Here is a 50,218-nt window from a genome sequence, read left to right as displayed (position 1 = left end):
GCCCACTCAACCACTGCGTCTTGCTCGACAATCCAAAAATAATTGAGAGGCTAGGACTTTTGTCCCAGCCTCTTTTTGTGCTCGCAAAACTGTACCCGGACAGTTTGGTTTTTTCACTCTTGTAACCCCTTCTATATCCTGCTAAAATAAAACCATGACACGATACAAAGCAACCATTTCATATGACGGGACCTTGTTTGCAGGGTTTCAACGTCAACCGCATGCCCGCAGTGTGCAAGAGGAAATCGAGAAGACCTTGACGCGCCTCAATCAAGGAACCCCTGTTACCGTTCATGGAGCGGGGCGAACGGATTCAGGTGTCCATGCTCTTGGCCAGGTGATTCATTTTGATCTCCCCCAATCGCGGGATGGGGAAAAGCTCCGCTTTGCCCTCGATACCCAAACCCCAGAGGATATTGATTTCATCCGAGTGGAGCAAGTAGCAGATGACTTTCACTCACGCTACAAGAAGCACAGCAAGACCTATGAATTCATCGTGGATTATGGTCGTCCCAAGAACCCCATGATGCGCCACTATGCCACCCACTATCCTTATCCTTTGGATGTGGAAAAGATGCAAGCAGCCATCCAAAAGTTGGAGGGAACCCATGATTTTACCGGTTTCACAGCTTCAGGAACCAGTGTGGAAGATAAGGTTCGTACGATTACAGAGGCTCGCTTGGTCGAGGATGCAGAACATCATCGCCTTGTCTTTACCTTTTCGGGCAATGGTTTTCTCTACAAGCAAATCCGCAATATGGTGGGAACTTTGTTGAAGATCGGAAATGATCGGATGCCGATTGAGCAGATCGATCTGATTTTGGAAAAGAAGGACCGCAATCTAGCAGGTCCTACAGCAGCGCCAAATGGCTTATATTTAAAGGAGATCCGTTATGAGTAATGAATTGATTCTAGCTATTTCAGGAAATGATATTTTTAGTGGGGGAGGTCTTCACGCAGACCTTGCAACTTATACGACTAATAAACAGCATGGTTTTGTGGCGGTGACTTGTTTGACCGCTATGACGGAGCACGGTTTTGAAGTGATTCCGGTGGATCCGACGACCTTTGTTCAACAGCTCAACTCCCTCAAAGATGTTCCTTTCTCTGCTATTAAACTCGGTCTTTTGCCAAATGTTGAAGTGGCAGACTTGGCCTTGGACTATGTAAAAGCCCATGCGGAGATCCCTGTGGTACTAGATCCTGTCTTGGTCTGCAAGGAAAGCCATGATGTAGAAGTTTCAGCTCTTCGAGACGAATTGATCAAGTTCTTCCCTTATGTGACCATCATCACGCCGAACTTGCCAGAAGCTGAGATCTTGACCCAAAGCAAGATTCAATCGCTCGACGATATGAAGGCGGTAGCGCGCAAGCTCCACGAATTAGGAGCGGCGAATGTCGTGGTCAAAGGAGGCAATCGTCTCAATAAAGAAAAGGCCATTGATGTCTTTTATGATGGGACAGACTTCACCGTCATTGAAGAGCCGGTCTTAGAAAAGAACAATACAGGAGCTGGGTGTACCTTTGCATCTAGCATTTCCAGCCAGTTGGTGCAAGGGAAATCTCCACTTGAAGCTGTTAAAGCCTCTAAAGACTTTGTTTTCCAAGCGATTCAACATTCAGACCAGTATGGAGTAGTACAATATGACATCTAATCGAACTCAACTCATTGCCCGCCTTTCCATTTTGACAGCCTTGACAGTTGTACTTGGCTACTATACAAAACTTCCAACTCCTACAGGGATCGTCACCCTGCTAGATCTTGGAGTGTATTTCACAGCCTTCTATTTTGGACGTAAGGAAGGTGCTATTGTCGGTGGTGTCGGAGCCTTCTTACTCGATCTCATTTCAGGCTATCCTCAGTGGATGTTCTTTAGCCTCCTCTTTCACGGGGGACAAGGCTATTTCGCTGGCTTCAAGGGCAAAGCTCGTTACCTAGGCTTGCTTCTTGCGACAGTCGTCATGGTAGGCGGTTATGCACTAGCTTCTGCTCTCTTTTTAGGCAATGGCTGGGGTGCTGCTATCTCGGACATTCCGAATAACCTCGCTCAGAATTTTGTTGGAATGGCTTTAGGCTATGTGGTCTATTATGCATTTCAAAAGAAAGGAAGCTAATTCATGGAGCTGGAGCAACTGAAGAAGGATACGAAAGAAATCCTGGTAGACGTCTTGGAAAAAAGCCGTCTCCACCAAGGACAGATCCTAGTACTCGGGATGTCTTCAAGCGAAGTTGCAGGAGGGCGAATTGGAAAAGCCTCCAACATCGACCTTGCAGAAGCTATTGTCCAGACCTTGCTAGATGAGTTGAATCCAAGAGGGATTTATCTGGCGGTACAAGGATGTGAGCATCTCAATCGCGCCTTGGTGGTCGAAAGAGAATTGGCGGACAAGAAGGAGTTAGAAATCGTCAATGTCCTTCCGAGTCTCCATGCAGGAGGTGCTGGACAACTCGCAGCTTTCAAGTATTTTAAGGATCCTGTTGAGGTGGAATTTATCACAGCCCAAGCCGGGTTAGACATCGGAGATACCTCGGTGGGGATGCACGTCAAACACGTGCAAGTTCCAATTCGCCCTATCTTGCGTGAACTAGGTGGAGCCCATGTCACAGCCCTCGCCAGTCGGCCAAAATTGATCGGTGGCGCCCGTGCTCTCTACCTCGATGATCCCATCCGAAAATCATAATCAGAACTAGCTTTTAAGGGCTAGTTTTTTTGGATGAAAAGAGAGGCAAAAACGTTTTAAAACTTGCAATTTCAAAGTTTTGTGGTAAAATTATAAGGAATGACTATATTATTTTAAGGAGAGACAGAATGTCTGTATCATTTGAAAACAAAGAAACTAACCACGGTGTATTGACTTTCACAATCAGCCAAGAGCAAATCAAACCTGCTTTGGACCGTGTGTTTGAGTCAGTTAAGAAAACTTTGAACGTACCTGGATTCCGTAAAGGTCATATTCCACGTCCAATCTTCAACCAACGTTTTGGTGAAGAAGCTCTTTACCAAGATGCTTTGAACGATCTTCTTCCAGCAGCATACGAAGCAGCTGTTAAAGAAGCTGGAATCGAAGTTGTTGCACAACCAACTTTCGATGTTGTATCTATGGAAAAAGGTCAAGACTGGACATTGACAGCAGCTGTTGTAACAAAACCTGAAGTTAAATTGGGTGCTTACAAAGACCTTGAAGTATCAGTAGAAGTTTCTAAAGAAGTAACAGACGCTGATGTGGATGCTCGTATCGAACGCGAACGCAACAACTTGGCTGAATTGGTTGTCAAAGAAGGTGCTGCAGCAGAAGGCGACACAGTTGTGATCGACTTCGTAGGTTCTATCGACGGTGTTGAATTCGACGGTGGTAAAGGTGACAACTTCTCACTTGGACTTGGTTCAGGTCAATTCATCCCAGGTTTCGAAGACCAATTGGTTGGACACTCTGCTGGTGAAACAGTTGATGTGATCGTAACCTTCCCAGAAGACTACCAAGCAGCTGACCTTGCAGGTAAAGAAGCGAAATTCGTGACAACTATCCACGAAGTAAAAGCAAAAGAAGTACCAGCTCTTGACGATGAATTGGCAAAAGACATCGACGAAGAAGTTGAAACTCTTGACGAATTGAAAGAAAAATACCGCAAAGAATTGGCAGCAGCTAAAGAAGAAGCATACAATGATGCAGTAGAAGCAGCAGCAATCGATCTTGCCGTTGAAAACGCTGAAATCGTTGACCTTCCAGAAGAAATGATCCACGAAGAAGTACACCGTTCAATCAACGAGTTCCTTGGAAACATGCAACGTCAAGGTATCTCACCTGAAATGTACTTCCAAATCACTGGAACAACTCAAGAAGATCTTCACAAACAATACGAAGCAGAAGCTGAAAGCCGTACGAAGACAAACCTTGTGGTTGAAGCAGTAGCGAAAGCAGAAGGCTTCGAAGCAACTGAAGAAGAAATCAACGCTGAAATCGAACAATTGGCAGCAGATTACAACATGCCAGTTGAACAAGTTCGCAACCTTCTTTCACCAGAAATGTTGAAACATGACATCACAGTGAAGAAAGCAGTGAACGTGATCACAAGCACAGCAAAAGTAAAATAATTGAGATAAAAAAGAAGAGCCGTGAGGCTCTTCTTTTTTTGATTTCATGGAGAATCCTGGAATTTTCCTTTGACGAAAGGGGAAATTTATCGTACAATAGAGTGTAACGATAAAATGCGTGATAGATTTAGTGACGAGAAGTTTTCAATCTATCATTGAGGATAGGATGAGGTTTAAGACCGGATCCTTCTCCATTTAGGAAATGAAACATAAGGAGATTTACCCTTGGAATTAGAAGTATTTGCTGGACAAGAAAAAAGTGAACTTTCTATGATTGAAGTGGCGCGTGCGATTTTGGAATTACGCGGACGTGACCATGAAATGTACTTTAGCGATCTTGTAAATGAAATTCAAAATTACCTTGAAAAATCAAACAGCGAGATCCGTGAAGCTCTTCCATTGTTCTACACAGAATTGAATGTAGATGGAAGCTTTATCCCACTTGGAGATAACAAATGGGGACTTCGTTCATGGTATGCCATCGATGAAGTTGACGAAGAAATCATCGCTCTTGAAGAAACAGATGAAGATGAAACTCCTAAGAAACGGAAGAAAAAACGTGTCAATGCCTTCATGGATGGAGACGAAGATGCGATCGACTACAACGACGACGATCCAGAAGATGAAGAAGTTTACGAAGCAGATCCAGCTCTTTCATATGATGAAGAAAATCCAGATGATGAAAAGAGTGAAGTCGAAGCTTACGATGCTGAAATCAATGAAATCGTACCAGATGATTTGGGTGAGGAAGTTGAATTAAGCGAAGAAGACGACGAAGAAGAGGATTCTGAAGACGAGGAAGAAGAATAAATCATAAGAAGAGGCTGGGACAAAAGTCCTAGCCTCTCAATTGTTTTTGGATTGTCGAGCAAGACGCAATGGTTGAGTGGGCTCTACTACGCTGATTTCATCAGCTTTTACAGCCCTACTCAACTGTGCGGAGGTGGGACGACGAAATCGAATTCTAACGAATTACCGATTTCTGTCCCACTCTCTTTTTGTTTGCATTGAAAAAAGTGATGAAATGTCGTATGATAAACGTGTAGGGTTTCCCAATAGGAGGTGTTCCAGATGGACTTTCGTTTAGATCAAAGTTTAGTAGCTCTTGGTATTGATACGGTTGTGGTCGGAATTGCTAGAAATGTGGATCCTCAAGCAGTTTTGCTCCCTTCTTTTCTTGAAAAGAAGAAAGAGCTTGAACAATGGGCGCTCCAGTGTCAGACAGAAGAAGTAGTGGTATCTCCTGTCATTAAAGGGTATACAGACCTTTTGCAAAAAGTAGGGCGTAGCATCAAGAAAAATCCACCAACAGTCCTAGCTCTTATCCGAAACATCCAGCATCGAGGTGCTCTTCCTCAGATCAATAGCATCATCGATATCTATAATGTCGAATCTCTGAAGTCTTTTCTCGCGATCGGAGGACATGACCTAGATAAGATTGAGGGACCGATTGAATTTACAGTGAGTCAAAGAGACGATCTCTTTCTCCCTATCCTTTCTAGTGAAAAACATGTCGCACCGACAGATCCTGTCTACCGGGATCAAAAAGGAGTTCTGGCTTGGTTGGATGTACGCGATAGTGACCATTACAAATTTGAGGAGAGTACGCAAAACGCCCTCTTTGTCATCCAAGGAAATACCGAGACGTCAGTCGAGATGCGTTTAGAAGCGCTAGAACGAATCCACAAGGACCTTGCTCTTTGCATGCCTCAGCTTCAATTTGAGAAATTTCTCGTCACACAAAATGGAGTGGAAAAGGTCGTGTAAACAGCGAAAATCATTTTCATGAAATTTTCAATTTGACAAAGTAGACCATTTGCGGTAAGATATTGTTCGGGCACCTCATTTTGAGGTCGGAGCTCCCTAAGGATTAGGGAGCTATTTTTGTTTTTTCTGCAAAGAGGAATGGCCTCTACAACATTAGAAGAAGAGGAAAGCACATGTCAACAAAATATATTTTTGTCACGGGTGGTGTCGTATCATCCATCGGGAAAGGGATTGTCGCAGCAAGTCTTGGTCGCTTGCTCAAAAATCGTGGATTGAAAGTGACTATCCAAAAATTTGACCCTTATATCAATATTGACCCAGGGACAATGAGTCCTTACCAACACGGGGAAGTATTTGTCACAGACGATGGCGCAGAGACAGACTTGGACCTTGGTCACTATGAACGCTTTATTGATATCAATCTGAATAAGTACTCAAATGTAACGACAGGGAAAATTTATAGTGAGGTCCTTCGTAAGGAACGTCGTGGAGAATACTTGGGAGCAACTGTACAGGTCATTCCTCATATCACAGATGCCTTGAAAGAGAAGATCAAACGGGCAGCGACGACGACGGATTCAGATGTCATCATCACAGAAGTCGGGGGAACAGTTGGAGACATTGAATCCCTTCCATTCCTTGAAGCTCTTCGTCAAATGAAGGCAGATGTCGGTGCTGAAAATGTTATGTACATCCACACCACCCTTCTTCCTTACTTGAAGGCTGCGGGAGAAATGAAAACCAAGCCGACGCAACACTCTGTGAAAGAATTGCGTGGTCTTGGGATTCAACCAAATATGTTGGTCATTCGTACAGAAAAACCAGCTGGTCAAGGAATTAAGAACAAGTTGGCTCAATTCTGTGATGTGGCACCAGAAGCTGTCATCGAGTCACTTGATGTGGAACATTTGTACCAAATCCCATTGAACTTGCAAGCACAAAATATGGACCAAATCGTTTGTGACCATTTGAAATTGGATGTTCCTGCAGCAGATATGACAGAATGGTCTGCAATGGTCGATAAGGTCATGAACCTCAAGAAGCAGGTCAAGATTTCCTTGGTTGGAAAATACGTAGAATTGCAAGATGCCTACATTTCTGTCGTTGAGGCCTTGAAGCACTCAGGGTATGCCAATGATGCAGAGGTCAAGATTAATTGGGTCAATGCCAATGATGTGACAGCTGAAAATGTGGCAGAACTCCTTGGAGATGCGGATGGGATCATTGTCCCAGGTGGTTTTGGTCAACGGGGAACAGAAGGAAAAATTCAAGCCATCAAGTATGCGCGTGAACAGGACGTCCCAATGTTGGGTGTATGCTTGGGTATGCAGTTAACCTGTATCGAATTTGCCCGTCACGTTTTAGGCTTGGAAGGGGCCAATTCATCCGAATTGGATCCAGAAACCAAGTATCCAATTATCGATATCATGCGGGACCAAATCGATGTGGAAGACATGGGAGGAACGCTCCGTCTCGGTCTTTACCCATCTAAACTCAAACGAGGATCAAAAGCAGCCGCTGCCTATGACAATCAAGAAGTGGTGCAACGTCGCCACCGTCACCGTTATGAGTTTAACAATGCTTTCCGTGAACAGTTCGAAGAAGCAGGATTTGTCTTCTCAGGCGTTTCACCAGACAACCGTTTGGTCGAAATCGTTGAAATCCCAGAAAACAAATTCTTTGTTGCTTGCCAATACCACCCAGAATTGTCAAGCCGTCCAAACCGCCCAGAAGGACTTTACACAGCCTTCATCACAGCGGCAGTTGAAAACCACGATAGCAAATGAGAATCAAGGCTGGGCAATAAGTGTCCAGCCTTTGGACTATAATAGTAATAACTACATGACGCAGTGGTTGATTGGCATCTTTGTTCGCTTTCCAAGCTCCAAAGATGACCTAATCAACTGTGCGGGGGTGGGAAGACGAACTCTTTTTAATTAGTCGGAGTTCTTTCCCACTCCCTTTTGTGAAAAAATGACAAACTCTGAAAAAAGTTTGAAAAAAATCTTGACAAAAAAGTCGTTGATTGATATACTAGTAAAGTACTCAATCGCGGGGATGGCGGAATTGGCAGACGCGCAGGACTAAGGATCCTGTGACCGCTTTAGGTCGTGAGGGTTCAAGTCCCTCTCTCCGCATCGGATCAAGATAGCTTCGGCTATCTTTTTTTTGTTTTCAAATTTCTTTGTGGTAGAATAGGTGTGAGATGAGGTGAGAACATGAAGAAAAAGTATCTGGTTTTGGTCGATGGCCTCTTTGCACTATTGGGAAGTGCCATTAATTTTTTCGGTCCTATCCTGATTTTAGCGATGGCGATAGGCGCATACAAGGATACTTTTAGATATTTTATTGCCTTAAACATATGGAATGTTTTCATTTTTCTAATTGCGATGGCGTCTCAGTATCTGCTCAGAGATGAAAAAAGAATCAAAAAATGGATTCTTCATCTCTTTCTGATAGCGGGCTTTATTCTCTTTCTTGCGTCAATCCCTGCTGTGGGTGAGAATATTCCCGTTCTTGAGGGAGTGCTAAACGGACTTCTTGGAAAAATATTTACCGACAGTCAGTTATTTGCTGCTTATTTCTATTCTCAATGGGTTGCAGCGGTATCCTTTGTGATTTGCGGGATTGCTTTTCTCCTTTCGTTAAAAAATTTTAAAGAGAAAGATTGAAAGGGGTTAAGCTCCTTTTTTGCTTTTTGAATAGGATGGAAGTCTTAGGAGGGAGAGGGTTCCTCCTCATTTATCGTAAGAAATCGCTTAAAGCCACAGGAAAAACTAGCAATTTCATCTAAAAAGTGATAAAATAAACAATGTAAGTGGGATTAGCCCCACAAAAATATATAGGAGGCCTATGACTAATGGCAATCGTTTCAGCAGAAAAATTTGTCCAAGCAGCTCGTGACAATGGTTATGCAGTTGGTGGATTTAACACAAACAACCTTGAGTGGACTCAAGCTATCTTGCGTGCAGCAGAAGCTAAGAAAGCTCCAGTACTTATCCAAACTTCTATGGGTGCTGCTAAATACATGGGTGGTTACAAAGTATGTAAAGCCCTTATTGAAAACCTTGTAGAATCAATGGGTATCACTGTACCAGTTGCTATTCACCTTGACCATGGTCACTACGACGATGCTCTTGAATGTATCGAAGCTGGTTACACTTCAATCATGTTTGACGGTTCACACCTTCCAGTTGAAGAAAATCTTAAATTGGCGAAAGATGTCGTTGAAAAAGCTCATGCTAAAGGTATCTCAGTAGAAGCTGAAGTTGGTACTATCGGTGGTGAAGAAGACGGTATCATCGGTGACGGTGAATTGGCACCAATCGAAGACGCTAAAGCAATGGTTGCTACAGGAATCGACTTCTTGGCTGCAGGTATCGGTAACATCCACGGTCCTTACCCAGCAAACTGGAAAGGTCTTCACCTTGACCACTTGCAAAAATTGACTGAAGCTGTTCCAGGATTCCCAATCGTATTGCACGGTGGATCAGGTATCCCTGATGATCAAATCCAAGCAGCGATCAAACTTGGTGTTGCAAAAGTTAACGTGAACACTGAATGCCAAATCGCATTTGCAAATGCTACTCGTCAATTCGTACGTGAATACGATGCAAACGAAGCAGAATACGACAAGAAGAAACTCTTCGACCCACGTAAATTCTTGAAACCAGGTTTCGAAGCAATTACTGCAGCTGTTGAAGAACGTATCGACGTATTCGGTTCAGAAGGCAAAGCTTAATTAAAAACAGGAAAGCAAGGTCCCATGTGGATCTTGTTTTTTTGTATGGGGAAGGTTGCTTCCAGGGGTTAATTTTTGTACAATATGCCTATGAAAAAATTCAAACTGTGGAGCTGGATCGTTTGTGGCTTTCTCCTGCTCTTTTTAGGTGATACATTTGTTTTTCATCAATTCAGTTTACGAAATGAAAGTGAGCTTCTCACACCTATTGGTAAACAAGTTACAGTCAATGGACATCGAATGAATATCTCTGTTAAAGGAGAAGGGCCTCAAACAATCGTTTTTCTTTCTGGTGCAGGTATCGCCTCTCCTATCCTAGACTTTAAGAATCTATCAGATCCCCTATCCAAAAAATACAAGGTTGTTGTCGTGGAGCGAGCAGGATATGGTTTTAGTGAAGATAGTGATCGTTCAAGAGATGTGATGGAGGTCCTTTCTGAGACGCGTCAAGCTTTGGCGCAAGCTCATGTTTCAGGTCCTTATGTGATTATTTCGCATTCTATGGCTAGTTTAGAGAGTCTTGCTTGGCAAGAGAAATATCCGAATGAAGTGAAGGCTTTGATTGGCCTGGATTGGGCCTTGCCAGCGAGTTATGAAGATTTAAAGGATAATCAGGCCTTGCTTACTGTGGCTTATTGGAGCAGTAAGATTGGCTTATTACGCTATTTCCCTGAGTCCTTTTATATAAAAAATCCAACTCTGACTGAAACTGAACGACAACAATATAAATTACTAGCATATAAGCAGTTGATGTCACAAGCCATGCTTCATGAATCCCGTTTGGCAAAGGAAAATGCCAAGAAAGTTCCATCTAGCATTAATCCGAAAATTCCAGCCTTACTCCTGGTTTCTAACGGTGAAGGCACGACCTTTAGTCAATCGAAGTGGCAGAACTATGCAAAAGATTTTTCTAGAAACCAGTCGAATGTTCAAGTCGACTATATGGATGCGCCTCACGACCTCTATCATTATCAAAGCGATGCTATTGTTTCTCGTATTAAAGAATTTTTAGAGAATAATTGAGGGCTTAAAAATCCATTGAGACTGATGATAATAATTAAATGCTGAAGGATTAACAGTAGAATCGTTAATTTTCTCGATTAAAAAAATTCTTTTTCTTAACAATAAGCCTGCCCCTAAGGGCAGGTTTTTTGGTGTTTTAAGGAAACTATTAAACCAGAATTTCTGACTCAAAAGCATTATTTCAAGAGAGAAATTTCTAATTTCATAATCTATAAGCAAACGCTTGCATTCCTTTTTTTATTGGATTATAATAGGTTGGTATAAAGCCTTCTGTAATAATATTGAGTAAGTGTAGAAAGTAAGGATTTAGAATATTTGTAGTCAAAAATACAATGTTGCTTCTTACGATAGGGAGATAGATATGGCAATGATAGAAGTGCAACATCTTCGGAAAAATTTTGTGAAGACAGTTAAGGAGCCGGGGTTAAAGGGAGCCTTGCGCTCCTTTATTCATCCTGAAAAGCAGACCTTTGAAGCGGTCAAGGATTTAACTTTTGAAGTTCCAAAAGGGCAGATTTTAGGATTTATCGGGGCAAATGGTGCTGGGAAGTCAACCACCATCAAAATGCTGACAGGAATTTTGAAGCCCACATCTGGCTTTTGTCGGATTAACGGCAAGATTCCCCAGGATAATCGCCAAGATTATGTCAAGGATATTGGAGTCGTTTTCGGACAACGTACCCAGTTGTGGTGGGATTTGGCTCTGCAAGAGACTTACACGGTCTTGAAAGAGATCTATGATGTACCGGACTCGCTTTTCCATAAGCGTATGGACTTTTTGAATGAAGTCTTGGATTTGAAGGAATTTATCAAGGATCCTGTGCGGACTCTTTCACTAGGTCAACGGATGCGGGCGGATATTGCGGCTTCCTTGCTTCACAATCCCAAAGTTCTCTTTTTAGATGAACCGACTATTGGCTTGGATGTGTCGGTCAAGGACAACATTCGTCGGGCCATTACCCAGATTAATCAGGAGGAAGAGACAACTATTCTCTTGACTACTCATGATTTGAGTGATATTGAGCAACTCTGTGATCGGATTTTTATGATTGATAAGGGGCAAGAGATTTTTGATGGAACGGTGAGCCAGCTCAAGGAGACCTTTGGAAAGATGAAGACTCTCTCCTTTGAGCTAACGCCAGGTCAAAATCATCTAGTCTCTCATTATGAGGGTTTGCCTGATATGTCCATTGATAGACAAGGAAATACTCTCAATATTGAATTCGATAGTTCCCGCTACCAGTCGGCCGATATTATCAAACAAACCTTATCTGATTTTGAGGTCCGTGATTTGAAGATGGTAGATACGGATATTGAAGATATTATCCGTCGCTTCTATCGAAAGGAGCTCTAAGATGGTCAAATTGTGGAGACGTTATAAACCCTTTATCAATGCAGGGATTCAGGAGTTGATTAGCTATCGAGTCAACTTTATTCTTTATCGGATTGGCGATGTCATGGGTGCTTTTGTGGCTTTTTATCTATGGAAGGCTGTCTTTGATTCCACCCAGGAGCCTTTGATTCAGGGCTTCAGTATGGCGGATATCACCCTCTACATCATCATGAGTTTTGTGACTAATCTTCTGACTAGGTCGGATTCTTCCTTTATGATTGGTGATGAGGTCAAGGATGGTTCCATTATCATGCGCTTGTTGCGACCAGTGCATTTTGCGGCTTCTTACCTCTTTACGGAGCTTGGTTCCAAGTGGTTGATTTTTATCTCTGTTGGACTGCCATTTTTAAGTGTCATTGTTTTGATGAAAATCTTATCTGGGCAAGGGATTGTAGAAGTGCTGGGACTAACTACCCTTTATCTTTTTAGCTTAACGCTGGCCTATCTGATTAACTTTTTCTTTAATATCTGCTTTGGATTTTCAGCCTTTGTATTTAAAAATCTTTGGGGTTCCAACCTACTTAAGACTTCCATAGTGGCCTTTATGTCTGGGAGTTTGATTCCCTTGGCTTTCTTTCCAAAGGTCATTTCAGATATTCTGTCCTTCTTACCTTTCTCATCCTTAATTTACACTCCGGTCATGATCATTGTTGGGAAATACGATGCCAGTCAGATTCTTCAAGCTATCTTGCTACAGTTCTTCTGGCTTATAGTGATGGTGGGCTTGTCTCAGTTGATTTGGAAACGAGTCCAGTCATTTATCACCATTCAGGGAGGTTAGTATGAAAAAATATCAACGCATGCATCTGATTTTTATCAGACAGTACATCAAGCAAATCATGGAATACAAGGTCGATTTTGTGGTTGGTGTGTTGGGAGTCTTTCTGACTCAAGGCCTGAACCTCTTGTTTCTCAATGTCATCTTTCAACACATTCCCTCCCTAGAAGGTTGGACTTTTCAAGAAATTGCCTTTATCTATGGATTTTCCTTAATTCCAAAGGGACTAGATCATCTCTTTTTTGACAATCTCTGGGCTTTAGGTCAACGACTAGTTCGAAAAGGGGAGTTTGACAAGTATCTGACTCGTCCTATCAATCCTCTCTTTCACATCCTCGTTGAGACCTTTCAGATTGATGCCTTGGGTGAACTCTTGGTCGGTGGCATTCTATTAGGAACAACAGTAACTAGCATCTCTTGGACTCTTCCAAAATTTCTGATTTTTCTAGTCTGTATTCCTTTTGCGACCTTGATTTACACTTCTTTAAAAATCGCGACAGCTAGCATCGCTTTTTGGACCAAGCAGTCAGGTGCCATGATTTACATTTTCTATATGTTTAATGATTTTGCCAAGTATCCTATTTCTATTTACAATTCGCTCCTTCGTTGGTTAATTAGCTTTATTGTACCTTTCGCCTTTACGGCCTACTATCCTGCCAGCTATTTCTTGCAGGACAAGGATGGACTCTTTAATATTGGTGGTTTGATTCTGATTTCCCTTGTTTTCTTTGTTATTTCCCTCAAACTTTGGGATAGGGGATTGGATGCTTACGAAAGTGCTGGTTCGTAAGAGGTAAAGTAAGACTAAAATCAAGAAAGGAACTTATGATGTTTGTAATTAAAGAAGTCAAGGGTGAAGATCAAAAAATGGCAGTTGTCGCTGAGATTTTAAGGGATTTGCCAGAATGGTTTGGAATACCAGAAAGCACGCAAGCCTACATTGAAGGAGCTAAGGATTTACGAGTTTGGGCTGCTTATCAAGAAAGTGATGTAGTAGGGTTTATAAGTTTATCATATTCGAGTGAAGATTGTGCTGAAATTGACTGTCTAGGCGTGAAAAAATCATTCCAAGGTCAAGGAATTGGAAGGGAATTAATTACGACTATAGAAAGAGAAGCAGTCAAACAAGTGGACTACCTACAGGTCAAAACAGTCGCAGAAGGTTCAAATAAAGATTATGACCGAACAAATGTCTTTTATCGCAGTCTTGGTTTTAAAAAATTAGAGATTTTTCCGCAACTATGGGATCCACAGAATCCATGTCAGATTCTGATTAAAAAGATCAACTAAAAGTGCTTGACATCCGCTATCAGAGTGCTATACTAAGAAGGTAATCGCCGATTTAGCTCAGTTGGTAGAGCAACGCACTCGTAACGCGTAGGTCACAGGTTCGATCCCTGCAATCGGCATAGAAAAAATCTGCTTTGAAGGAGCGAGACGATGAATAATGGTGATCACATATTCGTTCGGTCTCGCTCCTTCTTTTGACCACATAGGCGCCATTTTTGACCACTTAGTCAAAAGTCCTTGTCTCCGTAGGAGCTCTCTGCTATCATAGAATCATCAAAGGAAGAAATACTTCCGAATAATCAAAATGAGGTATATGATGATGAAAAAACTACTTGGACTTGGATTTATTTTGGTTGCTCTTGCGGTTGTCACAATGGGAATGGTTGGTTTTCCAAAGCTCGATGTGAACATCTGGCCCCTATTTCCTGTTCTCTTATTTGCATTCTTTACACTTGAAAATCTCTTGAAAAAAGATTACAAGGCAAGTGTTATCTGCGCCTTGATCGCATTTATGATCGCAAATGCGATTTACGATGTCCTGCCGGTTTCAAATGGTCTGGTCATCACAGCAGGTGTGCTCGCTTGCGTAGGTCTTAGTTTTCTTTTACCGGACAAGGAAAGCAATAAATAAAGAAAGGAGGCTGGGATAAAAATCCTAGCCTCTCAATTGTCTTTGGATTGTAGAGCAAGACGCAGTGGTTGAGTGGGCTCTACTATGCTGATTTCATCAGCTTTTACAGCCCTACTCAACTGTGCGGAGGTGGGACGACGAAATCGAATTCTAACGAATGACCGATTTCTGTCCCACTCTCTTTTTTACTTCTCAAAAATGACCTCTTGATGGGGAAAACGTGCCACTTACTGAAAAGCCCTTGTTTTGTTTTCAACAGCTGTTATAATGGTACTATCAAAACGTTGGGAAAGGAGTTTTATGAAAGTTAGAATCGAATTGGATCCATCAATGGACGAGCCTGAGATCTTGATTCGAGCCCCGCGCTTGACCCCGGAGTTGACCCAGCTGCAAGAGAGAATCCTAGAACAAAAAGTTGCTCCTTTGGCCTTTTACAAGGATCGAAGTGAGTATTTTCTGGATGTGGCATCGATCCTCTTTTTTGAGACGGACGGGGAGAAGATTTTTGGTCACACCAAGGACGAGGCCTATGAGGTTAAGCAGAAGCTCTATGAGTTGGAGGAGCTGCTTCCCATCGCCTTTTGTCGGATATCCAAATCCACCATTGTCAACGCAAAGCAGATCTATTCTCTAGAAAAGTCTTTTTCAGGAACCAGCACGGTCAATTTCTATCAGACCCATAAGCAGGTTCACGTATCCAGACGCTACTATCAACTCTTAAAAGAACGACTAAATGAAATGAGGTAATATCATGAGAAAAAAATTAATCGGAGTATTCTTAATCCTTTTAGCAGCCTTAATCCTCTTACAAGGCTATTTTGTAAAATGGGACATTAGCATCTGGACCTTAGCTTGGGTCACCTTGCTTGCAGTCCTATCCCTCTCAAGTTTCTTAAAACGCCATTTTGGTTGGGGCTTCATCTATGGACTTTTAGCCCTCTTTTGTCTCAATGGGCAATACCATTTCCTTCCGGTGTCCAATTCGGTTGTCATCCTTTCCTCAATTCTCGCTGTGATTGGGCTCAACATTTTGTTTAAACCCTCTAAGAAAACAAAAGCCCGCCTAGCTTCCTATTCTGCTGGGTCCATGAGTAAGTCGGATGGCAATGACATTGATGTCACTTTTTCAACAGTGACAAAATATCTCAATGACCAACACTTTACCCGCGGAAGTGCAGATGTGAGTATGGGAGAAGCATCGGTTTATTTTGACAATTGCCGCATCGAGGGTCCATCTGCTCAGTTTGTTGTCGATGTTTCCCTTGGAAGTTTGAGTCTCTATGTACCAAGTGATTGGCGTGTCCATGTAAATGTGGATAATTCCCTCTCAGCGATCCAACATCAGGAAAATCCAAGTGCTCTGACAAGCAAGGATTTCTACATTACGGGCGATGTTTCCTTAGGAAATCTGGAAATTATCTATGTCGGAGCGAATTCGTTTTCTTAAGTCGGAAATGAAAAACTTTGGCCAAAAGCTTGCCAAGAGAGATTTTTTTTGGTAATATAGTACGGTATGTGGTGCTAGCACATCCGTTATATTAGATCTAATAGGAGGAAACACAGAAATGGCTAAAGTATGTTATTTCACAGGTCGTAAGACTGTATCAGGTAACAACCGTTCACACGCTATGAACCAAACAAAACGTGCCGTAAAACCAAACCTTCAAAAAGTAACTGTCCTTATCGATGGTAAACCTAAAAAAGTTTGGGCTTCAGCTCGTGCATTGAAATCTGGTAAAGTAGAACGCGTTTAATAAAGAATATAGAACCTCATAGAGGTTCTTTTCTTTTTCTCTAGAGACAGCTGTCACAGCGGGAGAAGAATAATCCCTACCCTTTTACAGCTGATCTCTTTTATGGTAAAATAGAATATAAAATACTTTTGAGGTAGAAATTATGACAGTAAAAATCAATACAAAGGACGGTCAAATTGAATTGACTGATGAGGTTATCGCAACTGTTGTAGGCGGTGCCGCTACTGAGATCTTCGGTGTGGTTGGAATGGCCAGCAAAAATGCGATCAAAGATAATTTCCAAGCCCTCCTAGGGAAAGAAAACTTCTCTAAAGGTGTTGTTGTCAAAACAACGGAAGCAGGAACTATCGCAGTTGATGTTTACACTGTTTTGAGCTATGGAACAAAGATCAGCGAAGTCTCAAAAAATATTCAAGAACGTGTGAAATTTAGTTTGGAAAATCAACTTGGAATCACTACGGATACTGTGAATGTCTATATTCAAAATATCAAGATTGTGGGAGAATAATCGTGGCTAATATTACTACAAGTTTATTTCAAGAAATGGTTCAAGCGGGGGCTACGCGCTTAAATAAACAAGCGGAATATGTAAACTCTTTGAACGTCTTTCCTGTACCAGACGGGGACACAGGAACCAATATGGGAATGACCATCGAAAATGGGGCCAAAGAAGTATCTGACCGTTCTGCATCAACTGTTGGAGAAGCGGCAGGGATCTTTGCTAAAGGCCTCTTGATGGGTGCGCGTGGGAACTCAGGAGTCATCACTTCTCAATTGTTCCGCGGATTTTCTCAAAGTGTCAAAGACAAAGAAGAATTGGATGGAGCAGCACTTGCAGCAGCCTTCCAGTCTGGTGTAGAAGTTGCTTATAAAGCCGTTATGAAGCCGGTTGAAGGAACCATTTTGACGGTTTCTCGTGGGGCAGCTATCGGGGCCAAGAAAAAAGCAGAATCTACCAACGATGCAGTAGAAGTCATGCGTGCCGCTCTTGAAGGAGCTAAAACTGCTCTTGCTAAGACTCCAGATATGTTGCCAGTCTTGAAAGAAGTTGGCGTGGTAGACTCTGGTGGTCAAGGGTTGGTCTTCATCTATGAAGGATTCTTGTCAGCCTTGACAGGTGAATTCATCGCTTCTGAAGAGTTCCAAGCAACACCTGCAACCATGTCAGAAATGATTAATGCAGAACACCACAAGTCCGTCGCTGGCCATGTGGCTACTGAAGACATCAAGTTTGGTTACTGTACAGAGATTATGGTGGCTTTGAAGCAAGGTCCAACCTATGTCAAAGACTTTGACTACGACGAATTCCGTAACTATTTGAACAATCTTGGAGATTCTCTATTAGTCGTCAACGATGATGAAATCGTCAAAGTCCACGTCCATACTGAAGATCCAGGTCTTGTCATGCAAGAAGGATTGAAATATGGTAGCTTGGTCAAGGTAAAAGTCGACAACATGCGCAACCAGCACGAAGCACAAGTTGAAAAAGAAGAGCGCCAAGCGAAACCAGCTGAAGCAAAAGAATATGCCATCATTGCAGTCGTTGCGGGTGACGGATTAGCGGATATCTTCAAAGCGCAAGGAGTGGATTACATCATCTCTGGTGGTCAAACCATGAACCCATCAACAGAAGACTTTGTCAAAGCAGTTGAAGAGTTGAATGCGCGCAACATTATTATCTTGCCAAACAACAAAAATATCTTGATGGCGGCTCAATCTGCAGCAGAAGTGATTGATCAACCTGCAGCAGTTGTTGAGACCAAGACCATCCCTCAAGGATTGACTAGTCTTCTTGCCTTTGATGAAAGCAAGTCGATCGAAGAAAACTACGAACGCATGAGCGCTTCATTGAGTGATGTTGTGTCTGGTAGTGTAACGACAGCAGTTCGCGATACCACTATTGATGGGCTTGAAATCCATGAAAATGATAATCTTGGAATGGTCGATGGCAAAATCGTTGTTTCAAATCCAGATATGATGGAAACCTTGGAAGAAACATTCGCTCATATGTTGGATGAAGACAGTGAAATTGTGACCATCTATGTCGGTGAAGACGGCAGTGAGGAGTTGGCAAATGAATTGGCCCAAGCCCTTGCTGAAAAATACGAAGATGTAGAAGTAGAAATCCACCAAGGTGGCCAACCTGTCTACCCATACTTGTTTAGTGTAGAATAATTGAACAGAAGGTTCCTTTCGGAACCTTTTTTTGTATATAGAAAAACGAGGAGATTCCCTATGAAAGCAGCGTGATTCAGAGGAATTGAGATTGAAGTGCCCCCTACACGGAAGCTTTATTCGTGAGAAAAAGAGGTTTCTGCAAAAAGTCTCACATTCATCAGTTTTTTATTCAAATGGAAGAGCTTGAAAAGAGGGGGAAATGGTTTGAGCAGTGGAGTTTTTAGACAAGAAAGATGCGATATGTTATACTGGTATCAGTATGTGAAAGGAGAGTTATAAAAATGAAGAAATTTTTTGTAACCCTTGGGCTAGCCATTTTGGTATTGACTGGTTGTTCGCAATCCCAAACAAAGAAAACTACAACCGCTAGCTCATCTAGCAGTTCCTCTGTTAAAAAAGAAGTAAAAAATGAAGAAAAAACCACAACCTTAGTAGGAGATATCAATGGGACAAAACACCGGGATATCATCAAGTCTAAGGGAGATAAGGTTGAAAACCTTCGCATCGAAGTGACGGCCGATCTGCCCCAACAACTTGGGACCATCGCAGCAGAAAAGTCACCTGAAGAGCTCACAGCAGCCATTCAAGCTTTGCTGGAGCAAAATGAAGACTATAAGAAGCTAAAAACTGTTCCCGGTTTTAGTTTGGAATACACAGTCACACCAGAGAAAAAATTGCTCTCAACCAGTGTGATTGACCTCAACCAAATTGACGCCAAGTCTCTTGAAGAAATTTCTTACTTCAAAGATGCTGGTCTCAATGATTTGAAAAACATGAAGGCAGATGCCTTGGTCAAGGCCTTGAAACTGCATGGCATGAAAGAAGAAGGTCAGTAAGAAGAATAGAAAAAGTCGAGTGAAGTCACTTGGCTTTTTTTAGTGACTTTTGTCATGTGAGCGAGTGACAAAATTATCTAGTGGCTGTTATTTTCTTTCGCTATAATATAGTCAGAAAGTAAGAGGTAAGGAAAAATGAAACAATGGTTCTATAAAGTGTTTACGTTAACAGTGGTGGGGATGGTCGTCTATTTGATCTTTTCAAAGGATGATAGTCTCTATTACCATTTTCCTTGGGAATTATTTGCTGGGATTGGCATCATGAGCTGGGCGGTTCAAGAAGGATTGAAAATGATCAAGGCTGTTAAAAAGGAGATGGAGCAATGAAAAAAACGGGAGTGATCTTAGTCGTTTTTGTCATCATTTCAGCTAGCCAAGCATGCTTGAAAGGAGAGTCTCATGAGTGTCATTAGAGTAGAGAACTTGAACAAAAGTATCAAAGGAAAGGTGATCCTAGAAGATCTTTCTTTCACAGTGGAGAGAGGGGATTGTCTGGCCTTGATTGGACCAAACGGAGCTGGGAAAACAACCTTGATGAACTGTCTGCTGGGAGATAGGAAGGCGACTTCTGGAACTATTGAAGTAGAGGGAAAAGCTCCTGGTCATCCTCAGTTAAAGGCTAGTGTCTCTTATCTCCCTCAAGAGAATGCTATCGTGCAAAAGCTAACCGTGCAGGAACTGATCAACTTCTTTCGCTCTATTTATCCCAACCCCTTAACATGGGAAGAAATTGATGATCTATTGCGATTCAGTCTGGAACAAAAGAAGCAATTGGCTAGTAAGTTGTCTGGTGGTCAAAAGCGCCTCTTATCCTTTGTTCTAACCTTGATTGGTTGTCCGAGTCTTTTGTTTTTGGACGAGCCAACTGCGGGAATGGATACGTCCACTCGCCAACGCTTTTGGGAAATCGTCGGGCATTTAAAGGACCAAGGTGTAACTATTGTCTATTCTTCCCATTACATCGAGGAAGTAGAGCACACAGCCGATCGAATTTTGGTCTTGCATCAGGGGCATTTGCTTCGGGATACGACTCCACTAGCTATGAGAAGCGAAGAGGTAGAAAAACATTTTACCTTGCCTTTGCGCTACCAAGCTCTAGTGGCAGAGATGGAAGACATTGGTCAAGTGGTCATTAAACCCGATGCCCTTCAGGTTGTGACACGGGACGCCAATCGTTTGTGGAGTCGATTACAAGAAGAAGGATGTTCGATCCAAAAAATCGAAGTAACCAATCGAAGTTTATTGGATTCTATTTTTGAAAATACAAAGGAAGTAGGTAGAGAAGATGAAACGCATGAAAGCTCTCGGCGTGGTTGAGTGGCATTTGACCAGTCGCCAAGCTATTTATTACTTGTTATCAATTGGGATGCCCACGGCCTTTTATCTCTTCTTTTCAGGGATGTACCAGGACACGCCAGGGGCCCCCGCTCACTTTATGAGGGATTATCTCCTCTCCATGACGGCTTTTTCCATGATGTCTACGGCTATCTTTTCTTTTCCAACTGTTCTTGAAACCGATCGACTCAATAATTGGCAAAAAGTCTTGCGCCATACCCCCGTATCTATGGTAGAATATTATCTAATAAAGGTTGTGGGTCTCTTTGTCGATTTTCTCCTATCGATTGTAGTTGTCTTTACCGTGGGACATGTGGTGCGGCATGTGAATATGCCCCTGCAGGATTGGGTCTTAGGAGCCTTCCTTCTCATCTTAGGAAGTCTAGCTTTTGTAGCGATTGGTCTGGTCTTGACCTTGCTTCCTTCTAGTCAATTGATGTCTGTTGTGGGCAATCTCCTCTATATGGGGCTTGCTGTCATGGGTGGCCTTTGGATGCCCATTAGCCTCTTTCCAGAATGGATGCAAGCCATCGGCAAATGCCTACCAACCTATCAATTGATGGAACTGATTAAGACCTTTTTAAATAAGGGGCAGATCAATGTTCTCGCTAGTGTCTATTTAACCTTGTTTACCCTGGTCTTCTTTACCCTTGTCATTGTTTATCGTCGTCATTCTGAGGTTCGTTCATGATTGAAAAACTCAAGCGTATCCATTATATGTTTTACGCTAGCCTAGTCTTTATGGGCTTTCCCTTTATCTCTATTTTATTAGGGGAGGTCCCCTACTGGCACTTCTTTTTAGCCCTCTTGTTTATTGCTTCCTATCTAGGAGTCTTGATTACTGAAAACAAAAAGCTGACCTGGATTTGTTGGCTATACCTCCTAGCCTATGTAGCAGGAAATACTCTTTTTATTAACGCCAACTATTTTTGGTTTTATTTCTTCATCAGTAACCTGTTAGTCTATCACTTTGAGATTTGCAATTTTCGCTCTCCTTATCTTTGGACAGTTTTTCTATCGCAATTCCTACTTTTTGGAGTTATCTTTTTCAAACAGAATGCGATGGAGTATGAATGGGTATTTTTAATCATCATTTTCTTCTTTACCCATGCCATGACTTACGGCATGGTTCGGATTCGGATGATGGAAGAGTTGAAAGCTGACCATGCCAAGCAAAATGCCCAGATCAATCTCTTACTGGCAGAAAACGAGCGCCATCGGATTGGCCGTGATCTGCATGACAGTCTAGGACACACCTTTGCTATGCTCAGTGTCAAGGCGGACCTAGCTGATCAATTCTTGGCATTGGGTCAGGTTGAGAAGGCCCAGGAACAGGTGCAAGAGATTCAAGCCATCAGTCAAGAGTCCATGCACCAAGTCCGAGAGATTGTCGAGAACCTGAAGCAGCGAACCCTGGCAAGAGAGCTAGAAACCGTCAAGCAAATGCTGGAAGTAGCTCAAATCAAAGTGGAGATTCAAAACGAGCTTGATACTGCTAGCATCTCGCCGATTCTAGAATCTGCTCTGGCCATGGTATCTCTGGAATTAGCTACCAATATGATCAAACACGCTAAAGCGACGCAGGCCCTTCTCTCTTATCGCTCCACCGAAACAGGTGTAGAAATGGTCGCAGAAGATAATGGCATCGGCTTTGACAAGGTCTCTGACAAAGACCTGCACTCGATTCGCGAACGGATTGCCTTGTTGGGAGGAGAGCTGGAGATCAGTCATCAACACAAGCCGACCCGGATAGAAATACGGATCCCCTATCAAGAAAGGAAATAAGATGCGTTTATTAGTTGCTGAAGACCAAAGTATGTTGCGCGATGCGCTCTGCCAGCTCTTGCTCCTACAAGAGGATGTGGAAGATGTCTTGCAGGCTGGCGATGGACAAGAGGCCATTCATTTACTCGAAACACATCCAGTCGATATTGCGATTTTAGATATCGAAATGCCCATCAAAACAGGGTTAGAGGTGTTGGAATGGGCTAAAAGTCAACAACCCCAGCTCAAGGTCGTCATCGTTACCACTTTTAAGCGGCCGGGCTATTTCGAGCGGGCCCTCAAGGCTGGAGTGGATGCCTATGTCTTAAAAGAACGCCGCATTACGGATTTGATGGCGACTCTTCATGCAGTTTTAGCAGGGCAAAAAGAATATTCGCCTGAATTAATGGAAGGGATCTTGACCCATCCCAATCCTCTAAGCACTCAAGAAAAGGCAGTTTTAAAAGAAGTCGCAAAAGGGGCTTCTAACCAAGAAATTGCTGATCGCTTATTCCTCTCAAACGGGACCATCCGCAATTATATGTCAGCCATTCTGACCAAGTTGGATGCGGAAAACCGGACTGAGGCGGCAAAAATTGCCCAAGAAAAGGGTTGGTTATAAGGAAGAAAAGTTTCTAGGGTTTCCTAGAGACTTTTTTTGTGATAGACGTAGCATTTTTAGAAAAACTCTCATTCTTCGGATTTGGATAGAAAATTCAGAAAATTTACTATTTTTCCTTGAAATATTTTCTAAAAATGGTATGATAGTAGCATGCTAATTTGATATACAAAGTACTGGAAAGGAGAGACATGGAGAAAATTACCTTAGAAACTGCAAAAACCGGTTCAGAGCTCGTTCTTGAAACCCTGCGTGATTTAGGCATTGACACGATTTTTGGTTATCCTGGTGGAGCGGTTTTGCCTTTATACGATGCCATCTATAGCTTTGAGGGTATCCAGCATATCTTGGGTCGTCATGAACAAGGATGCTTGCATGAGGCTGAAGGCTACGCCAAATCAACTGGAAAGCTGGGTGTCGCAGTCGTCACTAGTGGACCGGGGGCGACCAATGCCATTACAGGGATTGCAGATGCCATGAGCGATAGCGTTCCCCTATTAGTCTTCACTGGTCAAGTCAATCGTGCTGGGATCGGGAAAGACGCCTTCCAAGAAGCAGATATTGTGGGAATTACCATGCCCATCACCAAGTACAACTATCAAGTACGTGAGACGGCAGATATTCCACGAATTATCACAGAAGCTGTCCATATTGCGACGACTGGACGTCCTGGTCCGGTGGTGATTGACCTTCCAAAGGATGTGTCTGCTTTAGAGACAGATTTTATCTATGAACCAAGTGTGAAGCTTCCAAGCTACCAGCCTACCATTGAACCCAATGAATTGCAGATCAAAAAGATTTTGAAGCAATTGAGTAAGGCTAAAAAACCAGTTCTTCTTGCTGGTGGTGGGGTGAGTTACGCTGGAGCTGCAAAAGAGTTGATTGCTCTAGCAGAGCGCTATCAGATTCCAGTAGTGACTAGTCTTTTAGGTCAAGGAACGATTGCGACCAGTCATCCTCTTTTCCTAGGGATGGGAGGAATGCACGGATCCTTCGCGGCCAATATCGCTATGACAGAGACGGATTTCATGATCAGTGTTGGTTGTCGATTTGATGACCGTTTGACAGGGAATCCAAAGACTTTCGCTAAAAATGCTAAGGTTGCCCATATCGACATTGATCCTGCAGAAATTGGTAAGATCATTGCTGTCGACATTCCTGTGGTTGGCGATGCAAAGAAAGCCTTGCAGCAGTTGCTAGCAGAACCAACGGTTCATAACAACACAGAAAAATGGATCGAAAAGGTGACCCAAGATAAGAACCGGGTTCGTTCTTACGACAAGAAAGAACGGGTTGTACAGCCACAAGCTGTGATTGAACGCATCGGAGAGTTGACCAAGGGGGACGCTATTGTCGTCACAGACGTTGGACAACACCAAATGTGGGCAGCTCAATACTATCCTTACCAAAATGAGCGTCAATTGGTAACATCTGGTGGTCTAGGAACGATGGGATTCGGTGTTCCTGCAGCTATCGGAGCGAAAATTGCCAATCCAGATAAAGAAGTTGTTCTCTTTGTCGGAGATGGTGGTTTCCAAATGACCAATCAAGAATTGGCAATCTTAAATATTTATAAGGTTCCGATCAAGGTCGTTATGCTCAACAACCACTCGCTTGGAATGGTCCGTCAATGGCAAGAAGCCTTCTATGATGGTCGGACGTCAGAGTCAGTCTTTGATAGCCTTCCAGATTTCCAATTGATGGCGCAAGCTTACGGGATCAAGAATTATAAATTTGATAATCCTGAAACTCTTGAGAAGGATTTGGAAGTCATCACAGAAGATGTACCAATGTTCATCGAAGTAGACATTTCTCGGAAAGAGCATGTCTTGCCGATGGTACCAGCTGGTAAGAGTAATCATGAGATGTTGGGGGTGAAGTTTAATGCGTAGAATGTTAACAGCCAAACTTCAAAACCGCTCAGGTGTTCTGAACCGCTTTACTGGAGTCTTGTCGAGACGTCAAGTCAATATCGAAAGCATCTCTGTTGGCGCAACAGAAAACCCTAATGTATCGCGGATTACCATTATCATTGATGTTGCTTCGCATGATGAAGTAGAGCAAATCATCAAACAGCTCAACCGCCAAGTGGATGTGATCCGTGTCCGGGATATCACTGATAAACCACACTTGGAGCGCGAAGTGATCCTGGTGAAAGTTTCTGCACCTGCTGAGAAGCGAGCAGAAATCTTGGCCATTATTCAACCTTTCCGTGCGACCGTGGTCGATGTAGCCCCAAGCTCTATCACCGTTCAAATGACGGGAAATGCAGAAAAGAGCGAAGCCCTCATTCGTGTTATTCGACCTTATGGGATTAAAAACATCGCCCGCACCGGTGCAACCGGATTTACACGAGATTAATTCTCACCTTAACATTGTTAACCCCGCCTTAAAAAGGCAAATAATATAATAGAAAAGAGATTTTACTTATGGCAGTTCAAATGGAATACGAAAAAGACGTTAAAGTACCAGCACTTGATGGTAAAAAAATCGCCGTTATCGGTTATGGTTCACAAGGTCATGCACACGCACAAAACTTGCGTGATTCAGGTCATGATGTCATCATCGGTGTGCGTCCTGGTAAATCATTCGATAAAGCAAAAGAAGATGGATTTGAAGCTTACCCAGTTGCAGAAGCAACTAAATTGGCTGATATCATCATGATCTTGGCACCAGACGAAATCCAAAAAGATATCTACAAAGATGAAATCGCTCCAAACTTGAGCGCTGGTAAAGCTCTTGGTTTTGCCCATGGTTTCAATATCCACTTTGGTTACATCAAAGCTCCTGAAGACGTAGATGTCTTCATGGTTGCACCAAAAGGACCAGGTCACTTGGTACGTCGTACTTACACTGAAGGATTTGGTGTACCAGCACTTTACGCTGTCTACCAAGATGCTACTGGTAATGCGAAAGACATTGCAATGGACTGGGCAAAAGGTGTTGGTTCAGCACGTGTTGGTCTTCTTTCAACAACCTTCAAAGAAGAAACAGAAGAAGATTTGTTTGGTGAACAAGCCGTTCTTATGGGTGGTTTGACAAGCTTGATCGAAGCTGGATTTGAAGTTTTGACAGAAGCTGGTTATGCACCTGAATTGGCTTACTTCGAAGTCCTTCACGAAATGAAATTGATCGTTGACTTGATCTACGAAGGTGGCTTCAAGAAAATGCGTCAATCATGTTCAAATACTGCAGAATTTGGTGATTTCGTAACTGGTCCTCGTGTTATCGGTCCAGAAGTAAAAGAAAACATGAAAGCTGCCCTTGCTGATATCCAATCAGGTAAATTTGCACGTGAATTCGTTGAAGACCACGATGCTGGTTTCCCACGTTTGAAAGCCTTCCGCAAACAAGCTGAAGAACTTGAAATTGAAAAAGTTGGTGCTGAATTGCGTAAAGCAATGCCATTCGTTGGTCAAAACGACGATGACGCCTTCAAAATCTACAACTAATTGTCTGTAGAAGACTAAGCAAGTTGGGACACCCTAGCTTGCTTTTTTGATCAATACACAGCAACAGAGGTATGAAATGATAACAGCAAAAGATGTGGCTAAGGCCCATAAAATATTAAGTGGAGTCGTTGTCAATACGCCCCTTGAATACGACCACTATTTATCTGAAAAATATGGGGCAAAGATTTATTTGAAAAAAGAAAACGCCCAACGTGTTCGTTCGTTCAAGATTCGTGGAGCGTATTTTGCAATTTCTCAACTCTCTAAAGAAGAGCGTGAGCGTGGGGTGGTGTGTGCTTCTGCGGGAAACCATGCGCAAGGAGTTGCTTATACTTGTAATGAAATGAAGATTCCAGCAACCATCTTCATGCCGATTACAACACCGCAACAAAAGATCGGCCAAGTCCGCTTCTTTGGTGGGGACTATGTAACGATTAAGTTGGTGGGGGATACCTTTGATGCATCAGCTAAGGCGGCCCAAGAATTTACTCTCGCAGAAAAACGGACCTTTATTGACCCGTTTGATGATCCACACGTACAGGCTGGCCAAGGAACAGTGGCCTATGAAATTCTTGAGGAAGCTCGAAAAGAATCGATTACCTTTGATGCTGTCCTTGTTCCTGTTGGTGGAGGAGGCCTCATTTCAGGTGTTTCTACCTACATCAAAGAAACAGAGCCTCGGATTGAGGTCATTGGGGTAGAGGCTGAAGGAGCGCGCTCCATGAAGGCTGCTTTTGAAGCAGGTGGTCCCGTCAAATTACCAGAAATCGATAAGTTTGCAGACGGGATTGCTGTGCAAAAGGTGGGACAATTGACTTATGAAGTGACCCGTCAACATGTGGAAACCCTGGTTGGGGTCGATGAAGGCTTGATTTCAGAGACCTTGATTGATCTTTATTCTAAACAAGGGATCGTAGCTGAACCAGCGGGAGCTGCCAGTGTGGCTTCCCTAGAAGTTTTGCGCGAATACATCAAGGGAAAAACGATCTGTTGTATTATCTCAGGTGGGAATAATGATATTAACCGCATGCCTGAAATGGAAGAACGTGCCTTGATCTACGATGGAGTGAAACACTACTTTATCGTAAACTTCCCACAACGTCCAGGGGCCCTTCGCGAGTTTGTAAATGATATCTTAGGGCCAAATGATGATATCACACGTTTTGAATACATCAAGCGCGCTAGTAAGGGAACAGGCCCTGTCTTGATTGGGGTTACTTTAGCCAATAAACATGACTATGCAGGCTTGGTCAACCGTATCGAGCGTTTTGATCCGTCTTTCATTAACTTGAACGGCAATGAAACACTCTATAATATGCTCGTCTGAGTATCATACAGAAATAATCGACCATTTAAGCAATATATTTTTAAGGAATATATTGCTTTTTTATCAATACTTGTGATATGATATGCGTAAATTAAAAGGAGGAACTTTTTATGCCTGGATTTATTATCTTTGTTTTATTCTTGTTACTGGTTGCAGGATTCATTGTGATTAGCTCACTATATGTGGTCAAGCAACAATCCGTTGCCATCATCGAGCGCTTCGGACGTTATCAAAAAATTAGCGATAGTGGCATTCATATGCGAGCGCCTTTTGGTATCGATAAAATTGCAGCACGAGTTCAATTGCGCGTCTTGCAGAGTGAGATCGTGGTTGAAACAAAAACTCAGGATAACGTATTCGTTACCATGAATGTGGCGACGCAATACCGAGTGAACGAAAGCAACGTAAAGGATGCCTACTACAAGTTGATGCGTCCAGAATCACAGATTAAATCATACATTGAAGATGCTTTGCGTTCTTCTGTTCCCAAGTTGACCTTGGATGAATTATTTGAGAAAAAAGATGAAATCGCCCTTGAAGTTCAAAAACAAGTGGCAGAAGAAATGTCAACTTATGGATATATTATTGTAAAAACCTTGATCACCAAAGTTGAGCCAGATGCCGAAGTGAAACAATCCATGAACGAGATTAATGCGGCGCAAAGAAAACGCGTGGCAGCTCAGGAATTGGCAGAAGCAGACAAGATCAAGATCGTTACTGCTGCCGAAGCTGAGGCGGAAAAAGACCGCTTGCACGGGGTCGGTATTGCCGAGCAACGGAAGGCTATTGTCGATGGATTGGCAGACTCTATTAAAGAGTTAAAAGGAGCCAATGTAGACTTGACCGAAGAGCAAATTATGTCTATTCTGTTAACCAATCAGTACTTAGATACCTTAAATAATTTTGCAGATAAGGAAGGGAATAATACGATTTTCCTACCAGCTAACCCAGATGGCGTTGAAAACATTCGTACACAAATATTATCAGCCTTGAAAGCAAAGTAAACTATTTCTCATTTTTTAAAAAAGGTTCGTATTTTCAGCGATTTTAGTTGACAAAATGTGCAAAACAATTTATATTAGTATTGGAAATAATAATATAGGAGAAAGATCATGGCTAAATCGAACTTTGAAAAAGTAGAATCAGTTGTTGGATGGGTACGCGATAAGAAAATTACGGGATATCGTATCAGTAAAGAAACAAATGCCCGTGAAATGTCTATCATTGCCTTGGCTCAAGGACGTGCAAAAGTGAAGAACATCTCGTTTGAAACTGCACTCGGATTGATTGATTTTTATGACAAAAATCATCAAAAATTCGAAGATTAATTTGTTGTTCCAATTAAAAACCAGAGAGGCTTCCTCTCTGGTTTTTTTCTATGCCTTAAAAGAAGAGGAGGTACAAAAAACAGCTTGCTTCCATACTGGTAAGCAAACTGTTTCAAGAGATTAGTGTAAGAAGCGTTGAAGGAATTCCTTGGTCCGTTCCTCTTTGGGATTACTAAAGATTTCTTTTGGATCTCCCTGCTCAGCTATGACCCCCTTGTCCATGAAGATGACACGGCTAGAGACATCGCGGGCAAATTCCATTTCGTGGGTTACGACGATCATGGTCAAACCTTCTTTAGCGAGGTCCTGCATGATCTTCAAAACTTCCCCAACCATTTCAGGGTCCAGGGCGGAAGTTGGTTCATCAAAGAGGATGGCATCAGGATCCATGGAAAGGGCACGCGCGATAGCGACCCGTTGCTTTTGACCACCTGAAAGTTGTTTCGGACGGGCAGCCCAATATTGAGATCCCATACCGACTTTTTCAAGGTTTTCTTTGGCAACTTTTTCTGCGGTTTCACGATCACGCTTGAGGACGGTTGTTTGTGCAACGATCGTATTTTCCAAGACATTTAAATTTTCAAAAAGATTAAAGCTTTGGAAAACCATTCCCAATTTCTCGCGGTAGTGGGTAAGATCATACTCAGGATCAAGAACATTTTGCCCACGATAGAGAATCTCTCCATCAGTAGGAGTCTCTAGAAGATTGATGGAGCGAAGAAAGGTTGATTTTCCGCTACCTGAGCTCCCGATGATGGAGATCACCTCTCCTTTTTCAACCGTGAGCGAAATATCTTTCAAAACCTCATTTTGACCATAAGATTTTTTTAAATGTTGGATTTCAAGAATTTTTTCTGCCATTATTTCACCTCCTTGACTTGCATTTGATTGGCACCTGTAGTATAAGTATCAGAATCTAAGCGACGTTCGATGTAGCGAAGAATTCGTGTGATGGTAAAGGTGAGAACGAAGTAAATCACAGCGATGATCGTAAAGGTTGGGAAGTATTGGTAGTTTTGAGTTGCGACCGTATTTCCTGTAAAGTACAATTCAACTACAGAGATAACATTCAAAACAGATGTATCCTTGATGTTAATAACAAATTCATTCCCTGTTGCTGGCAAGATATTGCGAACAACCTGTGGAAGGACGACCTTGCGCATGGTTTGTCCATGGGTCATTCCTAGAGCAGTCGCTGCTTCAAACTGACCTGGATCCACTGCTAAGATCCCACCACGAACAATCTCACTCATGTAAGCTCCGGTATTGATTGATACGATAAAGATGGCGGCCCAGGTACGATCCAAGGAAATGTTGAAGGCTTGGGCGGAACCATAGAAAATGACCATGGATTGAACGATCATCGGAGTTCCACGGAAGATTTCAATGTAGACATTGAGGAACCAACCAAAGGCAGTTTGACATCCAGCAAGGAATTTATTCTTAGCCTTCGGAGCTGTTCGGAAGACACCGATTAACAAACCGATGATCAAACCAGCAATGGTCCCTGTCATGGAGATGAGGAGGGTCATACCCGTTCCTCGTAAGAACTGTGGGCCATTATCCTTTAAAATCTTCATCATTTGGCTAAAGAATGTCTGCTTATCATCACTAGCATCACTGGAAGCTGGTTGCTTCTTAATCATATCATCCATGAGTTTGACTTGGTTTTCAGACGAAATCTTAGCTAGTGCGGCATTGACTTGGTCAATTCTAGTGTCGCCCTTCTTCATCCCGATAGCGATGGTCGCATCTTCTTCTCCAACTTCAAATCCTTTTTTGAATTGGATCATCTTAAATTTAGAATTAGCGGACTCAGCGGTTAGGGCTTCTGGTCGTTCGGAAACATAAGCATCGATGACGCCGGATTCAAGCGCTTGACGCATTTGAGCAAAGTCTCCCATGGCGGTTTCTTGTTTTGCCCCTTTGAGTTGAGAAATAAGCGAGTAGAGGTAGACCCCTTGTTGAGAGGTAACCTTTGCGTCCTTAAAGTCATCTAGACTAGTGGCATTCGCATAGTTTCCGTCTTTGCGGACCAGCATGACCGGCTCGCTGGTATAGTAGCTATTAGAGAAGGCGACCTCTTTTTTACGTTCAGCAGTGGGACTCATCCCGGCGATAATCATATCGATTTTACCAGATGTGAGTGCTGGAATTAAACCGTTCCAAGATGTTTTCACGATCAAAGGTTTTTTACCTAAATCCTCAGCAACTTTTTTGGCGATTTGGACATCGTACCCATTGGCATATTGATTGGTACCGTCAATTTTAACAGCTCCATTTGCATCATCTTCTTGGGTCCAGTTGAAAGGAGCGTAGGCCGCTTCCATTCCGATTCGTAAATAGTCATCTGCATGAGCAACCTGTGTGATCCCCAGGCAAATGAAAAGCCCTGTTAAGAGCGCGAATAATGTTTTTTTCATTTTTTCTCCTCTTCCTTATTTTAACTTCTCCTATTGTACAGTAAAATAGGTTGCATTTCAAACATGGTCCTCTTTTTATTTAAAAAATGCTATAATAATACAAAGGAGCGTGATCAAATGAAAAAGTATTTGTATGTTTTTTTTGCCTTTCTGGCCTGTCTTTTTGTCAGTCAGAATGTCCATGCATCTAGCCCATCTTATGATGTACTTTACTATGGTGGAACCTTGACCTTGGACACTTGGGACGACGCCACCTATGAGGAAGAACTGGTTTATTATTTCAAAGATTCTTATAGAGGGCAGTATGTTAGCCTAGGAACTGCGGGGAACATGCCACAAGGCTTTGCAATTGAGATACCGCCAAAGGTTGAGGTGGAAGGTCGTGATCTTCAAAGAGAACCCGAGATTACGAATCTAGGTGATGGCTACCGAGTGAAAATTTATAACAGTGGTGTAGCGACAGATACTGTCAAAATAAAAGTCACATGGAAATTAAAAAATCTCCTCTATTCACATAAGGATATCTTGCAGTTGAATTGGAAACCAATTACTGATGGCGATCAGAAGGTGGACGAAGTTCAGTTTCGTGTCATCCCTAAGTTTGCACCAGCTAATGCCCAATCGGAACTGTATATCCATACAGCCTTTATGGGACCGGATGTGACTGTAAAGAAAGAAGATGGAATCTATTCTGCCACTTTCTATAACCTAGGCAAAGGAAAGGCTGTGGAGTTGTATGGTTACTGGTTGAAGTCAGATCTAACTACTTTGTATGATTCTGGTCGAAATACAGGATTAACCAAATTGGATGAATTTCACAAGAACCAAGCTAAAATTGAACAGGAAAAATACTGGACACGCATGTTTTGGAACTGGATCTTGCCAGCCTTCATTATTGCACTCTGGCTTCTTTCTCTCTTGGGTCGCAATCGGTTCAAAAAAATGATTTGGCCTGGTGTGACCTATCCGACCAATACTCGTCTTTATGAGATTCCACAGGATATTGCACCTCTTGTTATGAGCTCGGTTGTTTATTCAGCTGAATTAGACGAGGCCTCCCCGACCAATAAAGAGAAGGCAACTCCGCCAGTGTTTACATTTGAAAAAATGCTTCAAGCTACATTGCTGGATTTGATGGATCGTGGAGTGATTGTCTACGAGCAACAAGGAAATGAAGTCGTTTTGACGAGAAAGTCTCATGGACATGTGGATGATTTTGAACGCTCCTTTATGAATATGGCTTTTGGGGATCAAGTTTCCTGTCCTGTTAACCGTCTCTTTGAGAATTATGAATTTAGTGATGATGTATACAAACATGCTAAAAAAGCAGATCAAGATGCGATTCGTTCACTAGGAAGTAAGGCTCAGGCTCGTTTTGATACGGCTGTCAACCAAGTGGCCCGAGATGTTCATCGCAAGGTGGAAGATCTCCATTTGCCAAGCTACTATCGCCCTTTAGAGGCAAATGAAGAAGCACAAGCTAGACGAAGTCTCTTCTTTGGTTGGGCTGCTTGGTTTATCGCTCTTGGAGCAGAAATCTTTGCTATCTTTGGGATGGGTTGGTTCTCTGTTCCTTGTTTGATAGGGATCCTCATACTTTGGTTTATGCCAGTGCGCTTCAATGGTGTCTTTAAAGCCTGCCTACGAGATGGGGTTGTCAATCTTGCGGGTGCTGAGCAACGCTATTACTGGGATAGTTTTGGTCGGATGTTGAAAGAGATTGCCCACCTCAACGATGCAGAGTTGCAGTCTCTGGTCCTATGGAATCGCTTATTGGTCTATGCGGCCTTGTATGGTGTAGCTGATCAGGTCACAAAGGTCATGAAACTTCGGAATATTCATTTAGAAAATCAAGCCTTAAACGCCTTCGTTTACACCCCGTTCTATCATGATGTGACCCACTCAAGTCATGCCATGTCTACTTATGGATCGACAGCATCGACAGCTAGTCATTTCACGGTTTCTTCTGGTAGTGGAGGAGGTTTCTCTGGCGGAGGAGGCGGAGGAGGCTTTGGTGCCTTCTAAGTAGCACTAAGAATGGTCTTGGTCGCTCTTTCCCTTCTAGTTTAGAAGGCCTGGTCCAGTCCATAGATTTATGATATAATAGAGCAAATGTAAGTTTAGGAGAAAAAGATGTTTCTGATCGAATTAATCAAGGCGGTTCTTTTTGGGATTGTCGAGGGGATTACAGAATGGTTACCGATCTCAAGTACAGGTCACTTGATTCTGTTACAGGATTTTGTGCAGTTTAAAAATCAAGATCCAGCCTTTATGGAGATGTTCAATGTTGTGATCCAATTGGGAGCGATCCTAGCGGTTGTGGTGATTTATTTCGATAAATTGTATCCCTTCAAACCTGGTAAATCTCCACTAGAAGTACGTCGGACCTGGCAATTATGGGCAAAAGTTGCGGTTGCAACCCTCCCTCTTGTCTTTGTTTTTAAATTAGATGATTGGTTTGAGGCGCATTTTCACAATTCGATTTCCGTTGCGATTATGTTGATCACCTACGGGATTGCCTTTATCTATCTGGAAAGACGAGAACAAGTTGAGCCAGCAGTAACGGAATTGCATAAGCTACCTTATCGAACAGCTCTTTATATCGGACTCTTCCAAGTTTTATCGCTATTTCCAGGAACAAGCCGTTCAGGTGCTACGATTGTAGGTGGCTTGATCAATGGTGTTAGCCGCCCAGTGGTGACAGAATTTACCTTTTATTTGGGGATTCCAGCTATGTTTGGGGCTAGCCTCTTAAAGGTTGGAAAATTCGCTCTTGGCGGACATTCGCTTGCACTGGGACAACTCTTTATTCTACTGGTAGCGATGGGAGTGGCCTTCGTAGTCAGCATGTACGCCATTCGCTTCTTGACAGATTATGTGAAAAATCATGATTTCACCGTCTTTGGGAAATACCGGATCGTTCTTGGTTCCATCTTGTTATTGTATGGACTCTTCCGTGTTATTTTCTAAGAGAAGGCTTGAACTTGATCAAATTATTTTCGAGGTTGGAGACTTTTGTCCCGACCTCTTTTCGATGCATCCTTTTTTTGAATTCTATCCAATTTTTTAGTATAATAGTAAGACTAGAAGTATGAGGTTATGCTATGAAGATGAAGCAAATTAGTGATTCAACAATTAAGATCACGATCCAACTAGAAGACTTAGAAGAACGTGGGATGGAAATTGCTGATTTCCTTGTCCCACAAGAAAAAACAGAAGAATTTTTCTACACTATTTTGGATGAGCTCGAAATGCCTGAAAGCTTCCTGGATAGCGGGATGCTGAGTTTCCGTGTGACACCAAAACCAGATAAATTGGATGTTTTTGTTACCAAATCAAAAATTGACCAACAATTGGATTTTGAGGATTTGTCAGATCTTCCTGATATGGAAGAGTTGTCGCGCATGACGCCAGATGAATTTATCAAAACCTTGGAAAAAACAATCTCTGATAAGACAAAAGGGGATGCAGAAGTCATTCACCATTTGGAACAAGAAGAGTTGCGGGACAATCAAGAACAAGATCCGACATCTGAAGCACCAGTAAGTCAGTATATTTATTACATTTTGCGTTTTTCAAATATCCAGCAAGCAGTTGCCTTTTCAAAAACGGTAAGCTTTCCAGTGGATACCTCTGAATTATACAAAATGGGATCCGATTATTATTTAACCGTCTTGATCGATACAGAGGATCAACCAAATCAATATCCAACCTGGTTACTTGCTATCATTCGGGAGTATGCGGATGATTCAGAAGTGACACGGGCAGTTCTGCAGGAACATGGTCATTTATTAATGGTGTCTGGTGCGATTGAGAATTTGAAGAAAGTTGCTAGCTTATGATGTCCTTTTCCTTGCAATTTGTTCTGGTGCTGATTGGGACTTTTATGATTGCCTTGGTATTGACGCCCTTGGTTCGCTTATTCTCCTTTAAGATAGATGCAGTGGATTATCCGAATGCGCGTCGGATCAATACCAAGCCCATGCCAAGCGCGGGTGGACTGGCTATCGTGATTGCTTTTTCAATTGCGACTCTCGTGTTTATTCCTATGCTGACATCCACCACCGCACCAATCAAAAGTTACCTATCCTATACCTTGCCGGTCGTAGGAGCGGGATGGATTATCGCTCTTACAGGCTTGATCGATGATGTAAAAGAGTTGTCAGCCAAGAAAAAGATGATCGGTATCCTGCTGGCAGCGAGTCTGGTCTGGTTTTTGACAGATTTTCGGCTGAATGATTTCAAGATTCCGTTCGGTGGTCCCTTACTTCATTTTGAACCATGGCTATCGTATCTTTTGACAGTGATTTGGATTGTTGCCATTACCAATGCAGTCAATCTGATTGATGGATTAGATGGCTTGGTGAGTGGGGTCTCTATTATTTCCCTAGTGACAATGGGGATTGTGTCCTATTTCTTTCTACCAGTACCCAATCTCTTTCTGACCATGACGATCTTTGTCTTGGTTGCGTCCATTGCAGGTTTCTTTCCCTTTAACTACCATCCGGCCATTCTCTATTTGGGAGACACCGGTGCCTTGTTTATCGGATTTATGATTTCTGTCTTGTCCTTGCAAGGTTTGAAAAATGCGACAGCTGTTGCGGTAGTCACACCAATGATTATCCTCGGAGTACCGATTACAGATACCTTTTTAGCCATTATCCGTCGGACCCTATCTGGTCAAAAATTTTATAAACCGGATCGCAATCACTTGCACCACCGACTTCTTTCTCTGGGCTTGACACATCGGGGAACTGTACTTGTGATCTATGGGATTTCGATGATTTTCTCCTTGATTTCTCTCTTGCTCAACATCTCGAGTCGCATTGGGGGTGTCCTACTTGTGATCGGGCTCTTGTTTGGAGTAGAGTTGTTAGCAGAATTGATTGGGGTTTTAGGGCCACATCATAGTCCTTTGTTAAATGTTCTGCGCTATATAGGGAATTCTTCCTACCGGGAGGAAGTTCGTCAAAAACGAAAAGAAAAAACTAAATAAGAATAGTTCTAATCAAAAGAAAAGCCATTTAGGCTTTTTTTTGATATACTTGAAAGGTAAAAAAATACTTTGTGATGAAGGAATCGATGCTTTGAGAACCTTCTAGACTTCAAAGTAAAAAGAAAGGGAATGCAATGTCGACATTAGAAATTAAAGACCTTCACGTTGAAATTGAAGGCAAAGAAATTTTAAAAGGTGTAAACCTGACCCTAAAAACTGGTGAGATCGCAGCCATCATGGGACCAAACGGAACAGGGAAATCTACTCTGTCAGCTGCCATTATGGGAAACCCAAATTATGAAGTAACCAAAGGGGAGGTTCTGTTTGATGGTGTCAACATCTTGGAATTGGAAGTAGACGAACGGGCACGGATGGGCTTGTTCCTTGCTATGCAATACCCTTCAGAAATCCCAGGAATTACCAATGCAGAATTTTTACGTGCAGCCATGAATGCTGGTAAAGAAGAGGACGAGAAGATTTCCATTCGTGATTTCATTAACAAATTGGATGAAAAGATGGAATTACTCAACATGAAAGAAGAGATGGCAGAACGCTACCTCAATGAAGGATTCTCTGGTGGTGAGAAAAAACGGAATGAAATCCTTCAATTATTGATGTTGGAGCCAACATTTGCTCTTTTGGATGAAATTGATTCTGGTTTGGATATTGATGCTCTTAAGGTCGTATCTAAAGGGGTTAATACAATGCGGGGTGAAAGTTTTGGAGCAATGATCATCACCCACTACCAACGTTTGTTGAACTATATTACTCCTGACGTAGTTCATGTGATGATGGAAGGTCGTGTCGTGCTTTCAGGTGGACCAGAATTGGCTGCACGCTTGGAACGGGAAGGATACGCTCAACTTGCAGAAGAACTCGGTTACGACTATAAAGAAGAACTATAACCTGATGACTAGTGATCTAATGTTGTCATAAAATCAAACAGATAGTATCTTTATTAGGAGAAAAAAATGAGTATTGAAAATATTACACTCTTTTCGGAACTGCATGCTGAACCAAGTTGGCTGCAAGATTTACGAAAACAAGCTTTTGACAAGATCGATCAGTTGGAATTACCAGCCATTGAACGCGTCAAATTCCACCGTTGGAATCTTGGGGACGGGACGATCACAGAAAGCGAGGCTTCTGCCAATGTTCCAGATTTTACAGCCCTTGATTCAAATTTAAAATTAGTCCAAGTTGGAACTCAGACTGTTTTTGAACAGGTGCCACAAGCCTTGGCAGACCAAGGAGTCCTTTTTACAGATTTCCATTCTGCCCTAGAAGAAATTCCGCAGGTGGTAGAAGACTACTTTATGTCTTCGGTTAAATACGATGATGATAAACTAGCAGCATACCACACAGCTTATTTTAATAGTGGGGCTGTCCTCTATATTCCAGATAACGTCGAAATTTCAGAACCAATCGAAGGCATTTTCTACCAGGATAGTGATAGTGATGTACCTTTTAATAAACACATTTTGATTATTGCAGGCAAAAACAGCAAGTTTAGCTATTTGGAACGCCTAGAATCAAAAGGTGATGGCTCAGCAACAGCAACTGCTAATGTGACGGTTGAGGTGATTGCCCGCTCAGGTGCCCAAGTGAAATTTGCGGCGATTGACCGCCTGGGTGAAAATGTCACAGCCTACATCAGTCGACGTGGAAAACTAGGTCAGGATGCCAGCATTGATTGGGCTATCGGTGTTATGAACGAAGGCAACGTGGTTGCAGATTTTGACAGTGACTTGGTTGGAAACGGAAGTCATGCAGATTTGAAAGTCGTTGCCTTATCAAGCGGTCGTCAGGTGCAAGGAATTGACACCCGCGTGACCAACTTTGGTTGCAACTCGATCGGAAATATCTTGCAACACGGGGTTATTCTTGAAAAAGGAACCTTGACCTTCAACGGAATTGGTCATATTATCAAGGGGGCTAAAGGAGCTGATGCTCAGCAAGAAAGCCGTGTTTTGATGTTATCGGACCAAGCGCGTTCAGATGCCAACCCAATCCTCTTGATTGATGAAAATGACGTTACAGCAGGCCATGCTGCATCGATCGGTCAAGTGGACCCAGAAGATATGTATTACCTCATGAGTCGTGGTCTGGATCAACACACAGCAGAACGCTTAGTGGTGCGTGGTTTCTTGGGATCTGTTATTGTTGAAATCCCAGTTAAAGAAGTACGTGATGAAATGATTGCTACCATCGAAGAAAAGTTATCTCAACGCTAAGGAGAAACAATGCTAGATAAAAATACGATTGCTCAAGATTTTCCCATTCTCGATCAACTAGTTCACGATGAGCCTTTGGTTTATCTAGATAATGCAGCGACGACGCAAAAACCTAAACGTGTTCTTGAAGCAGTTAATCACTATTATTTGCAAGATAACGCCAATGTTCATCGTGGAGTCCATACTTTGGCTGAACGAGCGACAGCAGCCTATGAGGCAGCGCGTGAGAAAGTCAGAAAATTTATCAATGCTTCATCAACCAAGGAAGTGCTCTTTACAAGAGGGACAACGACCGGACTCAACTGGGTAGCCCGCTACGCAGAAGAAGTCCTAAAGGAAGGGGATGAGGTCCTGATTTCCATCATGGAACATCACTCCAATATCATTCCTTGGCAGCAAGCCTGCAAGAAGACGGGAGCAAAACTGGTCTATGTCTATCTAAAAGATGGCTTACTGGATATGCAGGACTTAAAGAGCAAGCTTAGTGAGAAGACAAAATTTGTCTCCATCACCCATGCTTCGAATGTCTTAGGGGTGGTCAATCCGATCAAGGAAATTGCTCGATTAGCTCATGAAGTTGGAGCGATCATGGTCGTAGATGGGGCTCAATCAACCCCTCATATGGCCATTGATGTACAAGACTTAGATGCGGATTTCTTTGCTTTTTCTGGCCACAAGATGGCTGCACCAACAGGGATTGGTGTCCTCTATGGGAAGGAAGAAATCTTAGAGAAAATGTCTCCGATCGAGTTTGGGGGCGAGATGATTGACTTTGTTTACGAACAATCTGCATCTTGGAAGGAATTGCCTTGGAAATTTGAAGCTGGAACACCTAATATGGCGGGCGCAATTGGTCTTGGTGCAGCAATCGATTACTTAGAAGAGCTGGGTATGGACCAGGTAGAAGCGCATGAGCAAGAACTGATTGCCTATGTGTTTCCAAAATTACAGGCTATCGAAGGCTTGACCATCTATGGTTCCAAAGACTTAGCCCAACGTTCTGGCGTCATTTCCTTTAATCTAGGAGATCTCCATCCGCACGACTTAGCAACAGCACTAGATTATGAAGGGATTGCTGTTCGTGCAGGTCACCACTGTGCACAACCGCTCCTTCAATACCTACAAGTCCCAGCGACAACGAGAGCAAGTTTTTATATCTACAACACCAAAGCGGACTGTGATAAATTAATTGAGGCATTGATCAAAGCAAAGGAGTTTTTCAATGGCACTTTCTAAATTAGATTCGCTGTACATGGCGGTCGTAGCTGACCATTCAAAACACCCCCATCACCAAGGGCAGATTGAAGATGTTGATCAGATCCAACTCAACAATCCAACTTGTGGAGATGTGATCCAGTTAAGTGTGAAATTTGATGAGAATGACAGGGTGGAAGATATTGCCTTTGTGAATTCAGGCTGTACGATCTCAACAGCTTCAGCTAGCATGATGACAGATGCTGTAATGGGAAAAACAATAGAGGAAGTCGAAGAATTGGCACAGGTCTTTTCAGAAATGGTCCAAGGGGAGTCAGATCCTCGCCAAGAGGAATTGGGAGACGCAGCCTTCTTATCTGGAGTCTCAAAATTCCCACAACGGATTAAATGTGCAACCCTCTCCTGGAATGCTCTCAAAAAAGCGATTGAACGTAGCAAATAGTTAAAAGAAGAAACAGAGAAAGAAAGGAAATTATGGCTGAAGAAAGAGTCGAACCGAAACCAATTGATCTCGGTGAATATAAATTTGGATTTCACGATGACGTTCAACCCATTCTCTCTACCGGGAAGGGATTGAATGAAGCGGTTATTCGTGAATTGTCTGCAGCAAAAAATGAACCCGAATGGATGCTCGAATTCCGTTTGAAATCTTTTGAAACCTTCAAAAAGATGCCCATGCAAACCTGGGGAGCCGATCTATCAGAGATTGACTTTGATGATTTGATCTATTATCAAAAACCTTCGGATAAACCTGCCCGTTCATGGGACGAAGTTCCAGAGAAAATCAAGGAAACCTTTGAGCGTATCGGGATTCCTGAAGCGGAACGTGCTTACCTAGCGGGAGCTTCTGCTCAGTATGAATCAGAAGTGGTTTACCACAATATGAAAGAAGAGTTTGAAAAGTTGGGGATTATCTTTACCGATACAGATTCTGCCCTAAAAGAATATCCAGACCTATTCAAACAGTATTTTGCGAAGTTAGTGCCACCAACGGATAACAAATTGGCTGCCCTAAACTCAGCAGTCTGGTCTGGTGGAACCTTCATTTATGTGCCAAAAGGCGTAAAAGTAGACGTTCCCCTTCAAACTTACTTCCGTATCAACAATGAAAATACAGGTCAGTTTGAGCGTACCTTGATTATCGTGGATGAGGGAGCAAGTGTTCACTATGTAGAAGGCTGTACAGCACCGACCTATTCAAGCAATAGCCTCCATGCAGCGATTGTTGAGATCTTTGCCTTGGATGGTGCTTATATGCGCTACACGACCATCCAAAACTGGTCTGACAATGTCTACAACTTGGTCACCAAGCGGGCCAAAGCTCAAAAAGATGCTACAGTTGAGTGGATCGACGGGAACTTAGGAGCGAAGACAACCATGAAGTACCCATCTGTTTATCTAGATGGAGAAGGAGCGCGTGGGACCATGTTGTCCATTGCCTTTGCGAATGCAGGTCAACACCAAGATACAGGTGCCAAGATGATCCACAATGCCCCTCACACTAGCTCGTCTATCGTATCCAAATCCATCGCGAAGGGTGGCGGAAAGGTAGACTACCGTGGACAAGTGACTTTCAACAAGAACTCTAAGAAATCAGTTTCTCACATTGAGTGTGACACTATTATCATGGATGATTTATCTGCATCAGACACGATTCCATTTAATGAAATCCACAACTCACAAGTTGCTTTGGAGCACGAGGCCAAGGTTTCAAAAATTTCAGAAGAACAACTTTATTATTTGATGAGTCGTGGTTTGTCTGAATCAGAAGCGACAGAAATGATTGTCATGGGATTTGTAGAGCCCTTTACAAAAGAACTTCCAATGGAATACGCCGTTGAGTTAAACCGACTCATTAGCTACGAAATGGAAGGATCTGTAGGATAATTCATTTTCATCAATCAAAAATCACAATGGATTTGACTCCATTGTGATTTTTTTACTTATAATTTTTCGTTGACATAACGAACAAATTCATTCCACCAAACCTTTAAGAAAAAGCTTTTCTCAATGGTTCTTCCTGCTACCATATCGACTGTTGGTTCTTGATCTTCTAAGTAGCCACGTCCGATTTTATCTGGATCAGTGTAGTGTAATTTTCCAAGATTTGTGCCTGATTTGACAGGTGCTCGGAATGATTCTTGGTCACTCTTGAATTGAATTTTTGGTTCTGCTTGACTGCCTTGCTTTTCAACGATATAGAAGTCTTTTTTTGCAACAGCTAAAACAGTCTCTGACTTCCCATCCATGATAGTTGCCTTACTTTTTCCGTAGGGATCTCCTTCTTTGACGACAATGGAAGAAACAAAGGTCCGTACCACGTAGTTCATCAGAGAAGAAGTAGCCACAAAGCGTGCATATGGATCACCGTCAACTGCCTCCACTCCTAGGACAACTGTGATCATATGGATGCCATTTTGCGTCGTCGATGCAGCAAAGGTGATGCCACCTTTGGTAGAGTTGCTGACCCGTAGGCCATCAACTCCAGAACGGTAATTCGGCATGCCTTCTAGCATCAGGTTGGGGTTTTCAATCTGCGTGTTTGAAAAAAGAGCAGTGGGTTTTGAAGTATATTTGGTCACTTCAGGAAAATCCTGAAGTAAGTGCTTGGCAATAACAGCAATATCATAAGCACTTAATTGATTTTCGTCTTCTTTCCCGTCAGGATCTCCGCTGATGGTTTGAGTATTTAATCCAGTAGCATTAATTAAATGAGGAGATTGAATGCCCCATTCAGAAAGTTTCTGCTTCATTTTTTCAACGAAGCTTTTCTCAGAGCCACCCACTTTCTCAGCTAAGGCAAAGGCAGCAGTACTAGAATTTCCAACTAAAAGGGCAGTCAATAACTGTTCAACCGTATATTGGTTCGCTTCCATAGGAAGAGTACCAGCACCTTCGATATCATTTAAGGCCATAGCTTTCTCAGACAGTTTGATAGGATCTTTTAGAGAAAGTTTTTTTTCATGAATAGCTTCGAAAATCAGATAAGTAGTCAAGAGTGTAGATAGTCCACCCACATCTCGCTTTTTCTCTGAATCCTTTTCATATAAGATTTTACCTGTATCAGCTTCAACAGCAATAGCACTTTGAGCAGGAAGATCTAGCTCATCTGCTAGAACGACTTGATAAGGTAAACTGCATAACAGCAGGATGAAGGTTAAAAAAGAAAGAAAGAATTTTTTCACAGTTGTTTCCTCGTTGCTTAGTCCTCTCTATTGTATCATACAAATGATTAATGGAAAATTGTAAAATCATCAATTAGCCTAAAAAGTCAGTCATAGCAAGGTTTTTGAATAGTGATAAATCGAATATTCAGAAAATTTAGTTTACTTTTTTTTCTACTTGTGATATAATCTTAAACAAATCTAAAAAAACTATTGGAGAATTCCTATGAAAAAAGGTAAAGTATTCGCAGTTGCCGGAGTAACACTCCTTGCAGCTGGATTGTTGGCTGCATGTTCTGGTTCAAATACTAGTAAAGCAAGCTCAGGTGAAGACAAAAACTATGGTTATGTCTACACAGATGATCCTCAAACTTTGGACTACACTGTATCTTCTAAAGCTGCTACACATGATATCACTACAAATGTCGTAGATGGTTTGATGGCAAATGACAAGTATGGAAATCTTGTGCCATCACTTGCAGAAGATTGGTCTGTTTCAAAAGATGGTTTGACTTATACCTACAAGATTCGTAAGGGTGTTAAATGGTACGATGCAGATGGTGAAGAACATGGTGAAGTGACTGCCAAAGACTTCGTAACTGGTTTGAAACACGCTGCTGATAAAAAATCTGAAACCCTTTCACTTGTTCAAGGTTCTGTCAAAGGCTTGGATGATTATGTACAAGGAAAAACTACAGACTTTAGCCAAGTTGGTGTCAAAGCTGTTGATGATTACACACTTCAATATACATTGAACAAACCTGAAACCTTCTGGAACTCTAAAACAACAAACGGAATCTTGTTCCCAATTAGCACAGAGTTCTTGAAGAGTAAGGGAGATGATTTTGGTCAACCAAACGATGTGAAATCAATCCTTGCAAACGGACCTTTCCTTCTTAAATCAATCACTTCAAAATCATCTGTTGTATTTGAAAAGAATGACAACTACTGGGATAAGAAAAACGTTCACCTTAAAGAAGTGAAACTCACTTATTATGATGGATCAGACCAAGATTCATTGGCGCGTGGTTTCTCTGATGGTGCTTATACAGCTGCTCGTCTTTTCCCGGCAAGTTCAAACTTTGCAACTGTATCTAAAAAATACAAAGACAACATCTATAATACACCGGCTGGTTCAGGGGTAGCGGTTCTTGGTTTCAACATTGACCGTCAATCATACAAACACACAGCTAAGAAATCAGATGCTGAAAAATCTTCTACTAAGAAAGCAATCTTAAACAAAGATTTCCGTCAAGCTATCACCTTTGCCTTGAATCGTGAAAACTATTCAGCGCAAGTAAATAGTAAAGCATTTGCTAAACCAGCTATCCGTAATACCTATACAGCTCCAGCTTTTGTACAAGTTAATGGGAAAGACTTTGGAGATGTGGTTGCAGATAAGTTGACTACTTATGGAGACCAATGGAAAGGTGTCAACCTTGCAGATGGTCAAGACGGTCTTTACAACAAAGACAAAGCAAAAGCACAACTTGAAAAAGCAAAAGCTGAACTTCAAAAAGATGGCGTTCAATTCCCAATTCATATTGACGTACCAGTAGCACAAAACTCTACAAACTTTGTTTCACGGATGCAATCATTGAAACAAACAGTGGAAGATACTCTTGGTAAAGACAATGTCGTTCTTGACCTTCAAATGATGGACCAAGATGAAGTGTTGAACATCACATTGAATGTTCCATCAGCTGCAGATGCAGATTGGGATCTTCAAGGATTGGTCGGATGGAACCCAGACTACGATGATCCATCAACTTACCTTGATACTCTTCAACCATCATCAGAAGACCAAACAAAAGTTTACCTTGGTTTTGCAGGTGGTGTAGATAATGCTTCAGCCAAAGCAGTTGGCTTGGATGAGTATGCGAAACTTCTTGCAGACGCTAATAGCGAATCACTTGATGTAGCTAAACGTTACGAAAAATATGCTACTGCTCAAGCTTGGTTGAGTGACAGTGCCTTGGTAATCCCAACAATGTCAAGCACAGGCGCAGCAACAGTTGTTTCTAAAGTGGTTCCATTCTCTGGCCCATCAGCTCAAACAGGTAACAAAGGATCTGCTTACTTCAAATATGTAGAAGTTCAAGATGAACCTGTTACTAAGAAACAATACGAACAAGCACGTGAAAAATGGCAAAAAGAAAAAGCTGAGTCAAACAAAAAAGCTCAACAAGATCTTGAAAAACACGTTAAATAATTAAATTATTGCTTTTCATTAGAACTTTCTCTTCTAGGGGAGAAAGTTCTTTTGGACATTAAAGGAATGAAATATGAAAAAATATGTTTTTATGCGTATTTTGCGTTCGTTAGTGTCGATCTTTCTCGTCACGACATTAACCTACATGATTATCTATACGCTAACACCGAGAAATCTCATCTTTAAAAATGACCCCAACTACAATAAAGTAGCGAAGACAAAAGATTCGAAGATCAACTACGAAAATACTGTCTACGATCGCATGGGTTATTTGGAATACATGGATTCAAAGAGCTTGCAACAAAAAGCAAGTAAAGAAGATTCTTCTGTAACAGTTGATGCGACAACTGCCAATGAAAAGATCTATAAAGAATACATTAACAAATTAGGTCATGGTTGGCAGTTGAAACGTTTCCCAGAAAGTAAGTCTTTCTATGCGGTGCGTGAAATTCCAGTTTTTGAACGTGTCGTCAGCTTCTATGCGAATTTGATTCAGTTTGATCATCCAGGTTGGGTGAAAGATGCTTCAAATCCAAACCTCAAACGCTATATCCGTATTGAAAATGATCCGTCTATTGGATGGTCTGTAGTGGGTTCTGGTACGAAACACAAATACCTCTTGTACTTTAATGGTCAATTCCCATATGTACACCAAAACTTTGTAACCTTAAACCTTGGAAATTCATATCCAACTTATTCTAATACCCCAGTTCTTCAAGTTATCACGCAAGGACAAGGAACGACTAAGAAGAGTGAAGTGAACTTCCCAACAGGTAAAAAGACATCTTCAATCGATATCTACTCACGTACCTACAAATCACCAAGTAAGGCAGACTCACAAGATATCAGTCGATTTGGTAAAGGGGACGCTTATACAGCAACTTTGAGCAACTATGAGAATCCATCCATGATTGCATCTTCTTCAATCATTGGTTTGATTGGTATTGCAATTTCTTATTTGATTGCGATCCCATTAGGATCTTACATGGCTCTGTTCAAGAACTCATGGTTTGATAGCATCTCAACAGCTGCTTTGACATTTATGATGTCTCTTCCAACCATTGCTTCGGTCTACATTGTCCGTTTAGCAGGTTCATTCTTTGGGCTTCCAGACTCATTCCCAGTTCTTGGAGCACAGGATTGGCGTTCATATGTATTGCCGTCTCTGATTCTTGGTTTGCTGAGTGCACCATTTAACGCCGTTTGGATTCGTCGTTACATGATTGATATCCATTCACAAGATTTCGTCCGTTTTGCTCGTTCAAAAGGATTGTCAGAACGTGAGATTTCAAAAAAACACATCTTCAAAAATGCGATGGTTCCATTGGTATCTGGTATCCCGACATCTATTATTGGAGTTATCTCAGGTGCGACACTTACTGAAACAGTCTTCGCTTTCCCAGGTATGGGTAAAATGTTGATTGACTCTATTAAAGCATCAAATAACACCATGGTTATCGGACTTGTCTTTATCTTCACATCGCTTGGTATCTTTGCTGCCATGTTAGGTGATATCTTGATGACGGTACTTGACCCACGGATTAAATTAACGAATACGAAAGGAGGCAAATAATGACTACAATCGATAAAAATAAATTTCAGTTTGTAAAACGCGATGACTTTGCCTCTGAAGTAATCGATGCTCCAGCATATTCATACTGGAAATCTGTATTCAGACAATTCTTTAAGAAAAGAACCACTATCATTATGCTTGCTGTTTTGATTGGGATTCTCTTGATGAGTTTTATCTACCCGATGTTTTCAAATTTTGATTACAATGATGTTAGTAAGGTCAATGACTTTACTGCTCGTTTGAATCCACCAAGTGCCAAAGCTTTCTTTGGTACAGATAACAACGGTAAATCCCTCTTTGATGGAGTTTGGTTTGGTGCTCGAAATTCTATTATCATTTCCTTTATCGCAACTGTTATTAACGTGGTGGTCGGAGTCATCGTTGGTGGAGTTTGGGGAATCTCAAAATCCATCGACCGTATCATGATGGAAGTTTATAACGTTATTTCAAACATTCCATTTATGTTGATCGTTATCGTCTTGACTTACTCAATGGGATCTGGTTTCTGGAACTTGATTCTTGCCATGTCCTTAACAGGATGGATCGGAATTGCCTACATGATTCGTGTTCAAATCATGCGTTACCGTGACTTGGAATACAACTTGGCCAGTCGAACATTAGGAACGCCAACTTTGAAAATTGTTACGAAAAATATTTTACCTCAATTGGTATCTGTAATCGTGACCCAAACATCACAAATGTTACCAAGTTTTATTTCTTACGAAGCTTTCCTTTCCTTCTTCGGACTTGGTCTTCCAATCACAGTTCCAAGTTTGGGACGGTTGATTTCTGACTATTCTCAAAACGTAACTACAAATGCCTACCTATTCTGGATTCCGCTTACTGTTTTGATTTTAGTATCCTTGTCATTCTTTATCGTCGGACAAAACTTGGCCGATGCCAGCGACCCACGTACACATAGATAGGAGGAGTAGATATGACATCAAATAACAATATTATTTTATCTGCTCAAGATATCGTAGTGGAATTTGACGTGCGCGATCGCGTATTGACAGCTATTCGTGGCGTATCGCTTGAGCTAGAAGAAGGTGAAGTTCTTGCCTTAGTTGGTGAGTCAGGTTCAGGGAAATCAGTTTTGACAAAAACGTTCACCGGAATGTTAGAAGATAACGGCCGTATTGCCCAAGGTTCGATTAAATACCGTGGTCAAGAATTGACAGATTTGAAATCGAATAAAGATTGGGAAAATATTCGTGGATCTAAGATCGCTACAATTTTCCAAGACCCAATGACAAGTTTGGACCCAATCAACACAATTGGTTCACAAATTACAGAAGTCATTATCAAACACCAAGGGAAAACAGCTAAAGAAGCCAAAGAAATGGCTTTGGACTATATGGAGAAAGTTGGAATTCCAGATGCTGAACGTCGTTTTGATGAGTATCCATTCCAATATTCAGGTGGGATGCGTCAACGGATCGTTATTGCCATCGCCTTAGCCTGCCGTCCAGATATCTTAATCTGTGACGAACCAACAACAGCCCTTGACGTAACCATTCAAGCGCAAATCATTGATTTGTTGAAATCCCTTCAAAAAGAATACCAATTTACAGTTATCTTTATCACCCACGACTTAGGTGTGGTTGCAAGTATTGCAGATAAAGTAGCCGTTATGTATGCTGGAGAAATTGTTGAGTTTGGTAAAGTAGAAGAAATTTTCTACGATCCAAAACATCCATACACATGGAGCTTGCTTTCAAGCTTGCCTCAATTGTCAACCTCAGATGGTAATCTTTACTCTATTCCAGGGACTCCGCCATCATTGTATGCTCCAATCAAAGGAGATGCCTTTGCACTTCGTTCAGACTATGCAATGCAGATTGATTTTGAAGAAGAGGCACCTGCTTTCAAAGTGACCGATACTCACTGGGCTAAGACTTGGTTGCTCCATCCAGATGCACCAACAGTTCATAAACCAGAAGTAATCGAAAACCTTCACGAAAAGATTGGCTCAAAAATGGGCTTCACTCACATTACAGAATAGGAGGAAGGAAATGACTGAAAAATTAGTTGAAATTAAAGATTTAGAAATTTCCTTCGGTGAAGGAAGTAAAAAATTCGTTGCTGTAAAGAATGCCAATTTCTTCATTAATAAGGGAGAAACTTTCTCTCTTGTTGGTGAATCAGGAAGTGGTAAGACAACAATTGGACGTGCGATCATCGGTTTGAATGATACAAGTGCTGGAGAAATTATTTATGACGGTCGCAAGATCAACGGGAAAAACTCTCATAGTGAAAAATCAGAGTTGATCCGTAAAATTCAAATGATCTTCCAAGACCCAGCAGCAAGTTTGAATGAACGTGCAACAGTTGATTATATTATCTCTGAAGGTTTGATTAACCACCATTTGTTTAACAGCGAAGAAGAACGTCAGGAAAAAGTAAAAAATATTATGCATGAAGTCGGGCTTCTTGCAGAACATTTGACACGTTACCCTCACGAATTCTCAGGTGGTCAACGTCAACGGATCGGTATTGCCCGTGCACTTGTCATGGAACCAGAATTTGTTATTGCGGATGAACCAATCTCAGCCCTTGACGTTTCAGTACGTGCGCAAGTTTTGAACCTTTTGAAAAAATTCCAAAGAGAATTAGGCTTGACCTACCTCTTTATCGCCCATGACTTGTCAGTTGTACGCTTCATTTCTGACCGTATTGCAGTTATCTATAAAGGGGTTATTGTAGAAGTAGCAGAAACTGAAGAGCTATTTAACCACCCAATCCATCCATACACTCAATCCCTACTTTCAGCAGTCCCAATTCCAGATCCAATTCTAGAACGTAAAAAAGTTCTAAAAATCTATGATCCAGAACAACATGATTACTCTGAAGATAAACCACAAATGGTTGAAATTAAACCAGGTCATTATGTATGGGCTAACAAAGCTGAAGAAAACAAATACAGACAAGAATATAAATAGAGAGGATTCCCTCTCTATTTTCTTTTTTTCAAAAAAACTTTCAAAAAAATAAAATTTTTTGGAAAAAAGTATTGACAGTAAGGGTAGGTCATGATATACTAATATAGTTGTCGCGCGAGAGCGACAAAGACCTTTGAAAACTGAACAA

50 protein-coding genes and 2 tRNA genes are annotated in these 50,218 nt (G+C 42.0%); 49 read left to right on the top strand and 3 right to left on the bottom strand.

Annotated features, from left to right (window positions below):
• The first annotated feature begins 154 nt into the window (after positions 1–154).
• From truA to ACESR9_RS09455, 35 genes are all read left to right on the top strand, one after another.
• Positions 155–901, top strand: coding sequence for a tRNA pseudouridine(38-40) synthase TruA (gene truA / locus ACESR9_RS09625; RefSeq protein ID WP_373106369.1), 747 nt, complete (start codon positions 155–157; stop codon positions 899–901).
• Complete coding sequence (locus tag ACESR9_RS09620; RefSeq protein ID WP_373106368.1) at positions 894–1,655, top strand: bifunctional hydroxymethylpyrimidine kinase/phosphomethylpyrimidine kinase; 762 nt, start codon at positions 894–896, stop codon at positions 1,653–1,655. Before truA ends, ACESR9_RS09620 begins: the two co-directional genes overlap by 8 nt.
• Entirely contained in the window at positions 1,645–2,115 is a 471-nt protein-coding gene (locus tag ACESR9_RS09615) for an ECF transporter S component (protein WP_003010175.1), read from the top strand. The genes ACESR9_RS09620 and ACESR9_RS09615 overlap by 11 nt, the downstream gene beginning before the upstream one ends.
• 3 nt (positions 2,116–2,118) lie before the next feature.
• Positions 2,119–2,682, top strand: coding sequence for a TIGR01440 family protein (locus ACESR9_RS09610; protein WP_373106367.1), 564 nt, complete (start codon positions 2,119–2,121; stop codon positions 2,680–2,682).
• Between the two features lie 128 nt (positions 2,683–2,810).
• Positions 2,811–4,094: a trigger factor gene (gene tig, locus ACESR9_RS09605; RefSeq protein WP_003004508.1), complete on the top strand. Its 1,284-nt coding sequence runs from the start codon at positions 2,811–2,813 to the stop codon at positions 4,092–4,094.
• A 225-nt stretch (positions 4,095–4,319) separates the two neighbouring features.
• The gene (gene rpoE, locus ACESR9_RS09600; protein WP_003010182.1) at positions 4,320–4,904 is read left to right on the top strand and encodes a DNA-directed RNA polymerase subunit delta; all 585 of its coding nucleotides are present in this window, start codon (positions 4,320–4,322) and stop codon (positions 4,902–4,904) included.
• A gap of 261 nt (positions 4,905–5,165) precedes the next feature.
• Positions 5,166–5,861, top strand: coding sequence for a B3/B4 domain-containing protein (locus ACESR9_RS09595; protein ID WP_227197920.1), 696 nt, complete (start codon positions 5,166–5,168; stop codon positions 5,859–5,861).
• A gap of 173 nt (positions 5,862–6,034) precedes the next feature.
• On the top strand, positions 6,035–7,648 hold the full coding sequence (pyrG, locus tag ACESR9_RS09590; RefSeq protein WP_003004055.1) for a CTP synthase: 1,614 nt from the start codon (positions 6,035–6,037) through the stop codon (positions 7,646–7,648).
• 265 nt (positions 7,649–7,913) lie between these two features.
• Positions 7,914–7,999: transfer RNA gene (locus tag ACESR9_RS09585), tRNA-Leu, on the top strand.
• Positions 8,000–8,080: 81 nt separating this feature from the next.
• A complete protein-coding gene (locus ACESR9_RS09580) occupies positions 8,081–8,533 on the top strand; it encodes a hypothetical protein (RefSeq protein WP_070505436.1) in 453 nt (150 codons plus the stop codon).
• Between the two features lie 188 nt (positions 8,534–8,721).
• Positions 8,722–9,603: a class II fructose-bisphosphate aldolase gene (locus ACESR9_RS09575; RefSeq protein WP_003004573.1), complete on the top strand. Its 882-nt coding sequence runs from the start codon at positions 8,722–8,724 to the stop codon at positions 9,601–9,603.
• A gap of 84 nt (positions 9,604–9,687) precedes the next feature.
• Positions 9,688–10,626: an alpha/beta fold hydrolase gene (locus ACESR9_RS09570; RefSeq protein ID WP_373106370.1), complete on the top strand. Its 939-nt coding sequence runs from the start codon at positions 9,688–9,690 to the stop codon at positions 10,624–10,626.
• Between the two features lie 361 nt (positions 10,627–10,987).
• On the top strand, positions 10,988–11,980 hold the full coding sequence (locus tag ACESR9_RS09565; RefSeq protein WP_155199281.1) for an ABC transporter ATP-binding protein: 993 nt from the start codon (positions 10,988–10,990) through the stop codon (positions 11,978–11,980).
• A gap of 1 nt (position 11,981) precedes the next feature.
• Complete coding sequence (locus ACESR9_RS09560) at positions 11,982–12,800, top strand: ABC transporter permease (RefSeq protein WP_373106366.1); 819 nt, start codon at positions 11,982–11,984, stop codon at positions 12,798–12,800.
• Position 12,801: 1 nt separating this feature from the next.
• On the top strand, positions 12,802–13,587 hold the full coding sequence (locus ACESR9_RS09555) for an ABC transporter permease (RefSeq protein WP_023919332.1): 786 nt from the start codon (positions 12,802–12,804) through the stop codon (positions 13,585–13,587).
• A 38-nt stretch (positions 13,588–13,625) separates the two neighbouring features.
• On the top strand, positions 13,626–14,087 hold the full coding sequence (locus ACESR9_RS09550) for a GNAT family N-acetyltransferase (RefSeq protein WP_003017336.1): 462 nt from the start codon (positions 13,626–13,628) through the stop codon (positions 14,085–14,087).
• Positions 14,088–14,133: 46 nt separating this feature from the next.
• Positions 14,134–14,206, top strand: a tRNA-Thr gene (locus tag ACESR9_RS09545).
• 200 nt (positions 14,207–14,406) lie between these two features.
• On the top strand, positions 14,407–14,718 hold the full coding sequence (locus ACESR9_RS09540) for a LiaF transmembrane domain-containing protein (RefSeq protein ID WP_049471759.1): 312 nt from the start codon (positions 14,407–14,409) through the stop codon (positions 14,716–14,718).
• Positions 14,719–15,018: 300 nt separating this feature from the next.
• A complete protein-coding gene (locus ACESR9_RS09535; protein WP_003004160.1) occupies positions 15,019–15,465 on the top strand; it encodes a LytTR family DNA-binding domain-containing protein in 447 nt (148 codons plus the stop codon).
• Between the two features lie 4 nt (positions 15,466–15,469).
• Complete coding sequence (locus ACESR9_RS09530) at positions 15,470–16,165, top strand: LiaF transmembrane domain-containing protein (protein ID WP_013904689.1); 696 nt, start codon at positions 15,470–15,472, stop codon at positions 16,163–16,165.
• A 118-nt stretch (positions 16,166–16,283) separates the two neighbouring features.
• Positions 16,284–16,472, top strand: a complete 189-nt coding sequence (gene rpmB / locus ACESR9_RS09525) for a 50S ribosomal protein L28 (RefSeq protein WP_001140948.1) — start codon at positions 16,284–16,286, stop codon at positions 16,470–16,472.
• 142 nt (positions 16,473–16,614) lie between these two features.
• Complete coding sequence (locus ACESR9_RS09520) at positions 16,615–16,980, top strand: Asp23/Gls24 family envelope stress response protein (protein ID WP_003004393.1); 366 nt, start codon at positions 16,615–16,617, stop codon at positions 16,978–16,980.
• Between the two features lie 2 nt (positions 16,981–16,982).
• Positions 16,983–18,647, top strand: coding sequence for a DAK2 domain-containing protein (fakA, locus tag ACESR9_RS09515; RefSeq protein ID WP_373106365.1), 1,665 nt, complete (start codon positions 16,983–16,985; stop codon positions 18,645–18,647).
• A 284-nt stretch (positions 18,648–18,931) separates the two neighbouring features.
• Positions 18,932–19,486, top strand: coding sequence for an SP0191 family lipoprotein (locus ACESR9_RS09510; protein ID WP_023919327.1), 555 nt, complete (start codon positions 18,932–18,934; stop codon positions 19,484–19,486).
• Positions 19,487–19,621: 135 nt separating this feature from the next.
• Entirely contained in the window at positions 19,622–19,813 is a 192-nt protein-coding gene (locus ACESR9_RS09505; protein ID WP_014712940.1) for a hypothetical protein, read from the top strand.
• Positions 19,814–19,885: 72 nt separating this feature from the next.
• The gene (locus tag ACESR9_RS09500) at positions 19,886–20,803 is read left to right on the top strand and encodes an ABC transporter ATP-binding protein (protein ID WP_373106364.1); all 918 of its coding nucleotides are present in this window, start codon (positions 19,886–19,888) and stop codon (positions 20,801–20,803) included.
• The gene (locus ACESR9_RS09495; RefSeq protein WP_373106363.1) at positions 20,772–21,512 is read left to right on the top strand and encodes an ABC transporter permease; all 741 of its coding nucleotides are present in this window, start codon (positions 20,772–20,774) and stop codon (positions 21,510–21,512) included. The genes ACESR9_RS09500 and ACESR9_RS09495 overlap by 32 nt, the downstream gene beginning before the upstream one ends.
• On the top strand, positions 21,509–22,606 hold the full coding sequence (locus tag ACESR9_RS09490) for a sensor histidine kinase (RefSeq protein ID WP_340281784.1): 1,098 nt from the start codon (positions 21,509–21,511) through the stop codon (positions 22,604–22,606). Before ACESR9_RS09495 ends, ACESR9_RS09490 begins: the two co-directional genes overlap by 4 nt.
• Before the next feature lies 1 nt (position 22,607).
• Positions 22,608–23,207 (top strand): response regulator transcription factor, encoded by a 600-nt coding sequence (locus ACESR9_RS09485; RefSeq protein WP_340281786.1) that lies wholly within the window; start codon positions 22,608–22,610, stop codon positions 23,205–23,207.
• Positions 23,208–23,395: 188 nt separating this feature from the next.
• Positions 23,396–25,096 carry an acetolactate synthase large subunit gene (locus ACESR9_RS09480; protein WP_003004603.1) on the top strand — a complete coding sequence of 567 codons (1,701 nt, stop codon included), beginning with the start codon at positions 23,396–23,398 and terminating at the stop codon, positions 25,094–25,096.
• Entirely contained in the window at positions 25,089–25,565 is a 477-nt protein-coding gene (gene ilvN / locus ACESR9_RS09475) for an acetolactate synthase small subunit (protein WP_003010242.1), read from the top strand. Before ACESR9_RS09480 ends, ilvN begins: the two co-directional genes overlap by 8 nt.
• Positions 25,566–25,633: 68 nt before the next feature.
• Entirely contained in the window at positions 25,634–26,656 is a 1,023-nt protein-coding gene (gene ilvC / locus ACESR9_RS09470) for a ketol-acid reductoisomerase (protein WP_003004157.1), read from the top strand.
• 76 nt (positions 26,657–26,732) lie between these two features.
• Positions 26,733–27,983, top strand: coding sequence for a threonine ammonia-lyase IlvA (gene ilvA / locus ACESR9_RS09465; protein WP_049473272.1), 1,251 nt, complete (start codon positions 26,733–26,735; stop codon positions 27,981–27,983).
• Between the two features lie 110 nt (positions 27,984–28,093).
• Positions 28,094–28,987: an SPFH domain-containing protein gene (locus tag ACESR9_RS09460; protein ID WP_049475093.1), complete on the top strand. Its 894-nt coding sequence runs from the start codon at positions 28,094–28,096 to the stop codon at positions 28,985–28,987.
• A 108-nt stretch (positions 28,988–29,095) separates the two neighbouring features.
• Entirely contained in the window at positions 29,096–29,311 is a 216-nt protein-coding gene (locus ACESR9_RS09455) for a capsule biosynthesis transcriptional regulator (RefSeq protein WP_003004771.1), read from the top strand.
• 120 nt (positions 29,312–29,431) lie between these two features.
• On the opposite strand, the gene ACESR9_RS09450 is transcribed toward ACESR9_RS09455, so the two are convergent.
• Together ACESR9_RS09450 and ACESR9_RS09445 are read right to left on the bottom strand one after the other, a co-directional pair.
• Positions 29,432–30,172 carry an amino acid ABC transporter ATP-binding protein gene (locus ACESR9_RS09450; protein ID WP_125826529.1) on the bottom strand — a complete coding sequence of 247 codons (741 nt, stop codon included), beginning with the start codon at positions 30,170–30,172 and terminating at the stop codon, positions 29,432–29,434.
• Positions 30,172–31,734: an ABC transporter substrate-binding protein/permease gene (locus ACESR9_RS09445; protein WP_070505441.1), complete on the bottom strand. Its 1,563-nt coding sequence runs from the start codon at positions 31,732–31,734 to the stop codon at positions 30,172–30,174. Before ACESR9_RS09445 ends, ACESR9_RS09450 begins: the two co-directional genes overlap by 1 nt.
• A gap of 117 nt (positions 31,735–31,851) precedes the next feature.
• Here ACESR9_RS09445 and ACESR9_RS09440 point away from each other — a divergent pair, with 117 nt between their 5' ends.
• The 9 genes from ACESR9_RS09440 (at position 31,852) to sufB (ending at position 42,066) form a co-directional block, all read left to right on the top strand.
• Positions 31,852–33,759 (top strand): DUF2207 domain-containing protein, encoded by a 1,908-nt coding sequence (locus ACESR9_RS09440; RefSeq protein WP_070505442.1) that lies wholly within the window; start codon positions 31,852–31,854, stop codon positions 33,757–33,759.
• Positions 33,760–33,867: 108 nt separating this feature from the next.
• Positions 33,868–34,704, top strand: coding sequence for an undecaprenyl-diphosphate phosphatase (locus ACESR9_RS09435; RefSeq protein ID WP_013904699.1), 837 nt, complete (start codon positions 33,868–33,870; stop codon positions 34,702–34,704).
• Between the two features lie 134 nt (positions 34,705–34,838).
• A complete protein-coding gene (gene mecA / locus ACESR9_RS09430) occupies positions 34,839–35,576 on the top strand; it encodes an adaptor protein MecA (RefSeq protein ID WP_195529689.1) in 738 nt (245 codons plus the stop codon).
• On the top strand, positions 35,573–36,730 hold the full coding sequence (locus ACESR9_RS09425; protein WP_049485793.1) for a glycosyltransferase family 4 protein: 1,158 nt from the start codon (positions 35,573–35,575) through the stop codon (positions 36,728–36,730). The genes mecA and ACESR9_RS09425 overlap by 4 nt, the downstream gene beginning before the upstream one ends.
• Before the next feature lie 134 nt (positions 36,731–36,864).
• Entirely contained in the window at positions 36,865–37,635 is a 771-nt protein-coding gene (sufC, locus tag ACESR9_RS09420; RefSeq protein WP_373106362.1) for a Fe-S cluster assembly ATPase SufC, read from the top strand.
• Positions 37,636–37,701: 66 nt separating this feature from the next.
• A complete protein-coding gene (gene sufD, locus ACESR9_RS09415) occupies positions 37,702–38,964 on the top strand; it encodes a Fe-S cluster assembly protein SufD (protein ID WP_049483540.1) in 1,263 nt (420 codons plus the stop codon).
• Positions 38,965–38,973: 9 nt separating this feature from the next.
• Entirely contained in the window at positions 38,974–40,200 is a 1,227-nt protein-coding gene (locus ACESR9_RS09410) for a cysteine desulfurase (protein WP_155200294.1), read from the top strand.
• Entirely contained in the window at positions 40,187–40,621 is a 435-nt protein-coding gene (gene sufU / locus ACESR9_RS09405; protein WP_155200295.1) for a Fe-S cluster assembly sulfur transfer protein SufU, read from the top strand. Before ACESR9_RS09410 ends, sufU begins: the two co-directional genes overlap by 14 nt.
• Before the next feature lie 32 nt (positions 40,622–40,653).
• Positions 40,654–42,066 carry a Fe-S cluster assembly protein SufB gene (gene sufB / locus ACESR9_RS09400; RefSeq protein ID WP_003010279.1) on the top strand — a complete coding sequence of 471 codons (1,413 nt, stop codon included), beginning with the start codon at positions 40,654–40,656 and terminating at the stop codon, positions 42,064–42,066.
• A 56-nt stretch (positions 42,067–42,122) separates the two neighbouring features.
• Here the strand turns inward: sufB and ACESR9_RS09395 are convergent, their stop codons facing one another.
• Positions 42,123–43,364, bottom strand: a complete 1,242-nt coding sequence (locus ACESR9_RS09395) for a serine hydrolase (protein WP_195190107.1) — start codon at positions 43,362–43,364, stop codon at positions 42,123–42,125.
• A 205-nt stretch (positions 43,365–43,569) separates the two neighbouring features.
• Here ACESR9_RS09395 and ACESR9_RS09390 point away from each other — a divergent pair, with 205 nt between their 5' ends.
• The 5 genes from ACESR9_RS09390 to ACESR9_RS09370 all read left to right on the top strand — a co-directional run bounded on the left by ACESR9_RS09390 (position 43,570) and on the right by ACESR9_RS09370 (position 50,070).
• Positions 43,570–45,555 (top strand): peptide ABC transporter substrate-binding protein, encoded by a 1,986-nt coding sequence (locus tag ACESR9_RS09390; RefSeq protein ID WP_021154492.1) that lies wholly within the window; start codon positions 43,570–43,572, stop codon positions 45,553–45,555.
• Between the two features lie 73 nt (positions 45,556–45,628).
• On the top strand, positions 45,629–47,128 hold the full coding sequence (locus ACESR9_RS09385) for an ABC transporter permease (protein ID WP_023919303.1): 1,500 nt from the start codon (positions 45,629–45,631) through the stop codon (positions 47,126–47,128).
• On the top strand, positions 47,128–48,054 hold the full coding sequence (gene oppC, locus ACESR9_RS09380) for an oligopeptide ABC transporter permease OppC (RefSeq protein ID WP_195190108.1): 927 nt from the start codon (positions 47,128–47,130) through the stop codon (positions 48,052–48,054). The genes ACESR9_RS09385 and oppC overlap by 1 nt, the downstream gene beginning before the upstream one ends.
• Before the next feature lie 11 nt (positions 48,055–48,065).
• Positions 48,066–49,133 (top strand): ABC transporter ATP-binding protein, encoded by a 1,068-nt coding sequence (locus ACESR9_RS09375; protein WP_373106361.1) that lies wholly within the window; start codon positions 48,066–48,068, stop codon positions 49,131–49,133.
• Between the two features lie 10 nt (positions 49,134–49,143).
• Positions 49,144–50,070, top strand: coding sequence for an ATP-binding cassette domain-containing protein (locus ACESR9_RS09370; protein WP_003010296.1), 927 nt, complete (start codon positions 49,144–49,146; stop codon positions 50,068–50,070).
• Positions 50,071–50,218 lie beyond the last annotated feature (148 nt).

Source organism: Streptococcus parasanguinis, from assembly GCF_964238605.1.
GTDB classification, from domain to species: Bacteria; Bacillota; Bacilli; order Lactobacillales; family Streptococcaceae; genus Streptococcus; species Streptococcus parasanguinis_AJ.
This window is presented reverse-complemented; position numbering and strand designations above follow the sequence as displayed.

Coding starts and splice junctions, on each gene's coding strand:
- truA (WP_373106369.1), top strand. CDS start 155: ATGACACGATACAAAGCAACCATTTCATATGACGGGACCTTGTTTGCA.
- ACESR9_RS09620 (WP_373106368.1), top strand. CDS start 894: ATGAGTAATGAATTGATTCTAGCTATTTCAGGAAATGATATTTTTAGT.
- ACESR9_RS09615 (WP_003010175.1), top strand. CDS start 1,645: ATGACATCTAATCGAACTCAACTCATTGCCCGCCTTTCCATTTTGACA.
- ACESR9_RS09610 (WP_373106367.1), top strand. CDS start 2,119: ATGGAGCTGGAGCAACTGAAGAAGGATACGAAAGAAATCCTGGTAGAC.
- tig (WP_003004508.1), top strand. CDS start 2,811: ATGTCTGTATCATTTGAAAACAAAGAAACTAACCACGGTGTATTGACT.
- ACESR9_RS09595 (WP_227197920.1), top strand. CDS start 5,166: ATGGACTTTCGTTTAGATCAAAGTTTAGTAGCTCTTGGTATTGATACG.
- pyrG (WP_003004055.1), top strand. CDS start 6,035: ATGTCAACAAAATATATTTTTGTCACGGGTGGTGTCGTATCATCCATC.
- ACESR9_RS09580 (WP_070505436.1), top strand. CDS start 8,081: ATGAAGAAAAAGTATCTGGTTTTGGTCGATGGCCTCTTTGCACTATTG.
- ACESR9_RS09575 (WP_003004573.1), top strand. CDS start 8,722: ATGGCAATCGTTTCAGCAGAAAAATTTGTCCAAGCAGCTCGTGACAAT.
- ACESR9_RS09570 (WP_373106370.1), top strand. CDS start 9,688: ATGCCTATGAAAAAATTCAAACTGTGGAGCTGGATCGTTTGTGGCTTT.
- ACESR9_RS09565 (WP_155199281.1), top strand. CDS start 10,988: ATGGCAATGATAGAAGTGCAACATCTTCGGAAAAATTTTGTGAAGACA.
- ACESR9_RS09560 (WP_373106366.1), top strand. CDS start 11,982: ATGGTCAAATTGTGGAGACGTTATAAACCCTTTATCAATGCAGGGATT.
- ACESR9_RS09555 (WP_023919332.1), top strand. CDS start 12,802: ATGAAAAAATATCAACGCATGCATCTGATTTTTATCAGACAGTACATC.
- ACESR9_RS09550 (WP_003017336.1), top strand. CDS start 13,626: ATGTTTGTAATTAAAGAAGTCAAGGGTGAAGATCAAAAAATGGCAGTT.
- ACESR9_RS09540 (WP_049471759.1), top strand. CDS start 14,407: ATGAAAAAACTACTTGGACTTGGATTTATTTTGGTTGCTCTTGCGGTT.
- ACESR9_RS09535 (WP_003004160.1), top strand. CDS start 15,019: ATGAAAGTTAGAATCGAATTGGATCCATCAATGGACGAGCCTGAGATC.
- ACESR9_RS09530 (WP_013904689.1), top strand. CDS start 15,470: ATGAGAAAAAAATTAATCGGAGTATTCTTAATCCTTTTAGCAGCCTTA.
- rpmB (WP_001140948.1), top strand. CDS start 16,284: ATGGCTAAAGTATGTTATTTCACAGGTCGTAAGACTGTATCAGGTAAC.
- ACESR9_RS09520 (WP_003004393.1), top strand. CDS start 16,615: ATGACAGTAAAAATCAATACAAAGGACGGTCAAATTGAATTGACTGAT.
- ACESR9_RS09510 (WP_023919327.1), top strand. CDS start 18,932: ATGAAGAAATTTTTTGTAACCCTTGGGCTAGCCATTTTGGTATTGACT.
- ACESR9_RS09505 (WP_014712940.1), top strand. CDS start 19,622: ATGAAACAATGGTTCTATAAAGTGTTTACGTTAACAGTGGTGGGGATG.
- ACESR9_RS09500 (WP_373106364.1), top strand. CDS start 19,886: ATGAGTGTCATTAGAGTAGAGAACTTGAACAAAAGTATCAAAGGAAAG.
- ACESR9_RS09495 (WP_373106363.1), top strand. CDS start 20,772: ATGAAACGCATGAAAGCTCTCGGCGTGGTTGAGTGGCATTTGACCAGT.
- ACESR9_RS09490 (WP_340281784.1), top strand. CDS start 21,509: ATGATTGAAAAACTCAAGCGTATCCATTATATGTTTTACGCTAGCCTA.
- ACESR9_RS09485 (WP_340281786.1), top strand. CDS start 22,608: ATGCGTTTATTAGTTGCTGAAGACCAAAGTATGTTGCGCGATGCGCTC.
- ACESR9_RS09480 (WP_003004603.1), top strand. CDS start 23,396: ATGGAGAAAATTACCTTAGAAACTGCAAAAACCGGTTCAGAGCTCGTT.
- ilvN (WP_003010242.1), top strand. CDS start 25,089: ATGCGTAGAATGTTAACAGCCAAACTTCAAAACCGCTCAGGTGTTCTG.
- ilvC (WP_003004157.1), top strand. CDS start 25,634: ATGGCAGTTCAAATGGAATACGAAAAAGACGTTAAAGTACCAGCACTT.
- ilvA (WP_049473272.1), top strand. CDS start 26,733: ATGATAACAGCAAAAGATGTGGCTAAGGCCCATAAAATATTAAGTGGA.
- ACESR9_RS09460 (WP_049475093.1), top strand. CDS start 28,094: ATGCCTGGATTTATTATCTTTGTTTTATTCTTGTTACTGGTTGCAGGA.
- ACESR9_RS09455 (WP_003004771.1), top strand. CDS start 29,096: ATGGCTAAATCGAACTTTGAAAAAGTAGAATCAGTTGTTGGATGGGTA.
- ACESR9_RS09450 (WP_125826529.1), bottom strand. CDS start 30,172: ATGGCAGAAAAAATTCTTGAAATCCAACATTTAAAAAAATCTTATGGT.
- ACESR9_RS09445 (WP_070505441.1), bottom strand. CDS start 31,734: ATGAAAAAAACATTATTCGCGCTCTTAACAGGGCTTTTCATTTGCCTG.
- ACESR9_RS09440 (WP_070505442.1), top strand. CDS start 31,852: ATGAAAAAGTATTTGTATGTTTTTTTTGCCTTTCTGGCCTGTCTTTTT.
- ACESR9_RS09435 (WP_013904699.1), top strand. CDS start 33,868: ATGTTTCTGATCGAATTAATCAAGGCGGTTCTTTTTGGGATTGTCGAG.
- mecA (WP_195529689.1), top strand. CDS start 34,839: ATGAAGATGAAGCAAATTAGTGATTCAACAATTAAGATCACGATCCAA.
- ACESR9_RS09425 (WP_049485793.1), top strand. CDS start 35,573: ATGATGTCCTTTTCCTTGCAATTTGTTCTGGTGCTGATTGGGACTTTT.
- sufC (WP_373106362.1), top strand. CDS start 36,865: ATGTCGACATTAGAAATTAAAGACCTTCACGTTGAAATTGAAGGCAAA.
- sufD (WP_049483540.1), top strand. CDS start 37,702: ATGAGTATTGAAAATATTACACTCTTTTCGGAACTGCATGCTGAACCA.
- ACESR9_RS09410 (WP_155200294.1), top strand. CDS start 38,974: ATGCTAGATAAAAATACGATTGCTCAAGATTTTCCCATTCTCGATCAA.
- sufU (WP_155200295.1), top strand. CDS start 40,187: ATGGCACTTTCTAAATTAGATTCGCTGTACATGGCGGTCGTAGCTGAC.
- sufB (WP_003010279.1), top strand. CDS start 40,654: ATGGCTGAAGAAAGAGTCGAACCGAAACCAATTGATCTCGGTGAATAT.
- ACESR9_RS09390 (WP_021154492.1), top strand. CDS start 43,570: ATGAAAAAAGGTAAAGTATTCGCAGTTGCCGGAGTAACACTCCTTGCA.
- ACESR9_RS09385 (WP_023919303.1), top strand. CDS start 45,629: ATGAAAAAATATGTTTTTATGCGTATTTTGCGTTCGTTAGTGTCGATC.
- oppC (WP_195190108.1), top strand. CDS start 47,128: ATGACTACAATCGATAAAAATAAATTTCAGTTTGTAAAACGCGATGAC.
- ACESR9_RS09375 (WP_373106361.1), top strand. CDS start 48,066: ATGACATCAAATAACAATATTATTTTATCTGCTCAAGATATCGTAGTG.
- ACESR9_RS09370 (WP_003010296.1), top strand. CDS start 49,144: ATGACTGAAAAATTAGTTGAAATTAAAGATTTAGAAATTTCCTTCGGT.